Here is a 40,415-nt window from a genome sequence, read left to right as displayed (position 1 = left end):
AAGAAATGGGCGAACGGCACCGCCGCAAACAACGGCCTAGTGCTGCGCGCCCCGACCGAGGGCACGACCTCCAGCTACTGGGTGTACTCCACCTCGGAGGAAACGGTCGAGTTCAACTTCCCGCCCAAGCTGGCGGTGACCTACACCGTGCCGCCCACCGTGGGGACGCTGTCGGCCAGCCCGTTTGTCGCCGGGCGTAGCAACTCCCTTACTCCCACCCTGCGCGCTCAACTCAAGGACGCCGACGGCGGCGTGCTGACGGGCGAGTTCGAGGTACAGCGCGCGGGCGCGACGATCTGGACCGGCACAGCGACCAACGTCGCAGCGGGCAGCGAAGGCGCGGTGGTCATCCCCGCGGGCACGCTGGCCAACGGCCAGCAGATCAAGTGGAGGGCCCGCGCCTACGACGGCACGACCTACTCCGCCTACTCCGCCTGGCAGGACCTCACGATCGACACCAGCGTCCCGCAGCCGCCCGCGCTTTCCTGTTCGGGCTACCCCTCGGGCGCCTGGACGGCCAAGCAGTCCGGGCCGGCGACCTGCACTCTGGACTCGCCGTCGGCGAACGTCACGGGATACACCTGGCAGCTGGAGAACGCGCTTCAGCCAACCACGGTCACTGGCGACCCGGCGACGATCAGCATCGACCCGGCCGAAGGCTGGCACACGCTGACCGTCCACGCCAACGGCGCCTCAGGCACCTCCTCGGCCGACTCCACGTACAGCTTCGGTGTCGGCGTCGGCGAGGTGACCAAGCCCACCGACGGCGATCGTACCCAGGCCGCGATCACGCTGGCCTCGCGCGCGAAGCCGGAGTATGCAGCGGTGCGCTACCAGTACCTGGCCGATCTCAGCGGTGACGGTACCTGGACGGACATCCCCACCGCGGATGTGAGCGTGCCCGGTTCACCTGGCCCGATTTCGGGTTGGCCGCAGACCCGCACCGACACGAGCAAGGACTTCGCGGACCTGACCTGGAACGCGGCCCACACCCTGGCCACGCGTGGGGACGGCCCGGTCGAGGTGCGCGCCTGTTTCGTCGGAGCCGACGAGCAGTGCTCCAAGCCGGTCCAGTTCACGCTAGAGCGAACCGCCTTCGGCTCGTCTTACGCCACGCAGCCGCTTGGCCCCGGAGAGGTGTCGCTGTTGACCGGCGACTACTCCCTGTCCGCCGTGGACGCCTCTGCCTTTGGGCTGTCGGTCAGCCGCGGGCACACGACGCTGGCTCCGACAGCCTCGGGTGTGTTCGGGCCGGGCTGGAAGGCCGCTTTTCCCACCGGATCCTCCGAGGTCTCGGCGACGGCCTTCGCCGACCACTCGGCCGACGGATACGTCCTGTTCACCGGGGCTGACGGCGCTGAGCTGACCTACACAGTCCAAGCGGATGGCACCTACAAGGGCACCGGCGACGCGACCGACGGGTCCATCGTTGTCAAGGACTCCGCCACCCAGTTCACCCACACCAGCAGCACCGGAGTAAAAACAGTCTTCACGCTGGCGAACAGCGTGTGGAACGTGACCTCGATCAACGAGCCCGGCACGGCGAACACGACCACTTACCGTTACGACGGCCAGGGCCGTGTCACCCGGATCCTGGCGCCGGTCCCGACCGGGGTCGACTGCTCAGCCGCGCTGGTCGCCGGCTGCAAGGCCCTCGATGTCACCTACGCGTCCTCGACGACCGCCACGGGGGTCGGCTCCGGCTGGGGTGACTACACCGGCCAGGTGGCCTCGATCTCCTTCACCGCCTTCGACCCGGCCACATCGGCCATGAAGACGACCGTCATGGCCTCATACGCCTACGACTCGACCGGTCACCTGCGCACGGTCACCGACCCACGGACCAACCTGACCACAACGTACTACTACAACGGCGAGGGCCGGATCTCCCAAGTCACCCCGCCCGGTCTGGCCCCATGGACCCTGGCGTACGACAGCGCGGGCAGGTTGGCGCACGTCAGCCGGACCAGTCCTCAGGGAGAACTAACCCAGGCCATCGCCTACGATCTGCCGATTGGCGGCAGCGGCGCACCAATCGATCTGAGCGCCGCCACGACCGCCACCTGGGCCCAGACGGTCGACCTGCCGCGCGTTGGCACGGCGTTCTTCCCGGCCTCACATGTCCCCGCGCGTAACGGCTCCGGGGTGTACACGCCAAGTGCCGCCGACTACCCGTACGCGGCGCTGACCTACCTCGATGTCAACGGCCGAGCGGTCAACACCGCCAGCTATGGAGCTGGCGCATGGCAGGTATCGGCGAGCCGCTATGACGACGACGGCAACACCGTGTGGCAACTGTCGCCGGGCAACCGCGCCCAGGCGCTGGTTCCGACCGTCGACACGGACGCGGTCGTCTCCGGCATGTCCAATTCGGCTGCGCGGGCCGACGTGCTTGCCACAGCCACTACCTACGACAATGACGGAAACGTCCTGACCCAGACCGGTCCGGCACATCGGATCACCCTGGCGTCCGGCCAAGTCGTCTACTCGGCCCGGCTGCGGACAGAGTACGTGTACGACGAGGGCGCACCTGCCGACCGTGTGGGCGCGGGTCTGGTCACCACGACCACCACCAAGCCGATCGTCTTGGACGGCGTGGCCACCCCTGGCGCCGCGGATATTCAGACGGGCAAGACCGGCTATGACGCGATCGTGTCCGGCGACACCACCGGCTGGAGCCTGTATCTTCCCACCAGCCAGACCACGGTCGTGCCGGGTAGCGCGGACATTGTTCGCAAGACCCGCTACGACAGCGCCGGCCGGGAGATCGAGCGGCGGATGCCCGCCTCCAACGGCGCGGACGCCGGTACCACAGTGACCTCCTACTACACCGCGGGCACCAACAGTGTGACGGCGTGTGGGAACAAGCCGCAGTGGGCTGGGCTGCTGTGCCGTACGGCACCGGCGGCGCAGCCGACCGGCAAGGCCCTCCCGATCACTACAACCACGTACGGCTACTACGGGCAGGTCGCGCAGTCGATCGAGGACAACGGCACTGCCGTACGTACTACCACCATGACCGCCGATGCCGCCGGACGACCCGCAACGATTGCCCTGTCGGTTTCCCCGGCGGCTGGCGGGGGTACGGCGGTGCCGAACGTCACGTACACCTACAACCCGGGGAGTGGGCTGCCGACGCAGGTGTCGACCAGCACCGATTCGATCACCAAAGTCTATGACGCACTGGGACGCGTGACGTCGCAGACCGACGCCGGCGGAAATGTCGCCACGACCACATATGACGCGGCCGGCCGGGTCGCCTCGATAGCCGACGGCAGGGGTACGACCAGCTACGGGTATGACGGCAACGACGCCCAGGGACGGGCCGAGCGACGTGGCCTGCCAACCAGTCTGACCGCGGACACGCACGTCTTCTATGGTGCCTACGACGCCAATGGGCAGTTGGTTACGCAGGTCTACCCCGGCGGTCTGACCTCCTCAACTAGGTACGACACGGCCGGGCAGCAGACCAAACTGACCTATATCCGCAACACCTCCACCTGGCTCGACTACACGATCAACCATGACGTGAACGGGCGAGTAGCCGGGCAGGCTGGCCCGGCAGGCGATCAGGCATTCGGGTACGACGGTGCCGGTAGGTTGACCAAGGTCGCCGACACGTACGCCGGGTCCTGCACCACCCGGGCTTACGCGTTCGACGTCAACACCAACCGGACCAGCCTCACTACATACCCGGCCGCCGCGGACAAGAGTTGTTCCACCGCAACCACCCCCACAGTGAAGTCGTCCACGTACGACGCCGCCGATCGGATCACCAACACCGGGTACATCTACGACGACTTCGGCCGCACCACAAAGGTGCCCGGATCACAGACCACCGGCGCGGACCTGACAGTCGGCTACTTCGCCAACGACATGGTCGCCCAGCTCACCCAGGAGTTGACCACCAAGACCTTCACCCTCGACCCGCTGGGCCGCCTCAAGTCGGCCACGATCAGCGGCCAGTTCGCCTCCGGCACCACCACCAACCACTACGCCAGCGACGGTGATTCACCCGCCTGGGTCGACGAGGCAGACGGGACCTGGACCCGCAACATCCTCGGCTTCACCGGGTTGGCCGCCACGCTAGCAAACAGCGGGACGCTCACCCTGCAGCTCACCAACCCACACGGCGACGTGGTCGCCACAGCCGACAGACTCGGCTCCGGGGTCAGCGCCTACTTCGAGCAAACCGAGTATGGCCTGGACCGCACCTCTGGCACACCTGATCGCTATGAGTGGCTTGGAGGCGCCCAACGAGCCAGCGACACTCTCGCTGACATCGTCCTCATGGGCGTGCGTCTGTTCAACCCCAACACCGGTCGCTTTCTCCAAGTCGATCCAGTCATCGGAGGTAACGCCAACGCCTACGAATACTGTGGCGCCGACCCCATCAACTGCCGAGACCTGGATGGAAAGCGCTCGTGCTCATGGATTTGCGACAGCGTAGCATGGCTGGCGGGTAAGGCTCTGAGCGCGGCTTGCGCTGTTTCTGGCTTCGCCTTCATACTCTGCTCGGGAGCGATGTCGGGACTTGTGGAGGTCGGAAAGTACATCTACATGCGCTCCGATGGATCTCAAGGCGGGATCAAGGCGGGAGGGCTCCTATGGAGCTTCTTCAAAGGGTTCGTGATAGGGGCTGTCGCCAGCACAGTTGTGGTCAAGTTCGTTAAGTTCTTGAACCTGAAGATCCGAACTTTCATCTATAAGTATCTGGCTCGATACATTCCCGCGAAGGCCTGGATGGCTATAGACGACTTCATTTACAATATGGGGCAGAGGCTCTATAATGGGGCGCATAGACCCTGGTGATCCGTGCACTAGGAGTCTAGCGACCCTGCCCCATGCCGACCTCATATGAGGCAGGAAGCGTGTTTCCAACATGCTTCCTGCCTCTGGCTGTGAAATGATGTCTCCGCCTAATGATAGGAGTGGATGTGTCAAGAGACGGCGAGAATGGCGACGGGCTCATTCGCCGCATAGACAGGGAGTTGGGTGGCGGCCGTCCGCCGAGCAGGCGGCAGCGTGCGGCGGCCGGAAGGCCATTTCTATGGGGAATGGGCTGGGGGCTCGCCGGAGGCCTAGTGCTGTTTGTGCTTTTTTCGGCGACGTCGTGGCGTAATGGCGAGCGTCCAATTCCCTGGCTGCTGACGGCCCTCGTCGGCCTTGGTGTCGGCCTTTCCTGTGGACTCGTCCTATCTTTCATGGCACTGCTTGAACGTCGAAGGCAGCGAACGCGTGGCGACTATACCCCGCGTCATGGTTCCTGATGGGTAGGAATTCAGAAGGATGACGGTCTAAGCTTGATTTGAAGTGCGTCACGAGCGCAGAAAGTGAGGTTGCGGTGTAGGAGCAGGGCTGAAGGAGTTCTCACATCGTGAGACCGAGGGCGATCAGCGGGTTGCGGAAATCGTCGCGGGCCCAGTGGGACCTTCGGCGATGTTGGTGAAGTTGAGCAGGCGTAACGCGCCGATCGCGTGCTGCGCATAATCGTCAGGATCGACGGGGCTGAGCCTGGATACACCGAGCCGATTCTGACCTTATTGCCGTGAAATGAGAGGAGGTGCCCTGCGACCTGGGGATGATGGGAGTTCTCTAAGCTTCCAAGATCCAAAGTCGAAGGACTGCGCCTGCCGATAATTGCGTCCGTCCAGCTCACGGGCATTTGGGGCTTTGCGTGGCGTGCGCGAGCTCCGGCCCTCAGCAGAGGGAGATGCATGCGGCATGATGATTGGCCGTGCTCCTTCGCCTGGCCTATCTCGCCGTTACGAACGGCGCCGTACACCTCGGCCAGGTGCGCGGAGATCTCCCCGGTGGTCAGCCCCTTGGCGGCCAGCGAGATGACCATCTCATCGACCCCGGACAGGCGGCGCTGCCGCTTGGCCACGATCTTCGGCTCGAAGCTGGCGTCCCGATCCCGGGCCACGCTGATCTCCACCGGCCCCACGTCGGTGATGACCGTCTTGGTGCGGGTGCCGTTGCGCGCGTTGCCCGTCTGGCTCGCGCCGCGGTCGTGCTTGTCGTAGCCGAGATGGTCGGTGATCTCGCCTTCCAGCGCCGACTCCAGCACCAGCTTGGTCAGCCGGCCCAGCAGCCCGTTCTCGCCCACCAGCTCCAGCCCCTCGGCCCGTGCCTGGTCGACCAGCGTGGCCACCAGTTCCCGATCCGAGGCCTGCGGCTTCTTACGCGCCACCGCGGCGTCCTCCCGGTCATCCGTCGCTTCCGATGCCTGGATCACAGACACCAGACCCTCAGACAGGCAGCGCCGCTCCGACCCCTGCCCGAGCCGAGCACTATCCCGGTCGAGATCACGAGCCTCGATATCCGCCGACATGATCGACTCGGCTGGCAGGGAATACGCGCATGCAGCTTGACCTGGACGGATGAATAATCGGCACCCGCAGCGTCGACCCCGGCGGCGCAGCCGGTCAGGGCAAGGGTGCTGGCGGCGAGGAAACCTCGGCGGGACAGGCTCATGATGCATGCTCCTGAGGCATATTTGTTTGATATCCGGATCGAGTCTCAAGAAAGCCTCCAAAACCAGTCAAGGCTTTGGACTATATTGTTGCCTAGATCCGCTACGCTGTCTCCGTGGCCATCGAGACGGGCGGTTCGCTCCGCTCCCTTCGCATCAGCAACCGGGAACGCCTCCTGGAACTGCTCCTCGGCGAACACCCCCTCCTGCGGGCGGAGCTCGCCCGGCGGGCGGGCCTGTCTAGGACGACGGTCTCCACGATCGTGGGCGAGCTCCTGGAAGCAGGGCTGATAGTCGAGACTTCTGACGATTCGGCCGTCAGCGACGGCCGGGCCAAGGACGCCCTGGCCGTCAACCCCCGGGCGGCGGCCGCCGTGGGCATCGACTTCGCCGACGACCGTGTCTGGGTGCATCTCAGCGACCTGGCCGGTGACGAGATGGCCGGCGGCGGCGCGGCCCTGGCCCCCCACCTCGACTGGCCCCGCCGTCTGGAGACCTGCCTCAGCCTGCTGCGTTCGCTGCTGGCCGAGACCGGCCTGAGCGAGCGGCAGGTCATCGGGTACGGCATCGGCGCGTCGTCCAGCTCCACCGGTGTCACGCCGGCCGAGCTCGGCGACCGGTTTCCCGGCGCGCATGTCCAGCACTCCGCCCAGCTGGAGGCCGTCGCCGAGGCGCGTCTGGGCGCCGGGCGCGGCGCTCGCTCCCTCTTCTACGTCAGCCTCTCCACCGACATCGGGGCCGGGCTGATCGTCGACGGCGAGCCCTATCGGGGCACGGCGGGCGCCGGTGGCCGTCTGGGGCACCTGTCGATCGATTTCAACGGGCCGCTGTGCGCCTGCGGCAACCGCGGTTGCCTGGTGCTCTATGCCGGGCTGCCCGCCGTACGGGAGACTCTCCGGCCCGTTCTCGGCGATCAGGACCTCCTGGCGGCGCTGGCGAGCGGTAACCGGGCCTGCGAGAACGTGCTGGCCGAGGTTGGCGAGACGGTCGGGCGGGCGCTGGCTGGGGTGTGCAACCTGGTCAATCCCGAGCGCATCGTGGTCGGCGGCGATCTGGCGGTTGCCGGAGAGGTGCTGCTGGAGCCCCTGCGCACCACACTGCGTCGCTATGCCCTGCCGGTCGTGCGCGAGGCCGAGGTCGTCGGAGCCGCACTCGACCTTGGAACGCGCGGCGCCGCGGTCGGCGGCGCCGCCCTCGTGCTCGGTTCTCCCTCGACGCTGGTGGCCGCGCTGAGCAGGCTCAGCGCGGCCGGATAGCCCGTCACAGTAGGCGTAAGCGGTGCCCTGGTCCTTGTTGCAGAAGATCGTCGCCGTGGACCCCGTCGGTGTGAAGGTCAGGTCGGCCTGGATGTAGGTCCTCGCGGTGATGCGACTGGTGACCTTGCTGCCGCCGTAGTTCTTCACTCTGTGCTGAACTGGTGGGCGCCGAGGCCGGGCAGGCACGGCCCGGAGGGGAGCGGGTTGCCGAAGTAGTCCCGTCCGCCGTTGCCGGTGATGGGCCTGCCCGCGCCGATCGCAGGGGACCCGGCCGTGAGCTGGTAGCCCGGCGGTCCGGTGCCCTGCGCGGCCAGCAGCGGGTCTCCGGTGATCCCGAAGCCGTTGGCAGGCGGGCTCGCCGGGCGGTTGCCATACAGCAGGTTGCTGCTGTATGTGTGCGGCCCGGCGCCGGAATCGGGCCACGTGAAGCCGCCGCTGCCGTGGTTGACGAAGATGTTGTTGGAGATGTCCAGCGTGGACTCGACCTGCGACTGGCGCTCCTCGACGAGGTCCGTGGTCGAGCCGGGAGCCAGGTAGGTCGTGTTGTTGCCGTTCCACACCCACAGGCCGGCGTTGTTGAGCAGGCCCGAGCGCATGTCGACGTCGTAGATCGTGTTGTACTCGGCGATGCCGCCGTCGGTGTACTGCAGCACGATCCCGTCGCCGCCGACGTCGTGGACGGTGTTGTTGCGCACCGTCACCTTGCCCCAGGGGTGGTAGGGCAGGTCGCCGGTGCGGCCCACCTCGGGCCGGCACCACCAGAACGAGCCGAAGTTGATGCCGCTGCGGTCGACCGAGTAGACGTCGTTGCCGTAGATCACCACATCGTCGTAGGCCGAGGGCACGGAGGTGTCCTGCACGTCGAAGATGATGCCGCCGGTCATCTTCGAGACGTTGCCGCTGACGTGGTGGATGGTCAGGTTCATGATCCGGTAGTAGCGGCCGGTGCCGAAGTCGGTCAGCCGGACCTGGACGCCCGCGCGGTACTGGGCGTCCGCCGCGGTGTTGGTAGTTCGATGTTGCGCAGCTCCCAGTACTGCTGGTTGTGCAGCCCGATGGCGTCGGCCACGATCGGGCTGCCGGCGACGCCGGAGCCCTGCGGCCTGAAGCCACCGGCGCAGCGGGTGCCGCGCTTGAACAGCACCTGGTCGCCGGGGTGCAGGACGACGGCGTTGATGGCCGCAAGGTTGTTGTACGGCGAGCTCAGCGTGCCATTGCCGTCGGCGTCCGCCGAGCAGTCGACGTGGCGGGAAGTGGCCGCATGGGCTGCGGGGGAGGGCACGGCCAGGAAAGCGGTCAGGAATCACGCGGTCGTGAGGGCGGCCTTCAGACACTTCATCGGGGATCCAGGGTTTGGAGGAGTCCCGAGATTTCCGGTTCTGTACGGCTGGCGCAGCCCGCCGGCAACCACATCGACGCCAGCAGGGCTCTCCAAGACATGGACGAATTGTTTGTTCACAATTTAAAAATTGTCAACATATTGGACTAGTCAGGCGAAAGTCTGCTCGTAGAGGCGCTCCAGCGCGATGCAGACCGCCCCCCGGACCACCGGATCGCCGTCGAGTTGCGCCGGGACGACTTCGGTGGTCAGCGGGATCGTCTCCTTGATCCGCTCCGCCACCCGCTCGGCCAGCACCGCGCCGCCGGCCCGGCCCATCGGCCCGCCCAGCACGACGAATCCCGGGTCGAGCACCGAGCAAACGCCGATCACCCCGAAGGCCACCCGGTCGGCGAGCATGTCGAGCAACTCGGGACTCGCCTGCCGTACCAGCTCAAGGGGGTCGTGAGCGGTCAGGCCGTCCTGCTCGGCCAGGGCTGCCAGCGCCCAGCCCTCGATCAGCTCGCTGTAGTCCATGCCGCCGAGTCCCGCGGGCAGCCAGGCGATCTCGCCCGCGCCGCCCGACCGGCCGCGATGCAGTCGTCCGCCGAGCATGACGGCCATGCCGACGCCCTCGCCGAACGACAGCAGGGCGAAGGTGTCGTGCCCACGCGCGGCCCCGAGCCGCTGCTCGGCCAGGGCCACCAGGTTGACCTCGTTCTCCACCAGGACTGGCAGGTCGCCGAGCCGCTCGCGCAGGCCGGGCAGCAGGTTGTGGTGCCAGCTCGGCAGCAGCCCTATGTAGCTCACGTCACCGGTGTCGGGATCGACCAGGCCCGGCGTGCCCACCACCAGCCCGCGCAGGTCACCCGCGCCGAGCCCGGCGTCGGCCAGGGCGACAACGAGCGTGTCGTAGACCACCCGGTCCGGTTCGGCGTCCGGGTCGACAGGCAGCCGGGCGGTGCCGACCTGGCGGCCCCTGAAGTCGTTGACCGAGGCCAGCGCCTCTGTCGTGCGCACCTCCATCCCGGCCACGTGTGCGCGGTCGGCCACCACGTCGTACAGGAGGGCGTTCGGACCGCGGCGGCGCTCCTCCGACGCTCCGACCTGCGCGATCAGCCCGGCCTCCACCAGCCGGTCGACCAGGTCGCCCACCGTCGCCCGGGACAGGCCCGAGCGCCGCTGCAGCCCGGTGCGGGAGAGCGGGCCGTACCGGAGCAGTAGGTCGAACGCGGTCCGGTCGTTGATCAGCCGGGCGGTCCGTGGCGAAGCGATGCGCATGGCGCATGTTCTATCACGGGTCTTTCTTTATGGATACCATCCTGTTAATTTGCAGTGCTCTGCTACCTCTCTCTCTTCGGAAGGCCCCTCGATGAGCTTCGATCTGCTCGTACCGGCTCCCCGGTCGGCGACCACCGCGACCGGCAGCTTCCTCCTGCGACCCGGTACGGGCCTGGACGGCGAGCCGCACCTGACGCGCATCGTCCGCCGACTGCTGGGCATGGATCTGCCGGACTCGGCCACCGGTGAGGTGTCCGTGCGGGTCGCGCCGGGCGAGCCTGAGAGCTACCGGCTGGCAGTCTCCGAGCAGGGCATCGAAATCGAGGCGGGTGACGAGGCCGGGGTACGGCACGCCGTACAGACCCTGCGTCAGCTGATCGGCCCGCAGGCGTATCGGGTGGCCGGGAAAAAGGAGGTCGGCGTGCCCTGCGGCGAGGTGATCGACCGGCCCGCGGTGGAGTGGCGGGGCGGCATGCTCGACGTGGCCCGGCACTTCCTGACCAAGCGGACGGTGCTCAAGTACGTCGACCTGCTGGCCATGCACCGGATGAACCGGCTCCACCTGCACCTCACCGACGATCAGGGCTGGCGCATCGAGAGCCGGAGCTTTCCGGAGATCTCGAGGCTGGCCACCCATCGTCCCGAGACGATCGTCGGCCACCTCTACGACGGCCGAGGCTACGACGGCATCCCGCACGGCGGCTACTACACCCTCGACGACCTGGCCGAGATCAGCGCCTACGCCCGCGAGCGCGGCATCATCGTCGTGCCGGAGATCGACCTGCCCGGCCACACCTCCGCCCTGCTCGCCGCCTTTCCGGAGCTGGGCACTGGGGAGATCGGGGTGCAACGCGCCTGGGGCGTCAAGTCCGCGACGATCAAGCCGGTGCCCCGCTCCGTCAAGCGGGTGTGCGAGCTTCTGGACGAGTTGCTGGAGGTGATCGACACCCCCTACGTCCACCTCGGCGGCGACGAGTGCGTCACCCGCGACTGGGTCGGCGATCCCGAGATCGCCGCGCATCGTGAGTCGCTCGGCCTGGCCACGGAGGGCGAGCTGCATGGCTGGTTCCTGCGCGAGGTCGCCGCTCACCTGGCCACGCGCGGCAAGCGTGCCGTGATGTGGGACGAGGCCTACCAGACCGGCGGCACCCTGCCCGACACGATCGTCATGGGCTGGCGCGGCGACGCGATCGCCCAGCGGGCCGCGGCCGACGGCTTCGACGTGGTGCGCGCGCCGATCTACCCCACCTACCTGGACTACGACCAGTCCGAGCTGGGGAGCGAGCCGGTGACCATCGGCGGGCCGATCACCCTGGCGGACGCAGCCTCCTTCGACGTGACGCCGGACGCCTGGCCCGCCGGAGAACGGGCCGGGGTGCTGGGCGGCCAGTGGCAGGCCTGGGGCGAGTACATCCCTCATGAGCGGCACCTGGATTACATGACCTTCCCCCGGGCTTGCGCCATCGCCGAGGCACTGTGGTCGGGGCGGCCCGCCGACTACGACGACCTCGTCCGCCGCCTGTCCGGCGGACACCTGGCCCGTCTGGAGGCCGCCGGGTGCGAATACCGGCCGCTCGCCGGGCCGCACCCCTGGCAGGAAAGCGGCACCGGCGGCCGGGCCCGTTCGGCCAGCGGCATGCGCTGGAGCCTTGAACAGCGGCGGGAATGGAGCAGCAGCATTCCGGAATCGGCTGTCGCCGACGAACCGGAGGCCTTCTGACGCCAACCCCGTTGCTGAACCGCGATCAACCCCTGACCTGCGGCCTTGAACCGTCAGCGTCTTTGATCCAGCACTGACCACGAGATCAGTGGTCTCCACTATGAGTTCGGGAGCATCTTGAGATGACAGTGACCATCGCGATTGTCGGGGCGGGATCTCGCGGCCAGTTCTACGCCCGCGCCGCGGCGGCCGACGGACGGGCCCGGATCGTGGCCGTGGCCGACCCGGATCCGGCCAGACGTGCGCTCCTGGCAGCCGACCACGGGCTGGACGAGCAGGCCTGTTTCACTGACTGGGCGGACCTCGCGGCCGTGCCCCGGCTCGCCGACGCCGTGGTCATCGCCACCCAGGACCACCTGCACGTCGAACCGGCCGTCGCCTTCGCCGCGCTGGGCTACGCCATCCTGCTGGAGAAGCCGATGGCGCCCACCGAACCGGAGGCGCGGCGGATCGTCGAGGCGATCGAGCGGGCCGGCGTCGTCTTCGCTATCGGCCATGTGATGCGCTACACCGCTTACACCAGGGCGGTGAAGGAGCTCGTGGGCAGTGGGCGACTGGGCACGATCGCGAGCGTCCAGCACCTGGAGCCGGTCGGCTGGTGGCACCAGGCGCACTCCTTCGTGCGCGGCGCCTGGCGCAACAGCGCCGAGTCGGGGCCGATGCTGCTCACCAAGTCCTGCCACGACCTCGACTGGCTGCTCCACGTCATCGAACAGAAGCCGGTCGGCGTAGCCTCCTTCGGCTCGCTGACCCACTTCCGCCCGGAGAACCGGCCCTCGGGAGCGAGCGAGCGTTGTGTGAGCTGCGCGGTCGAGCCTGACTGCCCCTATTCGGCCAAGCGGCTGTACCTGGGCTGCCTCGGCGACCCGTCCACGGAGTTCTGGCCACTCGGCGCGGTCACCTCCGACGCCACGCCCGGCGGAGTCCTGAGCGCTCTGGAAACCGGCCCCTATGGGCGGTGCGTCTACGACTGCGACAACGACGTCGTGGATCAGCAGGTGGTGATGGTGGAGTTCGCGGGCGGCGCCACCGCCTCGTTCACCATGACCGCCTTCGCTCCCCTGGAGCACCGCAAGACGCGGATCTTCGGCTCGCACGGCTTCGCCGAGGGCGACGGCGAGCGGATCCGGGTCGTCGATTTCGTCACCGGAGGCGAGGAGCTGATCGACACCCGGTCGGGCGCGGGCGCTTCGTCGGCCGACGGGCACGGGGGTGGCGACAACGGCCTCACCCGGGCCTTCATCGACGCTGTGATCGCCGGGGAGCAGGGGCCGCTGGGGGCGGGGACGGCCGAGGCCCTGGCCGGGCACCTGCTGGTCTGGGCCGCCGAGCGAGCTCGCGAGACCCGGACGGTGCAGGCCCTGTGACTTCGTTCTCTTCGTGGTCATGCAACTGCGGTTGAGCGAGCTGGGTGTACGGCTTCCGCGTGCAGGGGCATCGGGTCGACGTCAACCTCGACCCGGTGACCTTGCGTCCCACCCCCTTCACTGAGGAGACGAGGAGTATGGAGATCACCCCTGAGGATCTGTTGCGCCTTGCAGTACCTCATGAAGACGTCAATCCCGTCCTGGCCGGAGTGCCCAAGCCGGGCAGTGACGCCCGGCGTGAGATCGACCGGTACGTGAGCCAGCTGGCCGACACCATGGGCCGCCTCGACGAGCCGCCCGGCTTCCCGGACGAGGCGGCCACCGAGTTCGGGCCGTACTTCTACGTGTATGTCTACCTCGCGGCGGCGCCGTACACCCGTGCGTACCACCGCGAGCGCGGCATCCCCGAGGAAGTCTCCTGGGCCACTCTGACCGACCTGGGCAGGCACATGGCCATGCACAGGAGGAGGTACGGCACGCCGGGCCTGCATGCCCCCTGGTGGCATGCGCGCCACTTCAGCGGTCTGGTCTACGCCCTCGGGCGGTTGCAGTTCGATCGTGCCAGGCTGGGTGAGGAGCTGGCCGCAGGGGCCGGGCGGCCGGCGGGCGAGCCGGTGCTGGCCGTGCACATCCCGGACTTCGCCGGACCGATGAGCCCTGAGGCCTGCGATGCCTCCTACGCGCAGGCCAGGAAGTTCTTCCCGCAGCACTTCCCCGAGGAGCCCTTTGACCTCGCGATCTGCATCTCCTGGCTGCTGGACGAGCAGCTGGCCGACTATCTGCCGGAGGAGTCGAACATCGTCGCCTTCCAGCGACGTTTCCGCCCGGCCTACCTCGCGCCGGACAATGCCGGGCTGATCTCCTTCATCTACGGCACCGACCTGCCACCGGACGATCTGCCCCGCCGTACCGCCCTTGAGCGCGCGGTCGCCGACCACCTCGCGGCGGGCAAGAGCTGGAACATGGCGGGCGGCTATCACGAGCTCTGAGGGAGCATCTCCGATGGGGGCGGGCCCGCCGTCGCGTATGCAGACGTACGGCGAAGGCCGTGGTGGTCGAGGTGGCGCCGATCCGGGTGGGGCGGGTTGAACAGAACCCCGTGAGGTGATCGACGGTGTAGCAGACCGCCCCCGGCCGCAACGCATTCGACTCCCAGCGTCGATGTACGACCCCCTGGCGACCGAAGCCGTCGCGGCGCAGCGCGACGGCGATCCCGTGGTGTGGGGCGGTCTGCATCGCTCTGGAGGCCCCTACGAGCAGATCTTCGCTTAACTAGTCCAATCTATTGACAATGAGCGGATTTGACCAAACAATTCGCCCCATGCTTTGGAGAGTCCTGCTCGGTACTACCGGATCACGAACCCATAAGCGGCAACTCTTCGGAAGGGGGTCTCGATGTCTGGCAGGCTAAAATTTCTGCTCTCGCGGCTGGGGCTGTATCTGCTCACCGCCTGGGTGGCGGTCACCGTGAACTTCCTGGTTCCCCGCTTCATGCCCGGCGACCCCGCGCAGGAGATGGCCGACCGGTTACGCAGGCAGACCGGCCAGGCGCCCTCGGCCGAGCAGCTCGCCGCCATCCGGAGGTTCTTCGGGGACCCGACGAAGAACCTCTTCCAGCAGTACCTCGACTACTTCGGCTCGGTGACCCGGCTGGAGTTCGGCACGTCGCTGCACCACTATCCGGTGCCGGTGGCCACGCTGGTCGGCGAGGCGCTGCCGTGGACGATCGCCCTGGTCGGCACCACGACGCTGGTGGCCTGGCTGCTCGGCACCGCGCTCGGCACGCTGCTGGGCTGGAAGCCGGGCGGCCGGCTGGACACCCTGATCGCGCCCACGACCACCTTCCTGCACGCGATCCCCGCCTTCTGGCTGGCCCTGATCGGCTTCTACGTGTTCGCGTTCAAGCTCGAGTGGTTCCCGCTGGGCGGCGCCTACGACGCCGACCTCGACCCGGCCTTCAGCGCCGAGTTCCTCGGCAGCGCACTCTGGTATGGCGCGCTGCCCGCCCTGGCTCTGATCTTCGTCGGATTCAACGGCTGGCTGTTCGGCATGCGCAACATGATGATCTCCACGATCGGAGAGGACTACGTCCTGCTGGCCAGGGCCAAGGGCCTGTCGGCCCTGCGGATCATGTTCCAGTACGCGGCGCGCAACGCGATGCTCCCCAACATCACGGGGCTGGCGGTGGCGGTCGGCGCGGTGATCGGCGGGGAGCTGGTGACCGAGGTGGTCTTCTCCTATCCGGGCCTGGGCTACGTGCTGTTCGAGGCGGTCAAGGGCAAGGACTACCCCGTCATGCAGATGATCTTCCTGGTGATCACGCTGATCGCGGTGACCGCCAACTTCCTGGCCGACTTCGCCTACACCGCGCTCGACCCGCGGACGAAAGAGCGGGTGTGAGGTGTTCAAGACGTTTCTCGTCAGCGGCAAGGTCCGCGCGGGCCTGGCGCTGTTCCTGCTGTTCATCCTGCTCGCGCTGTTCGGCTCCTGGCTGACGGGCGTCGGTCCGCGCACGATCGACTACGACGCGCTCGGCGCCGCCCCGGGCGGCGTCCACCCGCTGGGCACCACCTCCGCGGGTGAGGACGTGCTGGCCCAGGTTCTGGTGGGCGCGCGCGGCTCGGTGCTGGTGGGCCTGGTCACCGGGCTGGTCAGCACGGGGCTGGCGGTGCTCGTCGGGGTCGTCGGCGGCTTCTCCGGCGGCCGGACCGACAAGGTGCTCACCGTCGTGACCAACGTGATGCTCACCCTGCCGGGACTGCCGCTGATCCTCATCATCGCCGGCTATCTGCGCGAGCCGGGGCCGGTCACCATCGGCGTCCTGCTGGGCCTGCTGGGCTGGGCGGCCAGCGCCCGGTACCTGCGCGCGCAGACGATGTCGCTGCGCAACCGCGACTTCGTGGCCGCGATGCGGATGGTCGGCGAGAGCCGTACCAGGCTCATCTTCGCCGAGGTGCTGCCCCACCTGACCGGCCTGATCTCGGCGCTGTTCCTGGGCGGCATGGTCGGCGGGGTGCTGGGCGAGGCGGCCCTGGCCTTCCTGGGCATCGCCATCCCCGACACCGTCACGTGGGGCACCATGATCAACGAATCCCAGCAGCAGAGCGCGCTCCTGCGCGGCATGTGGTGGTGGTTCGGGCCACCCGGCCTGTGCATCGCGCTGCTGGGCTCGGCGATCGCGCTGCTCAACTTCGGCATCGACGAGGTCACCAACCCGCGCCTGAGGAGTGCCCGTGCTTGAAGTCAACGGCGTCACCGTCCAGTACGGCCAGGCGGTCAAGGCCTGCGTGGATGTCAGCTTCACGCTGGCCAGGGGTGAGATCCTCGGAGTGGTGGGCGAGTCCGGCTCGGGCAAATCCACGCTGATCACCGCTATCACCCGGCTGCAGCGCCCGCCCGCCCGCACCATGGCGGGGCAGGTCATCCACCATCCGCGAGACGGCGAGCCGGTGGACCTGGTCAGGCTGAGCGAGCGCGAGCTGCGCCGCTACCGGTGGACGTCGCTGTCGATCGTGCTGCAGAGCGCGATGGACGCGCTCAACCCGCTCATGCGGCTGGGCGAGCAGTTCGCCGACGTGCTCAAGGCGCACGGCCGGCCGCTGGAGCGCATCCCGGAACTGCTCCGCATGGTCGGCGTCTCTCCCGACCGTGTCCGCGCCTACCCGCACGAGCTGTCGGGCGGGATGCGCCAGCGTGCCTCGATCGCGCTCGCGCTGGCCTGCGAGCCCGACCTGATCGTTATGGACGAGCCCACCACCGCGGTCGACGTGGTCATGCAGCGGGTGATCCTGCAGCACATCGTCAGGCTCCGCCGCGAGCTCGGCTTCGCCGTCATCTTCGTCACCCACGACCTTCCGCTGCTGCTGGAGCTGGCCGACCGGATCGCCGTCATGTACGCGGGGCGGATCGTGGAGATCGGCGATGCGGCCGGCATCGGCGACGTGCCGCAACACCCCTATACGAGGGGTCTGCGTGACGCCTTCCCGCCGCTCCGCGTTGCGAACAAGCGCCTGCTCGGGATTCCCGGCTCGCCACCCGACCTGCGTAATCCGCCCGCGGGCTGCGCCTTCCACCCCCGCTGCGCCGTACGCCTGGCCGTCTGCGATCAGGTGGAGCCCCTGCTGAAGGACCGCGACGGCCGCCTGACCGCCTGCCATCTGAACGGAGCAGACCAGTGACACTCGAGGCCATCGAGGTGAGCAAGGAGTTCCCGGGCGGTGTGCGCGCGGTGGAGAACGTGACGTTGCGGCTGCACCCGGGCCAGATCGTCGGCCTGGTCGGCGAGAGCGGCAGCGGCAAGACCACCCTGGCCCGGATGCTCGCCCTCTTCCACGCGCCCACCCGGGGCGAGATCCGGCTCAACGACGAGGTCGTCCGCCGCCCCCGCGACTACCACAAGCACGTCCAGCTGATCTTCCAGGACCCGTTCAGCTCGCTGAACAGCCTGCGCACGGTCGGCTACACCATCGGCCGGGCGCTGCGCATCCACCGCGGCCTGCGCGGGCGCAAGGAGGTCGAGGCCGCCACGATCGAGCTCCTCGAGCAGGTCAACCTCTCGGCGGACTTCCTGGCCAAGCTTCCCCACGAGCTGTCCGGCGGTCAGCGCCAGCGCGTGGTCATCGCCCGCGCGCTGGCCGTCGGCTCCAGCGTCCTGCTCGCCGACGAACCGATCTCCATGCTCGACGTCTCCATCCGCCTGGACATCCTCAACCTCCTGGCCGACCTGCGCGAGCGGCAGGGCCTGTCCATCCTCTACATCACCCACGACATCGCCAGCGCCCGCTACCTGTGCGACGAGATCTGCGTCATGTACGGCGGGCAGATCATCGAGAGGGGACCCGCCGACGAGGTCATCGGCAACCCTCGCCACCCCTACACCCAGCTGCTCATCGACTGCGCTCCCGACCCGTCGAGGACGGCCACGGACCTCGACGTCGAGCATGGCGAGCCACCCAGCCTCACCGATCCCCCGCCGGGCTGCCGCTTCGAACCCCGCTGCCCGCAGGCCAGACCGGTCTGCGCTCAGCAGGCACCTGTCCGCATCGAGTTCGGCAACGGCCAGTCGGCCGACTGCTGGCTCTACGCCTGACCCCCCAGAAAGGCCCCGCCATGCTCCGCCGTTTCGCCACGCTCTCCGTGGCCGTAGCCCTAGCCCTGTCCGCCTGCAGCGGTGGCGGCGCCAAGCCTGGTACTGCCGGCAAAGCCGCCAACGACGGGCTGCTCACGGTCATCGGCTGGCCGCTCAGCCCGACGTTCGTGGAGAACTACAACATCGGCGCGCCCACCACCGGCCCGCTGCTCAACATGATGTACGAGCCGCTGGTCCGCGTCGACGACAACCACATGGAGATCAAGCCCTACCTCGCCGAGTCCTGGGAGTGGTCTGCCGACGCCAAGACGCTCAAGATGAAGCTGCGCAAGAACGCCACCTGGTCCGACGGCAAGGACTTCACCTCGGCCGACGTCAAGTTCTCCTTCGACACGCTGCCGAAGAAGTACCCCGACGTGCCCCTGTCCAGGCCCTCGTTCGCCTCGGTGCAGACCCCCGACCCGGACACCGTCGTCTTCGGTTTCGACAAGCCCTCCCGTGCTCTGCTCCACGACTGGGGCTGGACCACCGGCCTGATCGTGCCCGAGCACATCTTCGGCGCCCAGAACCTGACCACCTGGACCAACCCCAAGCCGGTCACCACCGGCCCCTTCACCCTGGAGCGCTTCACCCCGCAGCAGGTCACGCTGAAGGTCCGTGACGAGTGGTGGGGCGGTAAGTCCAAGGGTGTCAAGACCGTCAAGATCCTGGCCTCCGGCTCGGCCGAGGCCGCGCAGACCACCATGCTCAAGGGCGAGGCCGACTGGGCGAACATCACCTGGGCCGACCCGGTCAAGCAGTGGACCACCAAGCCCGAGCACAAGTTCTGGAAAGCGACCAGCGCCTACTTCGCGATCAACCCCAACATGGCCGTCAAGCCCTTCGACGACGTGCACGTACGGCGGGCGCTCTACGCCGCCTTCGACAGCGCCAAGCTCATGCAGGTGCTGCACGACGGCAGCCAGGTCGTCAACATCACCGGCATGGACTCCAGGACCTTCGGCGAGAATCTGGCTCCGGAGTTCCGAAACAAGCTCCAGGCGCAGGACATTGCGGCGGCCAAGAGCGAGCTGGCGGCAGGCGGCTACACCGTCTCCGGTGGAGCGCTGGTCAAAGAGGGCAAGAGCTACAAGCTGACGCTGAGCGGCCAGGAGTGGGACGCCGCCACGATGCGGGTGGTCACGGCCCAGTGGAAGGAGGCGCTCGGCCTCGACGTCGCCGTCCGCTCGCTGGGCACCAGGTACGCCGAGGAGGCCCAGAAGGGCGCCTTCGACCTGTTCATGTGGTCGGGCGGCGGGTGCAGCGTCTTCTGCAACTACAACGCCCTCAACAGCAAGCTGACCGCGCCGATCGGCAAGCCCGCCATGGACGACTACGGCCGGGTCAAGGACGCCGAGCTGGACGGGCTGCTGAACAAGCTCGCCGCCGCCACCACCGACGACGAAATCCGCGAGCTGGGGTGGCAAGTGCAGCGACGCTACGTCGACCAGCGCTTCACCCTGCCGCTGGGCGCGTCGGGCGCCTCGCCGACGGTCAACACCACGCGGTGGCAGTTCCCCAACGCGGGCGAGGGTGACTACCTGCCGGCGCTCGGCCTGGCCGCCGAGCCCGCCCTGGCGATCATGAACCTGACGCCCACAGGCAAGTAGGCCCGGTTTCTCCACCTGTTTCTAAGGTCCGCTCCGGTCCGCGACTGGGGACCGGAGCGATCTCTCTGGTGGATCCGGCAGGCTCGATCCACGACCCTGCGGGTGCCGAATAACCATCCAGGCAGGTCAGGTGACATGCCGGAGCTCCGTCAGCACGCCATCGAGTCGATCATGTCGCCGGCTGTCGAGCGGTGCGCTCCCGTGGGGCCGGTGCTGGGATCGGAAAGTAGCTGCCTGCCAGAGCGTGGTGCGGCCGGTATTCGTTGTAGAAGGTCTCGAACTCACACTGATTCCAGATCAATGCCCGTCCAGCCGTTCGCGCCGGCAGGTCTGGATCCAGCGCTCCATCGCCCTTGACGATGTGTTACTCCGGTGTCTCGGTCGCGGATGAGGCGCCTGGCGTGGTGCGGACCTCGAAGAAGTCGCATGCCAGCAGGGCGCCCGCCTGGCTGGTTGTGGCGGTCCGCGTCCGGGATCAGGGCGAAGAAGGCGGCGCCGTAGTGGGTCTCACCCGGCGGGTCCACCTCCTTGACCAGCCCGGCCGCCACCAGGAGGTCAGGTGCGGCGCTTGCGGTGGGCTCGGTCATCCCGCTGCGCCGTGCCACCTCGGCCCTGGACGTGGGCGGATCTTTGCGTTCGTCTCTCGCATCGACGTGATGGTTGCGGGTCGGCTGGCCATGCTCCCGATCCTAGTTAAGAATCTTAACCAAAATCGAGTAAGTGTTCTATCGAAGAGGCGATTTGGTATGGACTCCTAACTATTGAAGTTCATTCTTGCGCATTTTTGGGCCTTGCCAAGCAGATATGGGCAATCTAGCCTGCAGATGAGTTAGGAGCCCTTCCTAACTGCACCCCCCGGAGAACCCATGCGAACTTTCTGGCCCCTCGTGGCAATCACCGCGCTCACGTCAGCCCTCATCGCAACCCCCGCCGTCGCCGCCAGTAACTCGGTCACGGTGGGGGAGACCCGCTACGTGGCCACCACAGGCAACAACAACAATCCCGGCACTCTCGCCCAGCCCTGGCGGACCATCCAGAAGGCGGCCGACGCCGCTCCCCCTGGAAGCACCGTCTACATCCGCGGCGGCACCTACAAAGAGTTCGTCGACATGAACGTCTCGGGCTCAGCGACCGCCGGCTACACGGTGTTCCGGAACTACGACTCCACGCCCGTCATCCTGGATGGCAACCAGCGCGCGGGCGAGCTCATCGGCATCGACGGCAAGAGCTACATCGAGATCCGGGGCCTGAACTTCCGCAACGTCCTGGGTTCGCCCTCCGCCGGCGTGCAGGTGTCGACCTGGAGCGGCCCGAGCCATCACATCCGGATCGTCCGAAACTCGTTCAAGAACCTCTACGCCAGCTCCAGCACCACGACCTATCCCCCCAACGTCTACGCCGGCGCCATCACGGTGGCCGGTAGCGACGGGACACAAGCCATCACCAATCTCGAGGTCGACGGCAACACCATTGCCGACTGTCGGACGGGCTGGACCGAGGCCATCGGGATCACCGGCAACGTCGACGGCTTCGTCGTGTCGAACAACACGGTGACCAACACCGGCAACATCGGTATCGACGCCTCCGGCCACTGGCAGATCTCTCCCAACCCGGCCAATGACTTCGCGCGCAACGGCCGCATCGTCGGCAACCATGTCTCCTATTCCAAGAGCCTGGTCGAGGGCGGCGCCGGCATCTACCTGGACGGCAGCTCCAACATGATCGTGGAGCGCAACATCGTGCACAACAACTGGGTCGGGATCGCGGTCGGCGTGGAGGTCCCGAACTCCACCATCAGCGACAACATCATCCGCGACAACCTCAGCTACTCCAACGACGGCTACGGCATCGGCGTCATGGCGTGGTCACCCGAAAACCGGGTCATCCGCAACACCACGGTCGTGAACAACACGACGTTCGGCAACGGCCAGAGCTCCGAGCTGATCGGCGGCTTCGGCGAGATGGCCATCGTGTCGTCGAACAACACCGTGGTGAAGAACAACGTTTTCTACAGCTCGGGTGGGCAGTCCGTCCTCGTCTACACCGACGACAACCCGGTCAACCCGCGGTTCTCGGACAACAGCTACTACTCCTCGTCGAGCGCCTTCTTCGACTGGAACGGCACCCGTTACACGAGCTTCAGCGCCTACCGCACGGCCACTGGAAACGACAACCGCTCGGCTTTCCGCGACCCTCAATTCGTGAACCCCGGCGGCTTCGACTTCCGCCTGAAGGCCGGCTCACCGAGCATCGACGCCACCACGTCGACCTACAACCCCGCACCGGGCGAGCTGGACCTGGACGGTAACCCCAGAAAGCTGGGCACGGCCGTCGACCGAGGTGCTTTCGAGCACTGAGAAGCCGAGTCATGAACCAGTCCGCTACCACGGCCAGCGCGAGCAGGGCATGGTAGCGGACTGCAGTGGGCCTGCTGCTCATGCCCATAGCCGATCATCTGCATAGAACCCGGTTTCGGCGATCCGCCCCGGCATCATCGTGTGGGGACTCTGCCTAACGGGGGCTGACGGGCTTACGTATCGACCATTGCCCAGGAAGACCTGCAGCTCGACGAGGGGCGGCGGCGCTGGCAAGCGCCCCTGAGGGGACCTATAGGAACTGCGAGGCCCGACCTCCGCCGCGGTTGACCGTGATGGGGGCTCATCGCAGATCCTTTACGAGTTCATCAAAGTCCTCGGCTATACCTGTGGGAATGCACCTGCGGCCGGGGCTGCTCCATCGCGGCGCAGCCCGCGGGCATCCACACACTGGCGCAGCCCACGAGCCAGAGCGTCCAGCCGGCTGTCGACCCGTCCGTCACCTGCAAGCCGTCCCTCCCGGAGTTCACCGTCAAGGCTCCGAACGGTCGCTGGTCAACAGTTGCGTGCCGAAGGATCTGTGGGCCTAAGTGGTCGCGCCCGGAAGTCTCTCGGGGGTTGATCTCCGGAGAGCCGCTGTGATGGGGATTCAGTCGCCGAGGTTGGAGACGTAGAGATCGCAGACTAGGTCGAGGGCCTCTTGGGGGTGCCGACGAACCAGGGGGCGGCCTCGTAGCCGCCGTTGCCGGGGTTGTGGATGGCAAGCCCCCAATAGTGCGCTGAACCGCCGTAGCGCAGTCGCATCAGCGGGAGTCGGTCACCGCCGGTGAGCCGGCCTTCGACGTAGCCGAATTGGCCGTGGTAGCGCACATGGACGGCGGCCAGCTGGGGCCAGTGCTGTCTGGCGTGCAGGTGCAGGCACTGGGCCAGGGAGGTTTTGGTGGACTCGGGGATCGCGGGCACGAGGATTATCGTGCCTGACCGGCGTGTCCTGCGGGCGCCCGTGGGGCATGATCGGGCAAGGTCGCGGGTTGTCACCCGATCTCGGTAGAAAGCCCCCCAGATTGTCCGCCCCTTGCGCCCGGCAGATCATCTTGTCTGCCACCGAACGGCGACAGCTCAAGCAGATCGCCTACTCTCGCACTGCCCCCTACCAATTGGTGATCCGGGTCCGGATCGTGCTGGATGCCGCGCATGGATACTCCAACGCCACGATCGCCCGGCGTCGGGGCGTGCACATCGACACGGTCCGGCTGTGGCGGGGCCGCTATGACAGCGAACGGGGCGTCAAGAGTCTGGCCGACCGTGCGCCTGCCGATAATTGCGTCCGTCCAGCTCACGGGCATTTGGGGCTTTTCGTGGCGTGCGCGAGCTCCGGCCCTCAGCAGAGGGAGACGCATGCGGCATGATGATCGGCCGTGCTCCTTCGCCTGGCCTATCTCGCCGTTACAAACGCCTTCACTACGCTGCGGCTGCTACCCATGGGCGATCGGGACAAGGACGTCGAGATACTCGCCCTGCGCCATCAGATCACCGTCCTTGAACGGCAACTCGGCGCCGATGCCAGGGTGAGGTTCGCGCCCGAGGACCGGGCTTTCCTCGCCGCGCTGCTGACATCGCTGCCACGTGAGGTCCTGCGCCGGGTACGGCTGCTCGTCCGACCGGATACCGTCTTGCGCTGGCACCGCGATCTGATGAAACGGCGTCATGCCCGTACCTGCCGGCCGAACAGGGGAGGCCGCCCACCCACGGTCCGCTCCATCCGTGTCCTCATCCTGCGAATGGTTCGTGAAAATCCATCGTGGGGATATCGGCGGGTGCACGGCGAGCTCACTACAGTCGGCATCAAGATCGCCCCGTCCACCGTCTGGGAGGTCCTCAAGCAGGACGGGCTTGAACCGGCACCTGAGAGGGCGTCCACCACGTGGGCCGACTTCCTGCGCTCGCAAGCCGACGGCCTGCTGGCCTGCGATTTCATCGAGACCATCACCTTGAACGGGCAGCGCCAGTACATCCTGGCGGTCATCGAGCACACCACCAGGCGCGTCCGCGTGCTCGGTACCACCGCGCACCCGAACGCGAGCTGGGTCATCCAGGCGATCAAGAATCTGGTGATGGATCTGGAGGATGCGGGCTGCCGGGCGCGCTACCTGATCCGAGACCGCGATGCCAAGTTCCCGGCCCTCATGGACGAGATCCTGTCCGACGCAGGCATCCAGACCGTGCTCACCGGTATCCGGATGCCGCGCATGAACGCGGTCATGGAGCGGTGGGTGCAGTCGTGCCGCCGAGAGCTTCTGGACCGCTGCCTGATCTGGAACGAACGCCACCTGCGGCACGCCCTGCGCGAGTACGAACAGTTTTACAACGAGCACCGCGCCCATCAAGCTCTGGCCCAAGCTGCTCCACTACGCGCCGTCCCGGATCCGATCATCGATCCGAAGCGAATCGATGACCTGAACATACGCCGACGAGATCGGCTCGGCGGGGTTCTCCACGAGTACTCACATGCTGCTTGAACTGCGTGGATGGACTTTTCGGCAGGCGCACTGCTGCTGGTCTTATGCCTGCTCGCCGTGTTGAGCGGGGCGACCTCCCTGGCCACGATCGGCAGGTACGCCGCCGGATGCGCCCCAGACCTCCTGGCCGGATCGGGCTTCCCACACACCATCGCAGGCGGCTCGCGGCCAGCACCCTGGGCCGCCTGCGCGCACGGCTGGACGGCGACGCCCTCGACCGGGCGACCTACGGCTACCGAGCCGTACCGCGTCGCGTGGCCGGCTTTGTCGGCTACGTGGACACTCGCGGGTGGAGCAGGCGTAGGAGCCAGCGGACTATTTGTCCCCTGGTGTGACGGAGCAAGGTTCCGTTTAGAGGCGGCCGAGCGGGGTGAAGCGTTCTTGCCCGCGAGTATGGCGGGATCACAAGGTGGATGCCGGAAAGGTGTTCGGTTGTGGTCTTCTCTTGATCGTCTTCTTGACCTGACCTGACGAATGCGGTCTAAACGATCTACCGCGTGCCCGGTCCGTGCCCAAGAGCAACCAACGAGCGACCATCGGCCGTCTTCTGCTCGCCCCGAGATCGCGAATCGTCGAGAAATGGCAGGTCAGGGGCCATGCGTGCGAGTAGGGCGGGTGGGACTTGAACCCACGACCCACGGATTATGAGTCCGATGCTCTAACCGGCTGAGCTACCGCCCCGCAATGGTGGAGTCTCTCACAACTTAGTGTGTGCGTGGATCGGCCGGCCGGGAGGCGGGGAGATCGTTTCTGAATCGCCATACAACTGGCCGGTCAAGGGTCACGCCCAGCCTGAGGGAGATCCGCCCCCTGTGGCCTCGGGACCGGCTGCCGCTGGCGTCTCGCCGGCAAGACACCCGTGTAAGAAGGCGATCACCTCGATCTCCCCGATCTCCGGCTAGCCAGGAGTCGCGGCCGGGGATCGGGCTGGGTGATCGGGGCCAAGAACGTCCCACCTCAGAGCCCCCACGAGGTATGCCTGGGCGTCATGCCGCAAACGGTCGGGTACGGCAGCGCCTGGTGGTTCTTGCGGTTGACCGGGAGGTTCGCTGTGGGGATACGTCGGTTTCGCGTTGCGGCGAGGGGTGTCTCCCTCGCTTTCCTGCTGGGCCTCGGCGCGTGCGGCACGGTGGGGAAGGACTCCGGAGCGGCGAACGGCGCCGTGGGCACCCTCGCCGAAGGTTTTCGGATCGGCCTGCTGCTCCCCGAGAAGACGACAGCCCGCTACGAGAAGTACGACCGGCCCTCGATCACGCGGGCCGTCGCATCGCTCTGCCCCCGATGCGAGCTCGTCTACAACAACGCCAATCATGATCACGCCACCCAGCGCCGGCAGATCGACGCGTTACTCGGGGACGGTGTGAAGGTTCTCATCCTCGACGCGGTGGACGCCAAGGCGATCGCGCCCTCCGTGGCCAAGGCCAAGGTCTTCGGGGCCAAGGTCGTCGCGTACGACCGGCTGGCCAACGGTCCCGTGGACGCCTACACATCGTTCGACAACGTCGAGATCGGGAGGATGCAGGGCCGGGCGCTGCTCGACGCGATCAGGGCCGGGGGCGACCCGAGGCGCGGGCCCATCGTGATGCTGAACGGCTCACCGGAGGACCCCAGCGCGGCCGAGCTCAAGAAGGGCGCCCATTCGGTGCTCGACGGACGGGTGACGATCGCCAGGGAGTACGACATCCCGGGTTGGAACGCCGCCAAGGCCGCGGACGAGGCCGTTAGCGCCTTCGCCGCTCTCGGACCCGGCAAGGTCATCGGCATCTACTCGGCCGACGACGGCATGGCGGGCGGCGTCGCCGCGGCCATGGAACGCTCGGGCGTCCGCCCCGGAACGCCGCTGACCGGCCAGGACGCCGAACTCGCAGCCATCCGGCGGATCCTGCTCGGCACGCAGACGATGACCGTCTACAAGCCGATCGGCTCCGAGGCGCGCAGCGCCGCCCGGTTCGCCGTCGACATCGCCTGCGGCAAGACGGTGTACGGCACGACCACCGTGGCCAACGGGACGACGGTCTCGATCCCGGCGAGGCTCATCCCACCGGTCCTCGTCACGAGCGCCACCATCGCCGGCACGGTGGTCGAAGACAGCCTCATCACGGCGGCCGACCTGGTCCACCCGTCTGGTCGGAGCCCCGGCCGGCCCGCCGGCGCGTACGGCAGGCGAAGCCCGGCGAGCCGCCGGGCCCCTTAAGACCGGCCCCTTAAGACCGGGCCATTAAGACCGGGCACCTTGAACCGGACGCTCCAAGAAGATCACTCGGAGGGCTCCTCCGTGGAGGGCGCGGGGGCGTCGGAGGGGCGGAGGCGTTCCCAGAGCAGGAACGCGCCGCCGACCACCAGCATGGCGATCCCGGTCCAGAGGTTGATGCGGACCCCCTCCGCCTTGCCGATGGCGTGGGAGTCGTCCAGGAGCCCGGTCACCGTGAGGATCACTCCGTACACGAGGAACAGGCCGCCGATGACGCGGCGGATGTCGAAGAGCCGTTGGGGCGCGGCCATGGAAACCTCCTACAGGAAGGGCAGGTAGAACGCCGCGGCGAGGACCACCGCTCCGGCGCCGAGGATGACCGGGGAGCGATACCAGGCGGTGTCGCCCGAGAGCGCGTCGTCGCTGATGGAGGCGTCGCTGAGGCCGTAGACGAGGCCCCGCAGCTCGCTCTCCGGCTTCGGTGTCGTGGCCAGCGTGACGGCGGCCGACACGAGGATGTCGACGACGAAGGCGATGCCGGCGCCCCAGAAGCTGGCGTTCAGGTCCGTGCCGAAGTCGAACACGCCGGACTTGTAGAGGATGTACGTGGCGAAGGCGGCGGCCGTACCGGAGACCAGGCCCCAGAAGCCCGCCCACGCCGTCATCCGGCGCCAGAACAGGCCGAGGATGAACGTCGCGAACAGCGGCGCGTTGAAGAACGAGAACAGCGACTGCAGGTAGTTCATGATGTTGCTGAAGCCGGACGCGATGAACGCGGTGCCGATGCCGCCGATCACGCCGCCGACGGTCGCGAGGCGGCCCAGCCTCACGTACCACTCGTCCGGGCGGTCGCCCTGGATGTGGGACTTCCAGATGTCATAGGTGAAGACCGTGTTGAAGCCGCTGATGTTGGCCGCCATGCCCGCCATGAAGGACGCGAGCAGGCCGGTCACCGCGATGCCGAGCACGCCGTTCGGCAGGAACTCGTCCATCAGCAGGGGGATCGCGTCGTTGTACGCCGGTCCGCCGTCCTTGCCGAGATTGTTGAACAGCACGAGCGCGACCAGGCCGGGGATCACGGTGACGGCGGGGATCACCAGCTTGGGGTACGCCGCCACGATCGGGGTGAGCCGGGCGGCGTTGGTGTTGCGCGCCGACAGCGCCCGCTGGACCTCGGCGAAGTTGGTCGTCCAGTAGCCGAAGGAGAGCACGAAGCCCAGGCCGAACACGATGCCGATCCAGTTCGAGCCGAGGGGGTTGTCCGCGCCGCCCGCCTGGGCCCAGGTGTGCAACCCGCCGTCGCCGAGCACGCTCTGCCGCACCTTCTCGCCGAGACCGGAGAAGCCGCCCACCCTGATGAGGCCCAGGACCACGATCGGGACGAGCCCGGCGACGATGACGAAGAACTGCATGACCTCGTTGTAGATCGCCGAGGACAGCCCGCCGAGCGTGATGTAGCCCAGCACGATCGCGGCCGAGACGACGATCGACAGCCAGAGCGGCCAGCCCAGCAGCGCCTCCATGACGAGCGCCAGGGCGTACAGGTTGATGCCGGCGATGAGGATCTGCGCGATCGCGAAGGTGGCCGCGTTGAAGAGCTGGGTCGCCCCGTTGAACCGCCTGCGGAGGAACTCGGGGACGCTGTGCACCTTCGAGCGGTAGTAGAACGGCATCATCACGATGCCGAGGAACACCATCGCGGGGACGGCGCCGATCCAGTAGTAGTGCACGGTCATCAGGCCGTACTGCGCGCCGTTGGCGGCCATGCCCAGGATCTCGATGGCGCCGAGGTTGGCCGACATGAACGCCAGTCCGGTGATCCACGCCGGGAGGGACCGGCCGGAGAGGAAGAAGTCCAGGCTCGTCCGTACGGCACGGCGCGCGGCGAAGCCGATGCCGAGCACCACCAGGAAGTACAGCGCGAGGATCAGGTAGTCGAGCGCGTTGACGTTGAGCCGCAGATCCTGTGCGGCGAGCAAGAGGGGATCAGCCACGTGACGCCCGCTACCCTCCCGAGGTCACCTCTCACCAGGGCGAAGGCTCTATACCCAATTGTGACGAAGCCCCAGCCCGGTGGGAGGCGGCCCTGAGTGGCGCCGGCGCGAGCGGGTAGGCGAGGGAAGGAACACTCAGACAGCGAAGCAGGGAGGAAACGTCATGGCTGGCGCACCCAACCCGATCGAGCTGCAGAAGCACCTCAAAGGCGTGGATTACCCCGCCGGCAAGTCCGACCTCGTCCAGGCGGCCCGCGATCACGGCGCCGGCGATGACCTGGTCAAGGCCCTGGAGAAGATCCCGGACAGGCAGTACGACGGTCCGAACGCTGTGAGCAAGGCCGTGACCGAGGCCAGCTGACCGAGGCGAACCAACAGAGGCGAACCAACAGAGGCGAACTGAACACGTCACACTGAACACGTCGAACCGGCTACGCCGACGGGCGCGGGCGGCCGCCGACCGGCCTATGGGGTCCAGACGGCGCTGGCGGGCTCGGCGAGAGCCGCGGCGTGAGCCAGCCCGGCCTTGTACGCGGGGCCCCACAGAGCCGGGTCGAGGACGTTCTCGCCGAACACGGCGGCCGCCGCCTCGTCGGGCTGGATCAGGAGACTCCGGGGCGTCCCGGCGGCGCGCAGTTCGGCCTCGAGCGTGGCGCGCGGGGACAGGTGACCCAGAGGTTCCAGCACGACGAGTGTGCCGGCCCCGGCGGCCAGGTCGGCGTTGGTGGGGGAGCGGACCCCGCCGTCCACGTAGCGCCTGCCGCCGATCTCGACCGGAGGGAAGACCATCGGCACCGCGCAGCTCGACGCCACGGCGAGCACCATGGGCGCGCCCGAGGCCTTGTCCCAGACGATGAACTCGCCGGTCTCCGCGTCCACGGCGGTGATCTGGAGATCACGGTCGGGCCACTCCTTGATGGGGAGCCGCTCGCCGATGGCGGCGATGCGCGCCGCCTGGTGGTCGACGGGCGCGGCGAGGGCCATCTGACCGACCCTGCGCCGCGCCTCCTGCGGCTCCAGGCTGGGGTCGAACAGGATGGCGAACGCCTGCATCACCCCGTCGAGGTCGACCACCGGCGGCGGGCCGGTGTCGACGGCCACCTGATGGGCGATGGCCGCCTCCAGGTCGGCTCCGGTCGCGATGAGGGTGCCGATCACGGATCCGGCCGAGGTCCCGACGATGCTGTCCGCCGTGCCCAGGTCGACGCCCTCCCGGCGAAGCCCCGTGACGATCCCGGCCTCCCAGGCGATCCCGGCCACTCCGCCGCCGCCGAGCACGAGTGCGCTAGTCATATCCCCGATTATGTGTGACGGGATCTTCGGGGGACACCGCCCCGGACCGGTCGTACCAGCCGGTAGCGTGAACCTGCACGAGAGCCCGGCCGGGCGGAGCGAAGGCCGATGAGAAGGTGGCGCACGATGGCGATCGGGGTGTACGTCGCGGCCGGCGACGCCAGGAGCAACAAGGGCGCCATCGCGCTGGGCATGATCGAGCTGCTGTCCCGCCAGGTCGGGAGCGTGGGCGTGTTCCGCCCCGTGGTCCGCGCCGGCCGCGAGGACAACCTGGTCAACACGGCGCGAGCCCGGTTCGGGATAAGCCTGCCGTACGACATGTGCGTGGGGGTCGCCTACGAGGACGTGCACGCCGACGAGGAGCGTGCGACGGGCGACATCATGGCGAGCTACCGGGCCCTCGCCGCGCGGTGCGAGGCCGTGGTGGTGATCGGCACCGACTACACCGACGTGGGGGCGCCCACGGAGTTCGCCTTCAACGCCGGGCTGGCGGCGAACCTCGGAACTCCGGTCGTCAACGTCGTCACCGGGCTCGGCCGCACGCCCGACGACATCGCCGCGGCCGTCGAGATGTCCGGCAAGGAGCTGGCGGACAAGCACGCGACCGAGCTGGCCGTCGTGGTCACGCGGGTCGCGCCGGAGATGGTGGACGCCGTCACGGCGCGGGTCCCGGACGCCGCCGTCCTGCCCGAGGTGCCGCGCCTGTCCGCGCCGACGGTGAGCGACCTGATGGCCGCCTGCGACGGCACGCTCTTCCGTGGCGACGAGGGCCAGCTCGGCCGGGAGGTCGGCGCGCTCATGGTGGGGGCGATGTCGCTGCCCAACATCCTCGACCGGCTCACCGAGGGGGCGGCCGTGATCGTCGCCGCCGACCGGGCCGCCGCCCTGGTGCCCGGCCTGCTCGCCGCGCACCGGGCGCCGACGTTCCCCGTCCTGTCGGCGATCATCATGAACGGCGGGATGCCGCTCCCGGAGACGGTGTCCCGGCTGATCGACGGCATGGACGTCGGCCTCCCGATCATCGCGACCGACGGCGACACTTTCGACACGGCGACCCGGCTGTCCGCCGCCGAGGGCCGCTTCAGCCCCGACGCCACCGGCAAGATCGACACCGCGCTCGGGCTGTTCGCGGAGCACGTCGACACGGCGGCGCTGCTGCGGCGCCTGCGGGTCACCAAGTCCGCCGCGACGACGCCGCTGATGTTCGAGTACGACCTGCTGGAGCGGGCCCGCGCCGACCGCCGCCACATCGTCCTGCCGGAGGGCGCCGAGCCGCGGATCCTGCGCGCGGCCGACAGCCTGCTCCGCCGGGGCGTCGCCGATCTCACGCTGCTCGGCGACGAGGCGGAGATCCGGTTCGCCGCGGCCGAGATGGGCCTCGCGATCGACGCCGCGAAGGTGGTCAGCCCGTTCGATGCGGAGCTGCGCGAGCTGTTCGCCCAGGAGTACGCGCGGCTCCGCGACCACAAGGGCGTGACCGTCGAGCAGGCCCGTGACACCGTGACCGACGTGTCCTACTTCGGCACGCTGATGGTCCACCTCGGGCTCGCCGACGGCATGGTGTCGGGCGCGGCGCACACGACGGCCCACACCATCCGCCCGTCCTTCGAGATCATCAAGACCTCGCCGGGCGTGGGCATCGTGTCGAGCGTGTTCTTCATGTGCCTCGCCGACCGGGTGCTGGTCTACGGCGACTGCGCCATCGTCCCGGACCCCACGGCCGAGCAGCTCGCCGACATCGCGATCTCGTCGGCCGCCACCGCCGCCCGGTTCGGCGTTGAGCCGCGCGTCGCGATGCTGTCCTACTCCACCGGCGACTCCGGCGCCGGCCCCGAGGTCGACAAGGTCCGTACGGCCACCGCCCTCGTCCGCGAGCTGCGGCCCGGCCTGCCGGTCGAGGGGCCGATCCAGTACGACGCGGCGGCCGAGCCCAGCGTGGCCAGGACCAAGATGCCGGACAGCCCGGTCGCCGGGCGGGCCACGGTCTTCGTGGTCCCCGACCTCAACACCGGCAACAACCTCTACAAGGCCGTGCAGCGGAGCGCGGGCGCGGTGGCGGTCGGGCCGGTCCTCCAGGGCCTCCGCAAGCCCGTCAACGACCTCTCCCGGGGGGCCACCGTCAACGACATCGTGAACACCGTGGCGATCACCGCCATCCAGGCCCAGGCGCGCGAGCAGCGGGAGACCCGATGACGGGAGACGCGATGACCGGCCAGGACGGCGACGCCGGGCACACAGGGCAGCTCGTGCAGTTCGGGCAGTTCGGGCGGGACGGCGACGCCGGGCACGCTGGGCGCGTCGGGCAGGTTCTCGTGCTCAACAGCGGGTCGTCGTCGATCAAGTATCGGCTGATCGACATGGGTGCCGCGAGCCCGGCCGGCACGGGCGAGAACGGCGGGCTCGTCGAGCGGATCGGCGAGGAGACGAGCGTCCTTGTCCACGGCGGCGTGCGGGTCGAGCGGCGGTTCGCCGACCATGAGGAGGGGCTCAAGGCCGTCCTCGCGGCGTTCGCCGAGTACGGCCCGCCGCTCGACGGGGTCGGCGCGATCGGCCACCGGGTCGTCCACGGCGGCAGCCGCTTCGTCGAGCCCACGCTGATCGACGACGAGGTCGAGCGGGCGATCGAGGAGCTCGCACCCCTTGCGCCGCTGCACAACCCGGCCAACCTGAAGGGCCTCCGGGTGGCCCGGCGGGCGTTCCCCGGGCTGCCGCACGTCGCGGTCTTCGACACCGCCTTCCACGGCACCATCCCGCCGCACGCGCGCACCTACGCCGTCCCCCGCGAGTGGACCGAGAAGCTCGGCGTCCGCCGGTACGGTTTCCACGGCACATCCGCCGCGTACGTCTCCCGCCGTGCCGCCGAACTGCTCGGCAGGCCGTACGACGAGGTCAACACGATCGTGCTGCACCTCGGCAACGGGGCGAGCGCCACGGCCGTCCGGGGCGGGCGGAGCGTGGACACCTCGATGGGCCTGACCCCGCTCGCGGGCCTCGTCATGGGCACCCGGTCGGGAGACGTCGACCCGGCGCTCCCGGCGTACCTGAACAGGGTCGCCGGGATGGACCTCGCCGAGATCGACGAGGCGCTGAACAAGCGGAGCGGCCTGCTCGGCATGTCCGGCGCGAACGACCTGCGCGAGGTCTGGAAGCTCGTCGACTCCGGCGACGAGAACGCCCGGCTGGCCATGGACGTGTACGGCTACCGCCTTCGCGGCTACATCGGCGCCTACTACGCGGCGCTCGGCCACGTGGACGCGATCGTCTTCACGGCCGGCGTGGGGGAGAACGACGACCGCACCCGCGCCCTGGCCGTCACCGGGCTGTCGCGCCTCGGCATCGAGGTCGATCCCGCCCGCAACGCCGCGCACTCGAAGGAGCCGCGGGTCGTCTCGCCCGACGGCGCCGAGGTGACGGTGCTGGTCGTGCCCACCGACGAGGAGCTGGAGATCGCCCGCCAGACCGCCGCCCGCGTGGCCGGTCCGCTCGCCTGAGAGGCTCGCTGACTATCCTGTTGCTGGGGGTGAGCACGTGGCGACTGCCGACGACAGGCGTGCGGACAGGGAGCAGGGCATGTGGTCGGTGGTGCTCGGCTGGCGCGAGCGCGTGCGGGCCAGGCCCGGCGGACGGCTGACTCTGAAGATCCTCATCGGCGTGATCGGAGCCGCCCTGGTGATCGGCGGCCTGATCATGGTGCCGTTCCCCGGCCCTGGCTGGCTGGTCGTGTTCGCGGGCCTCGCCGTGCTCGCGACCGAGTTCGCCTGGGCCTCCCGGGTGCTCGACTTCGCCAAGGACAAGGTGACGGCCACCACCGACTGGCTGATCCGGCAGAACTGGGCCGTCCGCATCGTGGCGGGCACGCTGACCCTGGCTCTGGCGGCCGTCATCGTATGGGGGGCGCTCAAGCTGACGACCGGCATCGACCTGCTCCAGGAGGCCCGCGACCTGCTCGGCTGAGTTCCAGGAGGCCCGGACCTGTCCGGCTGAGCCGTACTCCGCGAGTGTCAGCGCGCGGCGGCCGCCAGGCGGCGCACGGCCAGCTCGGTGAACAGCGTGGCGCCGTCCGAGAGGATCTCGTCGTCGAAGACCGCGCCCGCGGAGTGGTTGGACGGGGCCGCCGCCAGATCCTGGCCGGCCGGGCACGCGCCGACGACCAGGAAGGCCCCCGGCACCTCCTCCAGGACGAACGAGAAGTCCTCCGAGCCGGTCGCCGGGTGGGGCATCGGGAAGAACCTTTCCTCGCCCAGCGCCTCCCGCACGGTCTGCGCCGCGAAGTCGGCCTCGGCCCGGTCGTTCACCGTCACCGGGTAGCCGATGCCGAACTCGCACTCCACGGTCAGCCCGTGGGCCTCGCCGATGCCGCGCGCCAGCCGTACGGCGCCGTCTCTGACGCGGTCGCGCGACTGGGCCGAGAAGGTGCGGATGGTGGCCTCGAAACGCGCCTCGTCGGGGATGACGTTGTCGGTCGTGCCCGCGTGGAAGCTGCCCACGGTCACGACGACCGGGTCGAAGACGTCGAACGTCCGCGTCACGTGCGTCTGGAGCGCGGTGACGATCTCACAGGCGGCCGGGATCGGGTCGAGGGCCCGGTGCGGAGAGGATCCATGCCCGCCTCTGCCGCGAACGGTGACCATGAGCGTGTCAGCCGCCGCCAGCACCGGGCCGCTCCTGGTGAGGAACAGGCCGCGCGGGATCGTCGTGGAGAAGACGTGCATGCCGTACGCCGCGACGGGCCTGGACCCGGAGGCGTCCAGCACTCCCTCGTCAATCATGATCTTGGCGCCCTCCTGGCCCTCCTCGCCGGGCTGGAACATGAACACCACGTCTCCGGCCAGCTCGGCGCGCCGGTCGGCCAGCAGGCGGGCGGCCCCCGCCAGCATCGACATGTGCAGGTCGTGGCCGCAGGCGTGCATCCGGCCGTCGACGACCGAGCGGTACGGCACGTCGGCCTTCTCATGCACCGGCAGGGCGTCCATGTCGGCCCGCAGCAGGACCGTCGGGCCCCGCCGCGACACAGGGCGTGACCCGCGCAGCACGGCGGTCACGGACGACAGCCGCTCACCTGTGGTGATCTCCAGAGGAAGGCCGCCGAGCGCCTCCAGCACCTTCTCCTGCGTGCGGGGGAGGTGCAGACCCACCTCGGGCTCGCGGTGCAGGGCACGGCGCAGCTCGACCAGCTCATCCTGAAAAGTCATGACTAATTCCAATCCACAGGGGGTGCCTTACCCTAGGATGCCGCCGTGATCCTGGAAAACGTGACGCGCTCCTCCCGAGGACCGGCCGCCGTCCTCACCGGCCTGTCGCTGATGGCCGCGACCATCACCACCAGCACAATCACCGCCACCGCCGCCACCGCTGCTGCCGCAACGCCGGCCGCCGCCGAGAGCGGGCGGGATGTGCGTCTGCCCGGGACCGGCGTGACGCTGCACGAGCGCTCCGGCGACCGGGCGTGGGTCAGCGCGTTCAGCGTGGACCGCAAGAACGGGAGCTACGCTCGCAGCGGCAGCCGGTTCGTCCGCAAACCGGGCTACTGGGAGTTCACGGTGGCGCCCAAGGGACACCGGGCCCTGGGCGTCCCCACCAACTACGTAAAGGGCCACGACTCCGTCGACATCGTGAACCTCGCCTCCGGCAAGAAGGTCTCGATCACGACCGTGAAGGCTCCTTTCATCGCCGAATACGGCCTGTGGTCCAGGGACGGCCGCGCGGTGCTGCTCACCGTGAAGAAGAAGGTCAAGAAGAAGTGGGTCCCCACGGGCTTCGTCACGGTCGACGTCGAGGCCGGGCGGGCGCACGGCGTGGACCTCGCGAATCTCGACAAGGACACCGTGTTCCAGTGGGCCCCGGACGGCTCCGTGATCGCCGACAAGGGCGATGACGTGGTCTTCTACGACACCGACGGCAACCAGACGAGCACCTTCGGCGGAGTGGGCTGGACGGTCGGCGGCGAGGACGCGTTCTCACCGTCCGGCAAGCGCCTCGCGACCTGGTGCCCGGAGAAGGTCAGCGCCGACATCTGCCTGTGGGACGCCGGCTCCGGGGACAAGGTGCGCCAGATCTACTTCGCCGCCGAGCAGGTGTGGGGGTGGTGGGACGACACGCACCTCATCGCCGTGCGGAAGAATGGCGGCCGATTCCAGTCCGTCCTGATCGATTTCAGGGGAAAGGTCACCCGGGTCCTGGCCGACATCAGCGCGACGGCCTGGAAGAAGGACCGCGTCTACCTCAGCTACACCCGCAGATAGCAGGAGGCCCTTCAGCAAGAGGTCGAGGGCCGTCAGCCAGAGGTAGAGGCCCCGTAGCTAGAGGTAGAGGCCGGTGCCGTGGTCGGTCTGCTGGGTGGCGACGGCGTGCAGGTCGCGCTCGCGCATCACGAGGTAGATCTGGCCCTGGACCTCCACCTCGTACTGCTCCTCGGGGTTGAACAGGACCTTGTCGCCGGTCTTGACGGCGCGGACGTTCGCGCCGGCGCCGCAGACCTCGCCCCAGACGAGCCGGTTGGCCATCTTGACGGTGGCCGGGATGACGATGCCCGCGCTGCTGCGCCGTTCCTCGGTCTCCTGCTCGACCTTGACCATGACGCGGTCGTGGAGCATCTGGATCTCGAATTTCGGGTCAGCCACGGTGGCAGTTTACGCGCCGGCGGGAGCAGCGCCATCCCGGGCGGGAAGGTCAGCCCTGGCCCATGGCGAGGTCGTGGCCGGTGCCGAAGCGGCGGTAGACGCCGCCCGTGCCCCACTTGAGGACCTGGAAGGTGACGTGGACGGTGTTGGACCTGACGCCGGAGAGGTCGGCCATCATCTCCTCGGAGAGGTCCACGATCGCCGGGATGTCGTGCTGGGCGACGGCCCACTCGGCCGGGCCGAAGTCCTCGACCACACCGATCGCGCTCCTGCCCTGATAGGTGATCTTCACGGTCGTGCCGAGCGGCCAGTAGGGGCTCGCGATGGTCTGGTACCGCATCGGGCTGCCGGAGGCCGTCTGGGCGTCCCAGAACGAGGTGGCGGTGCACTTCCCTGACGGAAGGGCGGGGGCGGCGGGGGTCGCGACCGGAGGCGCGGGAGGCGTCTCGACAGGCGGGGTGATCGTCGGCACGTCGATGGGCCGGTTGATCACAGTGGGGGACTGAGGAGCCTGCAGGGGCGTGGCCTCGGCCGCTGTTGACGCTCCCACGACCAGCGTGATGCCGGTGACGACCGCGACCATCGCCTGACGGGCTCGCTTGTGCATGTGGTTCCTTTCGCGTCGATCGCAAACGGGGAGCCGCCGTCGCGCACGGTCTCCCGGCCTGGCGGGACACTGCGCGGTGCCTGATCCGGGGCACGACGGAACGGCCCGGCACGGGGGACTGCCGGGATGGGGTCCGGTGCCGGGGACAGTCCGCTTCCAGGGGGTGCGGAAGATGACGGCTTTGCGATATGGGGCTTTTGTTACGAGGGAGGTGACGTGAGTGACGAGTATAGGGAAAGGGAGAGTAAATAGGACAAACCATGACAAAGCCAAGGTAGATCCTCGGCTATGGAAGGATCAGCGGACGGCATTCGACGGCTGGAGCTGGATCAATGAGCCCCGCGACTGGCACGCCGGCGTCGATCACCATCGCCCACCATCGCCCTCGAACGCGCCGGGGACGCCGTCACGGTCCGGTACGGTCTCGACGGCGCCGAGCCGGTGACCATGCTGAGGCTCGCCTACTTCCCGCCGCACGCCGCCGCGTTCGCCGGCGCGATGTGCGCGGCCCCGACCGGCGAGGGCTTCGAGACCCGCTTCAGCCGCCTCGCCGTCACCTGACGCGCGGCAGGGCCAGCTCCGCGTAGACCGCCTTGTGGTCGGTCGCGGGCACCTGGCGGACACCGAAGGACCGGACGGTCACGCCCGGCCCCACCAGGACGTGGTCGAGCGTGACCGGTGGGATGCCGTGGCCATCGATGCTCCACGGCATGTACGGCCACGTGGTCGAGAGGCCGGCGCCCGTCGCGTCGGCGGCGTCGCGGTAGCCCAGACCGAGCAGGCGGCGGACCCGTGCGTGGTCGAGCGTGGCGTTGAAGTCCCCCGCCAGGATCCGTACGGCCCCGCCGGGCGGCGGGAGCGCGGCGAGGCCGTCGGCCCAGCATCGCTGCCGCTCCGGGATGCGGGGAGCGCACGGGTGTACGGAGACCACGTCCACCGGCCCCGCGCCGGGCACGTCCACGATGGCCCGCGCCTGACCGAACCGGCCGAGGTCGATGGCCTGCTCCGGCGTCACTGGGAAGCGCGCGTAGATCCCCGATCCGGCCGCGCCGGGCCGCGAGCGGTCCACCTTGTACGGCAGGAGCCGCGTCAGACCGGCCTCCTCCAGCTTCGTCACCGCCTGAGGGGTCAGCTCCTGCAGGGTGAGGACGTCGGCGTGGAAGGTGCGGACGAGGTCGATCACAGCCGCCGGGGAGGCGCCGCCGTACCGCAGGTTGGAGGCGACCACCCGCAGCGCCGTGCGTCCTGTGCCTCCAGCCCCGTTCGCGCCGGGGGGCTCGTCCGCGCCGGAGTCGCCGTCCGGGAGCACGCGCGGGAGGACGCAGGCGGCGAACACCGCGGCCACCGCCAGGCTCGCGGCCAGCGCGGCCCAGCGCCGCGAGACCAGGGCCACGAGCACGGGGGCGGGCGAGGCCAGAGCGACGTAGGGCGTGAACGCCACGAGTTGCACCCACCGGAAGTGCACATCCCCGGGGACGAGGCGCAGCGCGGCCCAGACCGCGAATGGAAGGACGACGAGCCAGGCCACCACGCTCATCCAGCGCCGCCGTCTCGGACGCTCCGCCCGCGAGGCCTCCGTGGCGCCCGGCACGGCGACCGCCGGGGCGTCGGCCGGGGTGTCCGCCGTGGAGTCCGCCGTGGAGTCCGCCGTCACCAATGGTCTCCTCATCGTCGCCATGATCGCGCATCGTATTCGGGGAAGGGCCGCTTCTGCCGGGAATCGCTAGAAACCCATACAGTCGCCGCATGAACGACGTCACAGGCAGGACCAGCAACGCGGCCCGGACCCTGGAGGCCCGGGTTCTGGATGCGATCGACGAGGCGGGAACCGTACGTCTGCTCGCCGATCTCGTCCGGGTGCCCAGCATCACGGGAACCGACGCCGAGTCGGACCTGCAGGACAGATGCGCCCGCCTGCTGGCCGAGTCGGGCCTGGACGTGGACATGTGGAAGCTCGACCTCGACGCTCTGCGCTCAGGTGAGGGCTTCCCCGGCACTGAGGCGGACCGGTCCGAGGGCTATGGCGTCGTGGGCACCACCGAGGGCGACGGGGAGCCCGCGCTGATCCTCCAGGGACATGTGGACGTCGTGCCGACCGGAGACCTGGCCAAGTGGGAGGGACAGGACCCGTTCGGCGCCCGCCTTACCGGCACGACCCTGCACGGGCGTGGCGCGTGCGACATGAAGGCCGGTCTCGCGGCCAACCTCGCCGTCGTGCGCGCGCTGCGCCAGGCAGGTGTACGGCTCGCCCGGCCGCTTGCCCTGCACTGCGTGGTGAGCGAGGAGGACGGCGGGCTCGGCGCGTTCGCCACGCTGGCCCGAGGGCACACGGGCGAGGCGGCGGTGATCACCGAGCCGACCAGCGGGAAGATCATCACCGCTAACGCCGGGGCGCTCACCTTCCGCCTGGAGGTCGCCGGAAGGGCCGCCCACGGCGCCACCCGATACGAGGGTGTCAACGCGATCGAGGCGTTCTGGCCGGTCTTCCAGGCCCTCCGACGGCTGGAGCGCGAGCGCAACCGCGACGTGGACCCGCTCTTCGCCGGGAACGCCCTGCCGTACCCGATCGAGGTCGGCACGGTGCGGGCGGGCGACTGGGCGAGCAGCGTCCCGGACCTCCTCGTGGCGGAGGGGCGCATGGGAGTCCGGCTCGACGAGGACCCGGCCGACGCGCGGGCCGCTCTCGAAGGCGCGCTCGCCGAACTGGACGATCCGTGGCTG

Annotated in this window: 33 protein-coding genes, 1 tRNA gene and 1 pseudogene (1 of these 35 only partly in view); 22 read left to right on the top strand and 13 right to left on the bottom strand. The window is 68.6% G+C overall.

Going from position 1 to position 40,415, the window contains the following annotated elements; translation table 11 throughout:
• Window positions 1-39: 39 nt before the first annotated feature.
• The gene (locus ABH927_RS26035; RefSeq protein ID WP_370025697.1) at window positions 40-4,812 is read left to right on the top strand and encodes an RHS repeat-associated core domain-containing protein; all 4,773 of its coding nucleotides are present in this window, start codon (window positions 40-42) and stop codon (window positions 4,810-4,812) included.
• A gap of 961 nt (window positions 4,813-5,773) precedes the next feature.
• Here ABH927_RS26035 and ABH927_RS26030 read toward each other — a convergent pair.
• Window positions 5,774-6,193 (bottom strand): annotated as a pseudogene (locus ABH927_RS26030) (transposase); the annotation flags it as partial.
• A gap of 398 nt (window positions 6,194-6,591) precedes the next feature.
• On the opposite strand from ABH927_RS26030, the gene ABH927_RS26025 reads away from it, so the two are divergent.
• Window positions 6,592-7,731: an ROK family transcriptional regulator gene (locus ABH927_RS26025; protein ID WP_370025695.1), complete on the top strand. Its 1,140-nt coding sequence runs from the start codon at window positions 6,592-6,594 to the stop codon at window positions 7,729-7,731.
• A gap of 143 nt (window positions 7,732-7,874) precedes the next feature.
• Here the strand turns inward: ABH927_RS26025 and ABH927_RS26020 are convergent, their stop codons facing one another.
• The 3 genes from ABH927_RS26020 to ABH927_RS26010 form a co-directional block, all read right to left on the bottom strand.
• Entirely contained in the window at window positions 7,875-8,657 is a 783-nt protein-coding gene (locus tag ABH927_RS26020) for a right-handed parallel beta-helix repeat-containing protein (RefSeq protein WP_370025693.1), read from the bottom strand.
• Between the two features lie 32 nt (window positions 8,658-8,689).
• On the bottom strand, window positions 8,690-9,013 hold the full coding sequence (locus ABH927_RS26015; protein ID WP_370025691.1) for a hypothetical protein: 324 nt from the start codon (window positions 9,011-9,013) through the stop codon (window positions 8,690-8,692).
• 207 nt (window positions 9,014-9,220) lie between these two features.
• A complete protein-coding gene (locus ABH927_RS26010) occupies window positions 9,221-10,330 on the bottom strand; it encodes an ROK family transcriptional regulator (protein ID WP_370025690.1) in 1,110 nt (369 codons plus the stop codon).
• Window positions 10,331-10,421: 91 nt separating this feature from the next.
• Here ABH927_RS26010 and ABH927_RS26005 point away from each other — a divergent pair, with 91 nt between their 5' ends.
• The 9 genes from ABH927_RS26005 to ABH927_RS25965 all read left to right on the top strand — a co-directional run bounded on the left by ABH927_RS26005 (window position 10,422) and on the right by ABH927_RS25965 (window position 22,512).
• Window positions 10,422-12,050, top strand: a complete 1,629-nt coding sequence (locus ABH927_RS26005; RefSeq protein WP_370025688.1) for a beta-N-acetylhexosaminidase — start codon at window positions 10,422-10,424, stop codon at window positions 12,048-12,050.
• Between the two features lie 122 nt (window positions 12,051-12,172).
• On the top strand, window positions 12,173-13,417 hold the full coding sequence (locus ABH927_RS26000) for a Gfo/Idh/MocA family protein (RefSeq protein WP_370025686.1): 1,245 nt from the start codon (window positions 12,173-12,175) through the stop codon (window positions 13,415-13,417).
• A 137-nt stretch (window positions 13,418-13,554) separates the two neighbouring features.
• Window positions 13,555-14,406 (top strand): acyltransferase domain-containing protein, encoded by an 852-nt coding sequence (locus ABH927_RS25995; protein WP_370025685.1) that lies wholly within the window; start codon window positions 13,555-13,557, stop codon window positions 14,404-14,406.
• A 406-nt stretch (window positions 14,407-14,812) separates the two neighbouring features.
• Entirely contained in the window at window positions 14,813-15,817 is a 1,005-nt protein-coding gene (locus ABH927_RS25990) for an ABC transporter permease (protein ID WP_370025683.1), read from the top strand.
• A gap of 1 nt (window position 15,818) precedes the next feature.
• A complete protein-coding gene (locus ABH927_RS25985) occupies window positions 15,819-16,658 on the top strand; it encodes an ABC transporter permease (RefSeq protein ID WP_370025681.1) in 840 nt (279 codons plus the stop codon).
• Window positions 16,651-17,595 (top strand): ABC transporter ATP-binding protein, encoded by a 945-nt coding sequence (locus ABH927_RS25980; protein ID WP_370025679.1) that lies wholly within the window; start codon window positions 16,651-16,653, stop codon window positions 17,593-17,595. The genes ABH927_RS25985 and ABH927_RS25980 overlap by 8 nt, the downstream gene beginning before the upstream one ends.
• Window positions 17,592-18,506 carry an ABC transporter ATP-binding protein gene (locus ABH927_RS25975; RefSeq protein ID WP_370025677.1) on the top strand — a complete coding sequence of 305 codons (915 nt, stop codon included), beginning with the start codon at window positions 17,592-17,594 and terminating at the stop codon, window positions 18,504-18,506. Before ABH927_RS25980 ends, ABH927_RS25975 begins: the two co-directional genes overlap by 4 nt.
• A gap of 20 nt (window positions 18,507-18,526) precedes the next feature.
• Window positions 18,527-20,155 carry an ABC transporter substrate-binding protein gene (locus tag ABH927_RS25970; protein ID WP_370025676.1) on the top strand — a complete coding sequence of 543 codons (1,629 nt, stop codon included), beginning with the start codon at window positions 18,527-18,529 and terminating at the stop codon, window positions 20,153-20,155.
• A gap of 866 nt (window positions 20,156-21,021) precedes the next feature.
• The gene (locus ABH927_RS25965) at window positions 21,022-22,512 is read left to right on the top strand and encodes a right-handed parallel beta-helix repeat-containing protein (protein ID WP_370025674.1); all 1,491 of its coding nucleotides are present in this window, start codon (window positions 21,022-21,024) and stop codon (window positions 22,510-22,512) included.
• A 642-nt stretch (window positions 22,513-23,154) separates the two neighbouring features.
• Here the strand turns inward: ABH927_RS25965 and ABH927_RS25960 are convergent.
• Complete coding sequence (locus ABH927_RS25960) at window positions 23,155-23,508, bottom strand: hypothetical protein (protein ID WP_370025672.1); 354 nt, start codon at window positions 23,506-23,508, stop codon at window positions 23,155-23,157.
• On the opposite strand from ABH927_RS25960, the gene ABH927_RS25955 reads away from it, so the two are divergent.
• The 3 genes from ABH927_RS25955 (at window position 23,481) to ABH927_RS25945 (ending at window position 25,324) form a co-directional block, all read left to right on the top strand.
• The gene (locus tag ABH927_RS25955) at window positions 23,481-23,879 is read left to right on the top strand and encodes a helix-turn-helix domain-containing protein (protein WP_370025670.1); all 399 of its coding nucleotides are present in this window, start codon (window positions 23,481-23,483) and stop codon (window positions 23,877-23,879) included. The genes ABH927_RS25960 and ABH927_RS25955 overlap by 28 nt on opposite strands.
• A gap of 9 nt (window positions 23,880-23,888) precedes the next feature.
• Window positions 23,889-24,989 carry an integrase core domain-containing protein gene (locus ABH927_RS25950; protein WP_370025668.1) on the top strand — a complete coding sequence of 367 codons (1,101 nt, stop codon included), beginning with the start codon at window positions 23,889-23,891 and terminating at the stop codon, window positions 24,987-24,989.
• A gap of 107 nt (window positions 24,990-25,096) precedes the next feature.
• Window positions 25,097-25,324: a hypothetical protein gene (locus ABH927_RS25945; RefSeq protein WP_370025667.1), complete on the top strand. Its 228-nt coding sequence runs from the start codon at window positions 25,097-25,099 to the stop codon at window positions 25,322-25,324.
• A gap of 272 nt (window positions 25,325-25,596) precedes the next feature.
• On the opposite strand, the gene ABH927_RS25940 is transcribed toward ABH927_RS25945, so the two are convergent.
• A tRNA-Ile gene (locus ABH927_RS25940) sits at window positions 25,597-25,670 on the bottom strand.
• A 370-nt stretch (window positions 25,671-26,040) separates the two neighbouring features.
• Here ABH927_RS25940 and ABH927_RS25935 point away from each other — a divergent pair.
• Window positions 26,041-27,183, top strand: coding sequence for a substrate-binding domain-containing protein (locus ABH927_RS25935; RefSeq protein WP_370025665.1), 1,143 nt, complete (start codon window positions 26,041-26,043; stop codon window positions 27,181-27,183).
• Between the two features lie 62 nt (window positions 27,184-27,245).
• Here ABH927_RS25935 and ABH927_RS25930 read toward each other — a convergent pair whose 3' ends face one another.
• Window positions 27,246-27,491, bottom strand: coding sequence for a hypothetical protein (locus ABH927_RS25930; RefSeq protein ID WP_370025663.1), 246 nt, complete (start codon window positions 27,489-27,491; stop codon window positions 27,246-27,248).
• 9 nt (window positions 27,492-27,500) lie between these two features.
• Window positions 27,501-29,174, bottom strand: a complete 1,674-nt coding sequence (locus tag ABH927_RS25925; protein ID WP_370025661.1) for a sodium:solute symporter family protein — start codon at window positions 29,172-29,174, stop codon at window positions 27,501-27,503.
• A 163-nt stretch (window positions 29,175-29,337) separates the two neighbouring features.
• On the opposite strand from ABH927_RS25925, the gene ABH927_RS25920 reads away from it, so the two are divergent.
• Complete coding sequence (locus ABH927_RS25920; RefSeq protein ID WP_370025659.1) at window positions 29,338-29,535, top strand: DUF2795 domain-containing protein; 198 nt, start codon at window positions 29,338-29,340, stop codon at window positions 29,533-29,535.
• Window positions 29,536-29,639: 104 nt separating this feature from the next.
• Here ABH927_RS25920 and ABH927_RS25915 read toward each other — a convergent pair whose 3' ends face one another.
• Window positions 29,640-30,467, bottom strand: a complete 828-nt coding sequence (locus ABH927_RS25915) for a patatin-like phospholipase family protein (RefSeq protein WP_370025657.1) — start codon at window positions 30,465-30,467, stop codon at window positions 29,640-29,642.
• Window positions 30,468-30,593: 126 nt separating this feature from the next.
• Between ABH927_RS25915 and pta the strand changes: the two genes are divergently transcribed.
• From pta to ABH927_RS25900, 3 genes are read left to right on the top strand one after another with little or no spacing between them, the layout of a single operon-like run.
• Window positions 30,594-32,660 (top strand): phosphate acetyltransferase, encoded by a 2,067-nt coding sequence (pta, locus tag ABH927_RS25910; RefSeq protein ID WP_370025655.1) that lies wholly within the window; start codon window positions 30,594-30,596, stop codon window positions 32,658-32,660.
• Window positions 32,657-33,958 carry an acetate/propionate family kinase gene (locus ABH927_RS25905; RefSeq protein WP_370025653.1) on the top strand — a complete coding sequence of 434 codons (1,302 nt, stop codon included), beginning with the start codon at window positions 32,657-32,659 and terminating at the stop codon, window positions 33,956-33,958. The genes pta and ABH927_RS25905 overlap by 4 nt, the downstream gene beginning before the upstream one ends.
• A 37-nt stretch (window positions 33,959-33,995) precedes the next feature.
• The gene (locus ABH927_RS25900; protein ID WP_370025651.1) at window positions 33,996-34,421 is read left to right on the top strand and encodes a TIGR02611 family protein; all 426 of its coding nucleotides are present in this window, start codon (window positions 33,996-33,998) and stop codon (window positions 34,419-34,421) included.
• A gap of 47 nt (window positions 34,422-34,468) precedes the next feature.
• Here the strand turns inward: ABH927_RS25900 and ABH927_RS25895 are convergent, their stop codons facing one another.
• Window positions 34,469-35,659 (bottom strand): M20 family metallopeptidase, encoded by a 1,191-nt coding sequence (locus ABH927_RS25895; protein ID WP_370025649.1) that lies wholly within the window; start codon window positions 35,657-35,659, stop codon window positions 34,469-34,471.
• Window positions 35,660-35,704: 45 nt separating this feature from the next.
• Here ABH927_RS25895 and ABH927_RS25890 point away from each other — a divergent pair, with 45 nt between their 5' ends.
• Entirely contained in the window at window positions 35,705-36,709 is a 1,005-nt protein-coding gene (locus ABH927_RS25890; RefSeq protein WP_370025648.1) for a hypothetical protein, read from the top strand.
• Window positions 36,710-36,766: 57 nt separating this feature from the next.
• Here the strand turns inward: ABH927_RS25890 and ABH927_RS25885 are convergent, their stop codons facing one another.
• Together ABH927_RS25885 and ABH927_RS25880 are read right to left on the bottom strand one after the other, a co-directional pair.
• Window positions 36,767-37,087 (bottom strand): co-chaperone GroES, encoded by a 321-nt coding sequence (locus ABH927_RS25885; RefSeq protein WP_370025646.1) that lies wholly within the window; start codon window positions 37,085-37,087, stop codon window positions 36,767-36,769.
• A gap of 49 nt (window positions 37,088-37,136) precedes the next feature.
• Window positions 37,137-37,694, bottom strand: coding sequence for a hypothetical protein (locus ABH927_RS25880; RefSeq protein ID WP_370025644.1), 558 nt, complete (start codon window positions 37,692-37,694; stop codon window positions 37,137-37,139).
• Between the two features lie 345 nt (window positions 37,695-38,039).
• On the opposite strand from ABH927_RS25880, the gene ABH927_RS25875 reads away from it, so the two are divergent.
• Window positions 38,040-38,255, top strand: a complete 216-nt coding sequence (locus ABH927_RS25875; protein WP_370025699.1) for a DUF1349 domain-containing protein — start codon at window positions 38,040-38,042, stop codon at window positions 38,253-38,255.
• Here ABH927_RS25875 and ABH927_RS25870 read toward each other — a convergent pair.
• Window positions 38,248-39,363, bottom strand: coding sequence for an endonuclease/exonuclease/phosphatase family protein (locus ABH927_RS25870; RefSeq protein ID WP_370025642.1), 1,116 nt, complete (start codon window positions 39,361-39,363; stop codon window positions 38,248-38,250). The genes ABH927_RS25875 and ABH927_RS25870 overlap by 8 nt on opposite strands.
• Before the next feature lie 77 nt (window positions 39,364-39,440).
• Between ABH927_RS25870 and ABH927_RS25865 the strand changes: the two genes are divergently transcribed.
• On the top strand, window positions 39,441-40,415 hold the 5' portion of the coding sequence (locus ABH927_RS25865) for an ArgE/DapE family deacylase (RefSeq protein WP_370025640.1). It continues 357 nt past the right edge of the window; the window shows 975 of its 1,332 coding nt (coding positions 1-975); its start codon is at window positions 39,441-39,443; its stop codon lies beyond the right edge, outside the window.

The sequence above is a fragment of the Planotetraspora sp. GP83 genome, from assembly GCF_041262585.1.
Taxonomy (GTDB): domain Bacteria; phylum Actinomycetota; class Actinomycetes; order Streptosporangiales; family Streptosporangiaceae; genus JAOEGB01.
This window is presented reverse-complemented; position numbering and strand designations above follow the sequence as displayed.

Coding starts and splice junctions, on each gene's coding strand:
- ABH927_RS25905 (WP_370025653.1), top strand. CDS start 32,657: ATGACGGGAGACGCGATGACCGGCCAGGACGGCGACGCCGGGCACACA.
- ABH927_RS25930 (WP_370025663.1), bottom strand. CDS start 27,491: ATGGCCGCGCCCCAACGGCTCTTCGACATCCGCCGCGTCATCGGCGGC.
- ABH927_RS25895 (WP_370025649.1), bottom strand. CDS start 35,659: ATGACTTTTCAGGATGAGCTGGTCGAGCTGCGCCGTGCCCTGCACCGC.
- ABH927_RS26000 (WP_370025686.1), top strand. CDS start 12,173: ATGACAGTGACCATCGCGATTGTCGGGGCGGGATCTCGCGGCCAGTTC.
- ABH927_RS25920 (WP_370025659.1), top strand. CDS start 29,338: ATGGCTGGCGCACCCAACCCGATCGAGCTGCAGAAGCACCTCAAAGGC.
- ABH927_RS25970 (WP_370025676.1), top strand. CDS start 18,527: ATGCTCCGCCGTTTCGCCACGCTCTCCGTGGCCGTAGCCCTAGCCCTG.
- ABH927_RS25880 (WP_370025644.1), bottom strand. CDS start 37,694: ATGCACAAGCGAGCCCGTCAGGCGATGGTCGCGGTCGTCACCGGCATC.
- ABH927_RS25955 (WP_370025670.1), top strand. CDS start 23,481: ATGATCGGGCAAGGTCGCGGGTTGTCACCCGATCTCGGTAGAAAGCCC.
- ABH927_RS25945 (WP_370025667.1), top strand. CDS start 25,097: ATGCGCCCCAGACCTCCTGGCCGGATCGGGCTTCCCACACACCATCGC.
- ABH927_RS26010 (WP_370025690.1), bottom strand. CDS start 10,330: ATGCGCATCGCTTCGCCACGGACCGCCCGGCTGATCAACGACCGGACC.
- ABH927_RS26005 (WP_370025688.1), top strand. CDS start 10,422: ATGAGCTTCGATCTGCTCGTACCGGCTCCCCGGTCGGCGACCACCGCG.
- ABH927_RS25915 (WP_370025657.1), bottom strand. CDS start 30,467: ATGACTAGCGCACTCGTGCTCGGCGGCGGCGGAGTGGCCGGGATCGCC.
- ABH927_RS25990 (WP_370025683.1), top strand. CDS start 14,813: ATGTCTGGCAGGCTAAAATTTCTGCTCTCGCGGCTGGGGCTGTATCTG.
- ABH927_RS25965 (WP_370025674.1), top strand. CDS start 21,022: ATGCGAACTTTCTGGCCCCTCGTGGCAATCACCGCGCTCACGTCAGCC.
- ABH927_RS25870 (WP_370025642.1), bottom strand. CDS start 39,363: ATGAGGAGACCATTGGTGACGGCGGACTCCACGGCGGACTCCACGGCG.
- ABH927_RS26020 (WP_370025693.1), bottom strand. CDS start 8,657: ATGAACCTGACCATCCACCACGTCAGCGGCAACGTCTCGAAGATGACC.
- pta (WP_370025655.1), top strand. CDS start 30,594: ATGGCGATCGGGGTGTACGTCGCGGCCGGCGACGCCAGGAGCAACAAG.
- ABH927_RS25995 (WP_370025685.1), top strand. CDS start 13,555: ATGGAGATCACCCCTGAGGATCTGTTGCGCCTTGCAGTACCTCATGAA.